Consider the following 55,450-nt stretch of genomic DNA (forward strand, 5'->3'; position numbering starts at 1 on the left):
GGGCAGCCCAAAAGAGAGCGAACCCACCGGACACCTGGACCGAGTCTTGCCGGACGTCGGTCCTACGGGAATCCTCTAGTAGCCCAGAATGACGCGGGCGCTGAATCGAACCCGCCTAGCGATGCTCAGCCGAGCAAAGGGCCCGTGCCAGGTGCCAACTGCTTGGCGTTTCGAAGGCGGCCGACGCAGCAACGGTGCTACCGGCGGCATCTGCGCAGAACCACCGCGTCACGTGCTCTATGTATGCACACCATCAAACCAAGGACGTCCCGTAAGCGCATTGCGCGCGCACTATGCGCTCACTGCGCGCGCAGTGCGGCTGATGAGCGCTCATTGAGCAGCACATGTGCTAGGTTGTGCGCATGATTGAACCGGAGCCTGAATACATTACGCCCGACGAAGCCGCGATGCGTCTTGAAAAGTCGGCCTCTCAGGTACGCCGTGACGCGCGTAGTCAACTCGTCAACTCCATCCGGAAGGGCGGGCGAATCTATATCCGAGTGGACGAGCGTTTCCTGGCGTTGGAGCGGGACCCGTCCACTCGGTTTCCGGTAGAGTCGGACAACCCTCCGGCAAGTGTCTCTGACACACCAAGTCTCGATCGCCGAGGAAATGTCGATGAGTCTGAGCGTCCGGGCCGGATCAGCGAGGAACTGATCGATGAGATCGCCGATCTAAGAGCGGATGTCGCTCGTTTGACCGCCAGGATCCGGAAGTTGGAAGCACGCGGGTGACCCTGGAAGGGCGTGTAGCGGTCGCCCTGTGCCCGACTTAGACGCTCGGACAGCGCCACCATGCTGGCCCGCTGACCGGCATCCAGCGTGCACACGGCTCCGAAAGTCACCCCGAGGGCACCATCACGGCCCGAAACGAGGAGTGACCGACGAGACAGCATCGTGACGATTAAGACGGAGGAGGACGCGGTGGCCAATCCGGTGGAGTTCATGCTGGCCGACCTGCGAGAGAAGTACGAGGCGATGCCCACAGCAAGGAGTTTCGCGCGCCTCTACAACGACCCCGAGTGGGGTCACATGTTCGCAGTCCTCCACAAGCGACTGAACGAGCACTTCACCGACATCAACGGGCGCGCTAAGACCACTCGCCACTACTGGGCCGGAAACAGCAGAGACCTGCTCGCGCTCATCGAGGAGATCGAGACCGACATTCATACCCTGAAGAGGGCGGGCGTTGAGGTCCGGCTGGCTGATGCCTACCAGGACGCCCTGGACCGCTGCCGGCCGTGGCTCTCGCCAAGCGGCGGCAGCGCGGTGCCAGAGGACTTCGAGCCCATCGCGATCGTCACCTACGAGCCAGTCTTCGCCCATACAGCCAAGAGCGTGAAGCTGAACAAGCACGAAACTACAGTGGCGCTGAAGATGGTAGGAGCCGGGTCCTACGCTCACGTCTACTCCTACGTCGACCCCGACTACGGCATCAAGTTCGCAGTCAAGCGGGCGAAGAATGATCTGGACGAGCGAGAACTACGCCGCTTCAAGCAGGAGTTCGAGGTACTTAAGAAGCTGAGCTTTCCCTACGTGGTAGAGGTCTATCGCTACGACGAGACCCGGAACGAGTATCGGATGGAGTACTGCGACACCACACTTCGAGAGCACATTCGCAAGAAGAACGCCACGATGTCCTTCGCTGCTCGCAAGCGCATCGCCTTGCAGTTTCTCTACGGAATCAACTACCTCCACCACCAGCGGTTGCTACACCGTGACATTAGTCTTCAGAACATCTTGTTAAAGATCTTCGATTCCGGCGCCGTATTGGTGAAGCTCTCGGACTTTGGCCTCGTGAAAGACCAGACCAACGAGTACACCCGGACTCAGACCGACATGAAGGGCACGATCCGGGATCCGATGCTCGGTAGCTTCAAGGACTACGGGGTCGTGAACGAGATGTACGCGATCGGCCACGTCCTGGCGTACATCTTCAAAGGCAGGGAGTCGCTACCCACGGCTGGCGACGCGGTGGGTCAGATCATCCACAAGTGCGCGGTCCACGATCTATCTCAGCGCTACCAGGCCGTCACTGACCTCATTGCAGACGTAGAGCGGCTGGAAGCGCCGCCCGTACAGACGACCGCGTAGGCTGAAACGCTAAGCCCGCCAGGGGGCGTGCTCGAGTCGCGGCCCTGGCCTGCCACAAAAGGGGGCTCGACTGCGCTGCAGGTCTCCAAGAGGAGCTTCAGGGAACTGCTCAGCGGCAGCATCCCGAGGAAGTTCCGTCACGTCACCAAGGAGTACCGCATCAGGGCGTAGCCGCCTGGGAATGCGTCATTCCGCAATTGTCCTCGTCCCACGCAAGCGGTATCACCGTCGTCCACCTGTTCCCGCTCGCTCCGCCGCACGAAGCCCTCTCCGAGACTTGCCCCCAGGCGGCTGCTGCCGCACGGGACAAGGTCTGTGGCGAGCTCGCCGCATCACTCCCCAAGGTCTGTCTGCAGATGGGCGAGGCGAAGGGAGTGGTTGATGCGTTCACCGGCTTCTCCACCAAGTGATCGCCCTAGCATGGTAGTTATGTCCATCCCGGAGTTCTCATGGCTCGACGAGGTTCGCATCCGCGTTGCCTACGGCGCCTACCCCCAGCAGCCGCCGGAGATCGTCTTTCTACTGATATTGGGCGAGCCTGACCTGGGCGGCAAGCCGCTGGCTGATGACGAGGTCGTTGGCCACCTCGAGGCTCTGACTTGGGCCGAAGAACGTGGGACGCGATATCAGGTGCCGTACGACCTCGACGTGCGAAAGGCGCACTTCTCGTGGGGCGCTGACGGAGCAAGCGCCAGCGTTCTCTTGTACCTGGCGAACCAACTCGCTTCCGGTGCTATCGGGGCGCTGGTGGGTGCCGCAGCCATGAAGGCACTTGGGGGTATTCGCACAGCGCTCCAGTCAACCTCGCGTAGTGATCAGTTCTTGAACACTCGAGAAGAACTGACCGAGTACGGCGAGTGGTGCATCCGAGCGGCCTACGAAAGCTGGATACCTGACGACGTCAGCCTCACACTGGTTGAGGAGTCAGCGGCCGACGACGAGTGGACGGGACGGTATCGCGATGGTTCAGGAGCCACGTACGGCGTGACTTTGCGCCCAGCGGACGGACATCCGTACCGCGTGCGGGTGACCCGGCGAGCCATACACACTGACGAGATCCCGTGACCGTTGGCTCAAACCGCCTGATGGCGCGTTGCTGCACCTGACAACGTGACCACCACACCTACTGTCATCGATGGCGATCTGGGGTCTCCACCGCCGCGGCTTGCCTCGTTACCGCTCTACCGCGCACCTGCGTCCGTACCATCTCATACCGCCGAAACGCTGCGGGGGCCACCGAGTGCTCCACCTGATCGGCAAGGGCCACAAACCCGCGACCCATGCCGCTGGCCGTCCCGGTCCTCCGCGTTCTGGAGGCCCGCCTCGAACGGACCACCGGTCCGTTGATCCAGCGCCCGGTGTCGAAAACGCTGATCGACCGTCGCCATGCCTACCGGATGGTCACGCGGATCGCGAGGCCTCGGGGCTACTGCGGCACATCAACTCCCACTCATTACGGCACGAACAACGATGAACGCGGGGCATCCACCATATGATCTGTGTGGTGCCCACCTACATGAGCATCGCCGTCGCACTCATAGATGACCAACCTACGCTTCTGGTCGAGTGGGAGGGGCAGGACGTTGAACGCCACCCGATCCCGGCGGTCAAGAAAGACCGCGCGCTGCGGTTCGCTGCAGGCGAGCCTGGTCATCGCTCTACGATTTGGCGTATCTGGGGTGCGAAGAACGCGGACGACGTTTACCTTGCAAGCCGGGCATCTGCAGGCGAGTTCAAGGTGAGCCTGCACCAGTCGGGGGACTGGAGATTTCAGGCGATCGACCTGCGCAAGGAGAATGACACCCACTTCGGCGGACTTGATTCCGGGCAGGGAAGGCTCTTGCACCAGTGGACGAGGCCCACGGCCGACGAAGCGGGTTGGACACGCGCCGTCACGATCCAAATCCCTTTCGAACATCTATCCGTCGTCCCCAATGACGGCGTTAAGTATTCCGACGTGCGCTGGATTAGGGCACTGCGGCCCGGGCACACCCTGATGTTCGAAGTAGTGCTGGTTCCACTTGACGCCGAACAGGTAGTCGTGCGGTCATTCGACCTCGATCCCGACGACTTCGCGGCTGTGGTCGATGCGATCCGTCTTCCCGGAGGCGAAGTCGTACTCGTCCTTGCCTTTACCGAGCCGACCCCGGCAGGAACTCTCGAGGAAATCGACGCACGGCTGCACAAGTACGCCGCTGACGGTTTCGCGGCCCCCGAGTCCTGGGACCGGTCCCCAGAGTCCGCGCCGAGAACCCTCACGTTCCAGGACGATGGAGGTGTCTTGGTGCTCTTCGATCTGGCGCTAGGGCCACTCGGGAACCATGGCTAGTTCGCAGCTCAGGTGAGTCATACCGCCGCGAAGCGGCCGTTCCATCACCGCGGCGGCAGTGCTCTGTCAGTTTGTCGATTTCACTGAGGCCCGGCGCGGCGATCGATACGCTTGCAGGTCCACCCTAACCGGAGGTTCCCATGCGAGCCCGTCACACCGCAGCCGCCGCGATCGCAACCACCTTCGTAGTGCTCTGGATCGGGGTGAGCGCGGCAGGTGCAGCCCCAGCCGACTACGTCCTCTCGTCGGACAAGGCCACCATCGAAGGGGACGACGAGCCGACAGTCGGCATCACACTCATCAACCTGACTGACCAACCTGCGACCGTCGAGCTGGCGACAAGTGAGGGTGGCAACAACTGTGTCCCGAGCGACGAGGAACTCCCGGCTCGCCAGGAAACTGAACTGACTTTCACGCTCAAGGACTGCGATTTCGGCGACGAGAAGACAGTCGCGCTCACGCTCGAGGTCGAGGGCGTCACATTCAAAGTCACGGCAAGGAATGGCGAAGAGTCCACACCAAATTGGGACATTCTCTGGACCTATACCGGGTCATTCGGAGCGGGACTCCTTCTGATCATCGCTGGATGGATCTGGTTCCTCGCCAAGCCACCGGCAGCCCTTTCGACGAAGAACAACGTTGGACCGACGACACCCCTGCCCTACCTAGGTGCCACGTGGAGCTTCAAAGACAGTTGGGCTGCGAACGTGACGCTGGTGTCGGCTGTGTTCACGGGCATCTTCGGATCGTCGGACCTCCTCAAGTCGGTGACAGGAGCCGAGGCCCCCTCCACGCTCGCGCTCATCACCATCGCCAGCGCCATCGGCGTCGCCCTAGTCGGGCTCGGCCCGCTCGTCTTGCAGGCACTCAGAAACGACAAGTCAGAGGTCATCGCTGGGGGGCTCTTTCTGTCGGCCGCGATCGCAGTCGGCACCGCTGGCGGACTCGCCCTCATCATTATCCGCAGCGTTGAGGGTGCGGTTTCGGGCAGTGCTAAGTACTTCCTATGGGGCGGCGGCGTGCTTGCCCTTGCCCTTCTCGCGGTGTACGCAGTGACTTCGATCAGACAGAACCTCATAACGGGGCTTACCGAACCGCCGCCCGAGGCCGAGGGTTTGACCGAGGCGCAGCGACAGGCGCTCTTCGACGCGATCCGCGCGCAACTCGACTCGGGCGTCACTGACAAACAGTTGCGAGACGAGATCGTCCCTGTGATCGAGGGGGTAGTGCCGACGTCATATCCTCGAAGCGGCACCAGCCCTGGTGATTACCCGGCCGCCTACATCTAAACCACCCAGCGGTGTAGCGAATTGCGCTGCGTTACTGCACCGTAAGATGTGGAATGCCAGGAAGGGTTGGCGCATGACCAACGGGATCGAGTCCGTGCTCGGGGACGGCCGCGCCTACGACGCAGGGTTCCTCGGCACGGAGGTTTCCTTGCCGCGACTGGGTGACGAGGCGCTCGCTGCCCGACTTGACGACGGCACAACCGAACTCAACTACCTCCACTTTACTGCGGTCCAGAGAGAACCGTGAAAGCTGCCGATCTTCACCGTTGTCAATATCGAAGGCAAACACGCCCCTACGTCAATCCACCTAAAAAGGCGAGATCACCTGGCCGAACGAAGTACTTATTGAGACGGCTGAGGTCTGGTGGCCAGACGAGCGCATCGACTCGTCCGCTCAGTTGACTGACGATCGCTACCTGACTCAGCCGCCGATCACGACGGCGAGTGGGATCATCGCGGCCTCGTTGGCGCGCAACATCAACCCGATGACCGCGGTCGACGCGCTTGCGGTAGTAGGGCTCTACCTGCGCAAGGACGACCCATTTCTAGGCGCCTGGGCACCGAAAGGTGGCTTGAACCTCGATCACCACCTCACGGCCTGGGTCGCCGTCCGCTCTCAACTTCCCAGCGGGTGGAGATGGGGCAGCGCCCTTGTCGATCACAGCACCGCCACTGATGACGACTACGCCACCCTCCTCTTTGGGTCGTTCTTCGAACGCCTGGTAAGGATGCTCAATCACCGAGACGACATCCACCGCGCCGCCCTTCAGCGCGCCGACAACCAGACGGGTCACGACGCCACCGAGGCGCTCGACACGTTCATGTTCAACGTCGTCGGAGCGTTCGACGCCGCGGCCATCGCGGCCCACATGGGTGCCGGCCGCCAGTTCGCGGACCGAAGAAGGGCTGGATGGCAATCGAAGGATTGGCGGAAGGAACTCGGTGTGCAGCACCTGTACGAGATGTTCCACAAGAACAAGCCCGCCGACGACCTCTTCACCGTCTGCCGACTCCTCCGCAACACCGTTCACGGCGCTGGCCTCAGTTCGATGGTCGTGTCCAGCACGTCCAGCAGGAAGACCCTCGTACGGCTTCCGCACGCCGAGGCCGTCGAGATCGTCGACCGCCTGGAACACCTTGCGCCGGCCCACACCTGGGGCATCGACGATCGACACCGCGGGCACCTCTATGTCGACCCATCTCGGCTCGTCGAGGGACTCATCCCACACATCTTTTCGACGCTTGACGAAGTTCTCGCGCACACGCCACTCGACGGCCTGACCGGTACCGGCGTTGTTCGCGAAGACATACCCATCGACGGATTCTTCGACATCAGCACACGCACACGGACGTGCCTGTTGACCGGGCTCAATCCGCCGTCGGACTGAGTCAGATCAGCCAGCTCCACAGCGCCCCGATCCGCTCGACTCCGCTGCCATGCCGGCGCTGAGCGGACCGCCTCCCAACGTGACAGCGAAACGCACGGCCTACTGCGATCCGTTCCTCTCCCCGGTCCTGCGTCACACCGCCACGACAGTGGCCAGCGTCCTCCCGTCGCGTCGCGGATGCTTGCTGAATCCGGACTCGCTGACTCGGACGCGGCACCCGCCCCAGATGAGGACGGTCCGCCGAGGTATCACGATGTCGACATCATCCGGCCACAGCAGTTAACCACTGGCGAGAACGACGTGACCACACTCGCCTGCGCCTACGCGCCGACGCCCGCTCGAAGGTCCATGGGCATCACCGCGCACCTGACCGATATGCCCAACTCCAAGACGATCAACATCTCTCAACGCGTGCCGCGGGTCCAGGAGAGCGCGTCGGAGGAGATGGCCTCCGACCCATTCTTCAACACGGAAGACGCCTCCGGCTATCTCGGCGTCCCTAAGGCCACGTTGCTGACGTGGCGCGTTCGCCGGCCCGGTTACGGACCGCGCGCAGTCAAGGCTGGCGGCCGGCTCAAGTACCGACTCTCTGAGCTCGACCGATGGCTGCGGGCCCATCAGGAGTCCTTCCCAGAGGACGAGGACATCGACAACGAACCCCCGCCTCAGCCTCAGACGTCAGTCCGTAACCGTCGCCGCACCAGTCGCGTGCGAGGGGCTGCCCTGCGGGCAACTAGCCCCAACGAGGTCGCCTGAGGTCGAAAGGAAAAGAAGAATGGCAAGACAACGACTGATGGTCGGCACCTACGGCGAGATCAGTTGCTTCCAGTTGAAGAACGGGTTGTGGCAGGCGCGCGCCCGATTCTGCGACGTCGATGGTGTCGTGCGTCAGTACCGCAAGAACGGTGAGACAAAGAACAAGGCGAGGGCCAACCTCAAGGCGTTCTTCGTCGAGCACACCGGCACCTTCGGCGACGGCGCGCTCGCGCCCGACGACACCGTTCAGACTCTTCTCGACCTCTGGTTCCAGAAGATGGAGCAGGCGGACGGCGGCCCCAACACGGAGACCTTGGGCTACTACCGTTCCCATATCCGCTGGATCCTGGACAGCGACAAGACCGATCAGCCGCTCGGCGCGTACCAACTCCGGCACGTACGGCCGGTGATCATCCAGGCTGCACTGGACAGCTCGGGAGTCTCGGCCGACATGCGCAAGCGCATCCGCAGCGTCCTCGTGCGCGCCTTCGACATGGCAATCTTCCACGAGGCGATCAACGGCAATCCAGCTACGGCTGTCCCGTCGGTCCCGGTGCCGCGGCACAAGAAGAAGGCCGTTCCCGTAGAGGATCTTGATGCCGTGCGTCTGGCCATCCGCGAGTGGGCCAATGCCGACAATCGGAACGGACCCAAGAGCGTCGACCTGCCTGACATCGTCGAGATGCTTGTCGCCACCGGCATGCGCATCGGGGAACTGCTGGCATTGCGTTGGTCCGACATCGAGCTGGCCGCCCCACCTCAGCGTCGCGACGACGAGGGCTGGTTCCCGTGGCTGATGGTGAACGGCCAGATCACCTCGAAGGGCAAGCGAGTCGACTACGGCAAGACCGACGCGGCGATCCGCCCGATCGCGCTCCCCGACTGGGCGGCGGCGCTGCTGCGGCGTCGGAAGGTTGCCCAGACCCCCAATGACCTCGACGCGGTGTTCATCACTCGGAACGGCACCTGGCACTACCCCACCAACATCCAGGGCCGCCTGCGCCACATTCGTCTGCTCGACGACTACGCCGACCTCACGGTCCTCCAAGGCGTCACGCCCCACTCCTTCCGACGCACCGTAGCGACGCAGATCGACGAGATCTACGACGCCGAGGCCGCGATGAACCAGCTCGGCCACACCTCCAAGACGGTAACTGAGCGGCACTACATCAATCGCAAACTTGTCGTGCCCGATTACCGTTCAGCTACCGAGCGCCTCGCACCGGGCTCCGAGGCAAGCGACGGCCCAACGGTCGGGCTCTGAGAGCCCTCGGAGACCACGAACGACTCCCCGCCCCAACCCGTAGACGCGCTCAGCGTCCGTCTACGGGATGTTCTGCGCGCGCCCATGCTGTCGCGGCGCCTGACGCGCGCGGGGTTGCCCAGGCACCTGAGCTGGGCTCGCTTTGCGCAAACCGAGCCCAAAGTGAGCCTTAAGGCCCGTTCTCGGAGATCGACTGCGAAATCCCGAATCGCATCACTGCTGTTCAGAGCCTGTTTTCGTCAGCAATGCGACGCATTCGACGTGATGGGTCATCGGGAACAGGTCGAAGGCGCGCAGGGTGCGCAGCCGATAGCCGTGCTCGGCGAAGATCGCGACGTCACGAGCCAGGGCGGCGGGGTCGCAGGCGACGTACGCGACCTTTCGTGGCGAACGCGCGACGACGGCGTCGACGACCTTCCGGCGGGCGCCCTCGCGGGGCGGGTCGAGGACGACGAGGTCGAAGGGACCGTCCTCGAGGCGGCCGAGCACGGTGGCGACGTCGCCGGCGCTGATCTCGGCGGTGGGTACGTTGCCCACGGAGAGCGCGGAGGCGGTCGGGTCGCCCTCGATGGCGACGACACGTCCGGTGGGTCCGACCCGGTCGGCGAGGAAGGCGGAGAAGAGGCCGACGCCGGCGTAGAGGTCTAGGACGGTGTCGCCCGGGTCCGGTGAGAGGGCGGACAGCACCGCGGAGACCAGGGTCGAGGGCGCACCCGGGTGGACCTGCCAGAACCCGTCGGCGGAGACCTCGAAGGAGTGCTCTGTTCCCCCGACTGCGACCGTCTCCGCGACAGTCCCAGCACCAGGCTCGCGGGCGTCGGTGGTCGCGATCAGGCAGTCGTCGACGGGGATGACGTCGTGCGAGCGGTACTTCCGCATGCCTCGGCCGCCACCCGGGGCGGTCGTGTAGCGCTGACGGGTCCGCCAGCGCAGCCCGTCCTCATCCCCAGGAACGGCCTCGACAGCCAGTCCGGACACCAGCGGGTCCGAGGCCGACAGGCCACCCAGTCGGACCAGCTGCTCGCGCAGCACCGTCGCCTTCAGCTCGCGCTGGGCGGACACGGAGACGTGCTGGAAGTCGCAGCCGCCGCAGAGGCCGGGACCGGCGTACGGGCATGGCGGAACGACCCGTTCCGGTGCGGCCGAGACCACCGAGACCGCGTCCCCGCGCCAGAACCGGTCACCGGCGGTTCCCTCGGTGATCTCGACGACCACCTGCTCACCGGGCAGGGCGTGGCGTACAAAGACCACTCGGGAGGCGTCTTGGATCTGTACGCGGGCGACGAAGTGGCCGCCGTGGGCGACCGGGCCGACCTCGACCTCGAAGCGCCGCCCGACGTACGACTCGCCCTTCGACGCCTTCGGACGGGGGCGACGTCCGCGGGGCGCGGGACGCTGCGGGCGGCTCATCGGCGTCCGCTTCCGCGACGCAGGCCGGGCGCGAGCCAGTATTCCTCGCGCAGCTCCTCGGCGCGCTCCTTGCCGGAGGCGAGCTGGTAGGGCACCGAGATGACCATGACGCCCGGAGTGAACAGCAGCCGGCCTTTGAGCCGCAGCGCCGTCTGGTTGTGGAGGAACTGCTCCCACCAGCGGCCGACGACGTACTCGGGGATGTAGACGGCCACGACGCCACGCGGGTTGGCGTCGCGGATCGCCGAGGCGTACTCCACGACCGGGCGGATCAGCTCGCGGTAGGGCGAGTGGAGCACCTTGAGCGGCATCGGCAGGTTGCGCTCGTCCCACTGCTTCAACAGCTCGGCGGTGTCGGAGTCGGAGGTCGAGACCGTCACGGCCTCGAGCGCGTTGGGCCGGGTCGCCTGGGCGAAGGCCAGCGCTCGCAGCGTCGGCTTGTGGAGCTTGGAGACCAGCACGATCGCGTGGACCCGGGTCGGCATGATCTTGTCCTGCTCGTCGGCGGCCAGCTCGCGGGCGACGTTGTCGTAGTGGCGCCTGATCCCCAGCATGACCACATAGAAGAAGCCCATCGCCAGGATCGTGATCCAGGCCCCGGCGAGGAACTTGGTGATCAGCACGATCACCAGGACGACCGAGGTCATCCCGAGACCGAAGGTGTTGATCGCCCGCGAACGCTGCATGCGCCGGCGCTCGCTCGGGTCCCGCTCAGTGGCCAGATGGCGGGTCCAGTGGCGGATCATGCCCAGCTGGCTGAGGTTGAAGGAGACGAAGACGCCGACGATGTAGAGCTGGATCAGCTTGGTGGTCTGTGCCTCGAAGATGATGATCAGCGCGATCGCGAGCACCGCGAGGAAGACGATGCCGTTGCTGTAGGCGAGCCGGTCGCCGCGCGCTCCCAGGGACCGCGGTGCGTAGCCGTCCTTGGCGAGGATCGAGCCCAGCACCGGGAAGCCGTTGAACGCGGTGTTGGCGGCGAGCACCAGGATGATGCCGGTGACGGTGATGACGAAGTAGAAGCCCGGCGGGAAGTCGTTGAAGACCCCGGCCGCGATCTGGGAGATCACCGGGTGCTGCTCGTAACCCTCCGGCACGGCGTCGCCGGCGGCGGTGCGGAGGTTGTCGAGAGCATGCGGGTCGACGTAGCGGATGCTCATCTGGTTTGCCAGCACGATGATGCTCATCATCATCGTGACCGCGATCAGGCCGAGCAGCAGCAGCGTGGTGGCGGCGTTCTGGCTCTTCGGCCGCCGGAAGGCAGGTACGCCGTTGGAGATCGCCTCCACACCGGTCAGCGCCGCACAGCCGGATGAGAACGCGCGGGCGAGCAGGAAGACCAGCGCCACCTGGTTGAGGGTGCCCTCCCAGCCCTCCTCGGGCCTGATGTGCAGGGAGGCGCTCTCCGCCTCGGGAAGGTTGCCGTTCACCAGCAGCAACAGGCCGTAGAGGCCCATCCCGAGGATGGCGAACATGAACAGGTAGGTCGGGACCGCGAAGAACGTCCCCGACTCGCGTACGCCGCGCAAGTTCATCGCGGTGAGCAGCACGATCGCGATCGAGGCGACCAGCACCTCATGGCCGATCAGGGAGGGGATCGCGCTGGCGGCGTACTGCGCGGCGTTGGAGATCGACACCGCGACCGTCAGCACGTAGTCGACGAGCAGGGCGCTGGCCACGGTCACGCCCGCGTTGCGCCCCAGGTTGACGGTCGCGACCTCGTAGTCGCCACCGCCGCTCGGGTAGGCGTGGACCGTCTGCCGGTAGGAGGCGACCACGGTCAGCATCACCAGGGCGACGACCAGGCCGATCTTCCAGGACCAGGCGTACGCCGAGGCTCCCGCCACCGCGAGCATGATGAAGACCTCGTCGGGCGCGTAGGCCACCGAGGAGAGCGCGTCGCTGGCGAAAACGGGTAGCGCGATGCGCTTCGGCAGCAGCGTCTCGCCCAGCTGAGAGCTACGGAGCTTGCGACCGATCAGGATCCGCTTGGAGACATCACCAACACCCACAACGGCAGACGCTACGGCACATCGCGGCTTCGGCGCGCTTCCGGATCGCCACGCGCATCCGAACACGCCAACTTCGAGGGCGTAGGCGACGCGCGGCCCGGGCGAGTGCAATCATGACACGGTGCACGTAGTGATCATGGGCTGTGGCCGCGTCGGCTCGACCCTGGCCAGGAGCCTCGAGGACCGTAACCACACGGTCTCGGTCATCGACCAGAACTCCGAGGCGTTCAGGCGGCTCGGACCGGGGTTCAACGGAGACAAGGTCGCCGGGATGGGCTTCGACCGCGAGGTGCTGCTCAAGGCCGGCATCAAGCGCGCCGAGGCGTTCGCGGCGGTCTCCAGCGGTGACAACTCCAACATCATCTCCGCCCGGGTGGCGCGCGAGGAGTTCGGCATCCAGCAGGTCGTGGCCCGCATCTACGACCCCGGCCGCGCCGAGGTCTACCAGCGCCTCGGGATCAGCACGGTCGCGACCGTGAAGTGGACCGCCGACCAGGTGCTCCGCCGGCTCCTGCCGGCCGGCGCCGAACCCGACTTCCGCGACATGTCGGGCAACATCCGCATCGACCAGGTGATCATGCCCGAGGCCTGGGTCGGCGAGCGGACCATCAAGTTCCAGCGGCAGTCCGGCAGCCGCATCGCCTGGATCGACCGGCTCGGCGAGGGCGTCCTCCCGGTCCGCGAGAGCGTGATCCAGGAGGGCGACGTGCTCCACATCGTCATGCGCGAGGAGAACACCGCGCAGGCGTACAAGACGATCAAGAACGGCCCCGAGGAAGACTAGTGGTCACCCCTGCCGCACCAGGCCCTGCTGCGCGCCGCTCGGCACGCACGCGGGCGGCGTTGCCGCCGCTCGACAGACAACACCGGTATGCCTTCGCGGCGGCGCCTTGCCCGCGCACGCACCGAACGACGCTCGCGACGGCCCTGGACGACAGGATTGACCACTGATGAGAGTTGCTATCGCCGGGGCCGGGGCCGTCGGCCGGTCCATCGCCCGTGAGCTGATCACCAATGGCCACGAGGTGCTCCTCATCGACAAGAACCCGGGCTCGATCAAGCCCGAGCGGGTCGCCGACGCCGAGTGGCTGCTCGCCGACGCGTGCGAGCTCTCCTCGCTCGAGGAGGCCAGGCTCGACAACTGCGACGTGGTCATCGCCGCGACCGGTGACGACAAGGCCAACCTGGTCTGCTCGCTGCTGGCCAAGACCGAGTTCGGCGTGCCGCGCACCGTGGGCCGGGTCAACCACCCCAACAACGAGTGGCTCTTCACCGAGGCCTGGGGCGTCGACGTCAACGTCTCCACCCCGCGGATCATGTCCGCGCTGGTCGAGGAGGCCGTCACCGTCGGCGACCTGGTGCGCCTGTTCACCTTCCGACAGGGTCAGGCCAACCTGGTCGAGATCACCCTGCCCGCCGACTCGCCCTACGTCGGCAAGCCCACCGGCCTGGTGCCGTTCCCGGAGAACTGCGCGCTGGTCACGCTCCTGCGTGACGGCCAGGTCTACGTACCCACCCCCGAGCAGCCTCTCGAGCAGGGCGACGAGCTCCTCTTCGTCGTGCCCACCGAGAAGGAGGACGAGCTCGAGCGTCTTCTCGCCCCCACCGGTCACGGCGGCTGACGCCGAGGATCTCGTACGCAGCAACCCCACGATCTCGGCAGGACAACAGTTGGCTCGCTCCCCCCTCCTCCAGACGCTTCGTCCTGTCCGGGGAAGGCTGGTCGCCAGCCTGCTGCTGATGGTCGTCTCGACCGTCGCCGGCCTGGTGCCGCTGGTCGGGATCGTCGAGCTCGCCCGGATCCTGCTGCCCGCGGCGTCGGGCGCCGCCGTCGATGCCGACCGCGCCTGGGTCGTGGTCTGGGTGAGCGTGGCGGCGCTGCTGGTGCGCCTGGCGACGGTGCTCGGCTCGTCGTGGCTCTCCCACGTCGCCGACCTCGACCTCTCCATCCACCTACGGCGGCTGCTGGTCGCCCGGCTCGGCCGGGTGCCGCTGGCGTGGTTCACCGAACGCAACTCAGGCACCGTCAAGAAGGCGGTGCAGGACGACGTCGCCGCGCTGCACCATCTGGTCGCGCACTCGGTGATGGAGCTGACCGCGGCGATCACGCTGCCGGCCGTCGTGGCCTGCTACCTCTTCATCGTCTCCCCGCCGCTCGCCCTGATCACCCTGATCCCGCTCGCGCTCGGTCTGGTCGGGTTCCGGATCTCGATGCGGGGTGCCGCCGCGCTCTACCGCGACTACGACGCCGGCCTGGCCGAGCTCGCCGCGGCCACGGTCGAGAACACCGGCGGGATCGCGGAGATCAAGACCTTCGGCGCCACCGGGCAGGCTCACCGGCGGCTGGCCGAGGTCGCCACCCGGTTCGGCGGGTTCAACCGAGCCTGGATGCGTCACTCCGCTCTGGGGATGCTGCTGATGGAGCTCGCGCTGACGCCGGCGCTGACCCTGGTGCTCGTGCTCGGCGCCGGGGTCTGGATGCTCCGCGCTGACTGGATCACCGGACCCGATCTGGTCCCGTTCCTCGTCCTCGGGTTGGCCATGACCGCGCCGGTCACCGTCGCTGGCTACGCCGCCCGCGAGCTGCGCGAGGCCACCGAGGCTGCCCGGCGCATCCAGCGTCTGCTGGCCGAGCCGGAGCTCCCCGAGCCGGCCGTCCCCTCCCCAGCCCCGGGCTCGGCCCGGGTCGAGCTCCACCACGTCTCCTTCGCCTACTCCCCCGGCGCGCCACCGGTGCTCCACGACATCGATCTGGTCCTCGAACCGGGCACCGTGACTGCGCTCGTTGGTCACTCCGGCTCCGGCAAGTCGACGCTGGCCAAGCTGCTGCCTCGCTTCGCCGACCCGATCGCCGGCCGGATCACCATCGCCGGGGTGGACCTGCGCGAGATGACGAGCGCACAGCTCTACGAGCAGGTCTCCTTCGTCTTCCAGGACACCGGGCTGCTGCGTACCTCGATCCGGGACAACATCCGGCTCGCCCACCCACAGGCACCCGACGAGGACGTACGCCGCGCGGCCGAGGCCGCGCAGATCGCCGACCGCATCGACGAGCTCCCGCGAGGCTACGACTCGGTGGTCGGTGAGGACGGCCAGCTCTCCGGTGGCGAGCGGCAGCGGGTCGCGATCGCCCGCGCCGTCCTCTCCGACACCCCGATCCTCGTCCTCGACGAGGCCACCGCGGCGGCCGATCCCGAGTCGGAGGCGCTCGTCCAGCGCGCGCTGTCGCGCCTCGTCGCGGGACGTACGCTGCTGGTGATCGCCCATCGACTCTCGACGGTCACCGCGGCCGACCAGATCGTGGTCCTCGACGAGGGCCGGGTCGCCGAGCTCGGCACCCACGAAGAGCTCCTCGCCCGGGCCGGGCGCTACGCCAAGCTCTGGGCCGCCGACCAGCGCGCCCACCCGGCCCCCGCCGGTCGAGCCGTGAGGCCGCCTGCGGCCGAGCGTGTCGAGACCAACACAGTCGTGATGAGCGTGGACAGAGAACGTGTTGGTCTCGACACGCCTTCGCCTAGCGGCTCCGGCGGCTCGACCGACAGCGGCGAGGAGGAGGAGTCGGCATGATCACCATCGTCCGCCTGCTCGCCGACCTCCTCGATCACGCTCATCGGCGCCAGCTCGCCCGCGTCGTGGCGATGTTCGTCACCACCGGCGTACTCCAGGGTCTGGCCTTCGCCTGTGTCGTGCCGGTCCTGGACGCCGCGCTGCGCCAGGACTGGGACGCCGCGACCACCTGGCTGGGGGTGCTCGCCGCCCTGTTCGTGGCCCATCACGTGGCGCTGACGGTGGGCAACCTGGACGGCTACGACCTGGCCTGCGACCTGCTCGACATCACCCTGGCCCGGCTCGGCGACCACACCGTGCGGCTGCCGCTGGGCTGGTACGACCAGGACCGCACCGGCCAGCTCTCCCGGATGGCCTCCAAGGGCGCCACCGACATCGCCTCGGTGCCAGGACATCTGCTGCGGCCGCTGATCGCCGCCGTGGTCAGCCCGGTCACCGTGGTCGTCGCGATGGCGTTCCTGGAGTGGCGCCTGGCGCTCGCGCTCCTCATCGGGGTCGTCGCGGTGCTGGCCACCACCCGGCTCCTGGCGACGATCGTCGGCCGCGGCGAGGGCGCCTACGACGCCGCGATGGCGGGGGGCTCGGCGCGCGTGGTCGAGTTCGCGCTCAACCAGCCGGCCCTGCGGGTCTTCGGCCGCACCGTCCACGGCAACGAACTGGTCGAGACCGCGCTGCGGGAGCAGAAGCGAGCGTCGCGACGGCTGCTGGTGACCGGCTTCGGCGGCCTGGGCATCCAGCTGCTCTCCATCCAGGCGCTGCTCACCCTGGTGATCGCGCTGGCCGTCCACCTCAGTCTCGGCGGCACGCTCGCCGCGGCCACCGCGATCGGTCTCCTCGTCCTCACGGTGCGGTTCGTGGAGTCGCTCATCGACTACGGCGAGCTCTCCAGTGCGCTGCGGATCGCCGAGGGCTCGTTGCGACGTGTCCTCGACGTGCTCGCCCTCGAACCGCTTCCCGAGCCTGCCACGCCCGGCGAGCCGGCCGACAGCGGGATCGAGCTGCGCGACGTGGCCTTCTCCTACGGCGGCACCACCCGTGTCCTCGATGAGGTCTCCCTCATCGCGCCACCCCGCTCGCTGACCGCCGTGGTCGGGCCGTCGGGCTCCGGGAAGAGCACCCTGCTGCGCCTGGTCGCTCGGTTCCACGACGTCACGGCGGGCTCGGTGATGCTCGGTGGGGTCGACGTACGCGATCTGGGCACCGAGGCGCTGATGCGGCGCGTCTCGATCGTCTTCCAGGACGTCTACCTCTTCGAGGGCACCCTGCGCGACAACGTGATGATGTCGCGGCCCGACGCCACCGAGGACGAGCTGCTGGAGGCCGCCCGGCTGGCCCGCGTCGACGACATCGTCGAGCGTCTCCCGCACGGCTGGCAGACCCGGATCGGCGAGGCCGGCTCCACGCTCTCGGGCGGTGAGAAGCAGCGGGTCTCGATCGCCCGGGCGCTGCTGAAGGACGCCCCTGTCGTACTCCTCGACGAGGCGACCGCCGCGCTCGACGCCGAGAACGAGGCCGCGGTCCAGGAGGCGCTCACCGCGCTCTCCGCCGACCGTACGGTCATCGTCATCGCCCATCGTCTCCAGACCGTCGTCGCCGCCGACCAGATCGTCGTCCTCGACCGCGGCCGGATCGTGGAGCGCGGCTCCCACGAGGAGCTCCTCGCCCACGGCGGGCGGTACCTCGACTTCTGGCGCGAGCGTACGCAGGCCGAGGGCTGGCGGCTTCTTGCCAAAGAGTAGACATGAGAGCCGGCCGGGCCGTCCCTGAGGACGCCCCGGCCGGCGTGGCTCACTCAGAACGCGTCGGGGTGCAGTCCCTCGGCGATCGTCCGCACCGCGGTGACGTTGCCGAGCGTGCCCGGGAACGTGTCCGGGGTGCGCAGGGAGATGAAGCGGTCCTCCTTGACGGCGGTGACGTCGGGGAACGTCTTGCGCAGGTACGCCTCGACCCGCCCGGCCTCGGACTCCTCCCGGACGGCGAACACGATGGCATCGGGGTTACGCGCGGCGACCTCCTCCGGGGAGACGACCGCGGAGAAGAACTGGGAGAAGAGCTCCTCGTCCGGGCTGAAGACGTTCTCGCCGCCGGCGCGCTCGATCATGTCGTACTCCACCCCGGCGCCGATCGCGGAGAGCGTCTTGCCCTCGACGAAGAGCTGGGCGACCTTGGGTTGCGGGCGGTCCTGCACGGCCTTCTCGACCGCCTCGAGGTCACCTCGGGTCTCGGCGACCAGCTCGTCAGCAGCAGCAGGGACGCCGAAGATGCTGCCGAGTGCCTCCAGGTCGGTGAACAGGTCGGTGACCTCACCCGTGGACCGGCGCTCGGGGCAGCCGCCGGCGGCGACGTAGGTGGTCACCCCGGCGTCGGTGAGCTGGTCGATGGTGGCGAAGCCCTGCTCGGCGGTGAACTCGTACTCGGTCGGGGCGACGACCGCGTCGGGCTGTACGTCGAGGAGCTGCTCGCGGGCCGGCGGCGCATCCGTGCTCAGCTCGGGTACCTCGCTCGCGTCCGCGGCGACGTCCTCGGGGAGCTCGTGCATGGCCGTCTGCGCCTGGCCGACGAGACGGTCGGCGACCCCGAGGCGTACGAGCAGCTCGGTCTGCGCCGGGCTGAGTCCGACGATGCGCTTCGGAGCCGACTCGACCGTGATCTCGCGGCCGCAGTTCTCCACGGTCACCGGGTAGCCCTCGGCCGCCTCGCCTCTCGCCGCGGCGTCGTTCTGGACGCCGGTGCCGCCGCATCCGGTCGCGGCCAGGAGCGTGAGCGCTGCCACCGGGACGGTGCGCAGCAGTGGGGTGGTGTTCATGTGTTCCTTTCTCGAACCCGCGCGGACGTCCCGCGCAGGAGCAGGTGTGGGGTGCCGGCCTCGGGATCGGTGATCCGGCTGGCCTCGACACCGAAGACCTCGCGCACCAGATCGGGCGTGAGGATGTCCGCGGGCTTCCCGAGCGCGACGACGTGCCCGCGGTCGAGCACCGCGACCCGGTCGCAGTAGGCCAGCGCGAGGTCGAGCTCGTGGAGCGCGACAACGGTGGTGATCCCGAGCTCGGCGACGGTGTGCATCAGCTCGAAGCGGTAGGAGACGTCGAGATGGTTGGTGGGCTCGTCGAGGAGCAGGAGCTCGGCCTCCTGGGCGATCGCCCGGGCGAGCAACGTACGCTGCCGCTCACCGCCCGAGAGCCGGTGGACCGGCCGGTCGGCCAGCGTCGAGACGCCCGCCAGCTCCATCGCCTGGCCCACCACCAGCCAGTCCTCGGGACTGTCGCGGCCGAGCACCCCCCGGTGCGGCGTACGTCCCAGCAGCACGCTCTCGGCGACGGTGAGCCCGAACTCGTCCGGCGGTTCCTGGGCCATCACCGCGACCCGGCGCGCGATCTCGCGCCGGCTCATCGTGGCGACGTCGGCTCCGTCGAGGAGAACCTGGCCCGAGACGGGCTTGAGGGCGCCGAAGCAGGCCCGCAGGATAGTCGACTTGCCGCTGCCGTTGGCGCCGAGCAGGCCGAGGACCTCCCGCGGCTCGACCACGACCGAGGCGGCGGTGACGACCTCCCGGCTGCCCCGGTTCAGGGTGAGGTCCAGCGTCTCGAGCCTCATCGCGCCATCCCCTGCTCGTCGGCGGCCCGGCCGCGCATCAGCCACAGGAAGAACGGCACCCCGATCAGCGCGGTGATGATGCCCAGCGGCACCTCGGCGGGTGCCGAGACGGTACGGGCGATCAGGTCCGCGCCGCACAGGAACAGGGCGCCGCCGAAGACCGCCACCGGGACGATCCGCCGGTGGTCGGAGCCGACCAGGACTCGCGCGATGTGCGGGACCACGAGACCGACGAAGCCGATCCCGCCGGCGACCGAGACCACGGTGCCGGTGAGCAGCGCAGCGGCGAGCAGCAGGACCGACCGCAGCCGGTTCACCCGGACTCCCAGCGCCGTGGCCGTCTCGTCGCCGACCTGGAGCGCGTTGACCGCGCGGCCGGTGGTGATCGAGACGCCGAGCGCGACCACCAGGGCGACCAGCGGACCGGACAGGTCGGTCATCGTGGCGGCGGAGACCGAGCCCAGCAGGAAGAACATCACGCTGAACACGTTCTGCGCCTCGGTCGTGAGCGTCAGATAGCTGGTGATCGCGCTGAAGAACGTGCCCAGCGCCACTCCGGTCAGCACCAGGCGCTGCGGGGCGATGCTGCCGTTCTTGTACGCCACCCAGAACACCGCCGCGGTCGCGACCGCGGCGCCCAGGAATGCCGCGGTGCCGATCCAGGCGCCGACCGCCGCGGCACCCAGGACGACCACGGAGACCGCGCCCACACCTGCCCCCGAGGAGACGCCGATGATCGCCGGCTCGGCCAGGGGGTTGCGTACGACTGCCTGGATGAAGACCCCGGCCAGGCTCAGCGCCGCTCCGGCCAGCGCGGCCAGCAGCGCACGTGGCAGCCGGAACTGCCAGACCACCTGATCCTGCAGCACGGTGTAGGTGCCGTCGCTCATCCACGGCATCCCGGGCAGCAGGTGCCCGGTGACGAGCCTGGCGGCGTCGAGCGCGCTCAGGTCGACGGTGCCCGACGACGCGGACAGGGCGATGACGACGAGGAGTGCGGCCGCGAGGCCGATGGTCAGCACCCGGGCGCGCCATCTGCGCCGGGCGATGGCGGCAGGCACGGGGGCGCGGTCGCCGGACCGCGAGAGCGCCGGTGGCGAGACGTCGTCCGTGGTCACGGAGATATCGGTGGGGGTCATCACACTCCTGTGGATTCGTGAGCTGAGTCGAGGGCGAAGCCGAGGACGGAGGCGGCGAAGTCGTGCACGGCGTCGAGGTGGTTGCCGCCATGGCCCATCCGGGGGCGGTGGCTGCGTACGACCTCTGCGCCGCGAGCCGTCAACGCCTCGGCGAGCCGATCGGTGGGTGCGGCCGCGACCCTGGAGTCCTCCGCGAAGGTGGTCAGCAGGAAGCGCGGCCAGCGTCCGCCCGGGAATCGGCGGGCGCGCTCGAACGGCGAGTAGTCGTCCATGGCGGCCCGCACCGCGGGATCGTTCGGGTCGCCGAACTCTTCGGCCCAGTGCCGCGCGCTGGGGTGCTCGCTGATGCGGTGCGGGTCGAGCGGCGCGGCCGTGCAGGCGACCCCGGCGACGAGGCCCGGCTCAGCGAGCGCCGCGGAGATCGCGACCAGCCCGCCGAGCGACGCCCCAGCGAGCACCAGCCGTTCCGGCCGGGTCAGGCCGAGGCGCACGAGCTCGCGGGCGACGATGACGGCGTCGGCGACCGTACGTGTCTTGCCCGCGCCCTGCCCTGCGGTGTGCCAGGGCGTGCCCGCCCCGCCTCCGCCGCGCAGCCGGGCGGTCACGTGCAGCCCGCCGAGCTCACACCAGGCGGCGACCGAGGGTTCGAAGGCGGGAAGGTCGACGATCCCGAACCCGCCGTAGACCTCCAGGAGGGTCGGGCCGCCGAGGTCTCCGGTCAGGATCAGCTCGATCTCGGCACCGTCCTCTGCCGTCACGGTGATGAACCGCGACCGTGGGCCCTCGCTCGTCGAGCCTGCCGCCTCCTCGAGCGGTATCACCTTCGGTGCCTCGGCCGGTGACTCGATCCGCACCCAGGCGCGGTCCTGCGCCCAGGAGAGGCCGGAGACGGTACGTACGTCCTGCTGCTCCGAGATGACGACGGTCTGCGTCGGCGCGAGGACCCCGGCATCGGCGGCGAGGCGGACGACCACGGAGTGGCCGTCCCGGACCAGGTGGACCAGGCAGCCGCCCGGGACCGCCTGGGCGTGGACGGGGACTCCCGACAGGGTCTCCAGCCGACATCGCGCCGGCGCCGTTCCGGGCACCCGGAGACTCACCAGCTCGTCGCCGGTCACCGCCAGCAGCGTGTCCGCCGCGGCGCTGACGCTCCGAAACCTGGGGAGCTCGAGGATCTCCGAGCCGTCGATGCCGACCAGCCGGGTACGCACCTCGTCGGTCCGAGCGACGACCACCGTGCCGCCGACGCCGATCGGTGCCGTGCGCTCACCAGCGGCGGCGGTGAACAGCGTCTGTGGCGGCTCGCCGCGCCTGACCTGCAGGCAGCGGCCGTGCGCATCGACGAGGAACAGGTCCTCACCGGCCCAGGCCATCCGCGCGTGCCGGACCGTCACCCCCTCGAGCTCGGTCGACGCCCGCGTCGCTGTGTCCACGACCACCACGCGCCCGTTCTCGGAGCCGTCGTCGCTGACCTCGACAGCGACCAGACATCCGTCCGGCGATGGCGCGAAGCCCTGGATCCTGACGCCCGGGTCGAACACGACGCCGCCGTCCTCGTCGACCAGAACCGCCAGCAGGTCACCGGGACGCCGGGACTGCCGGAAACGACACAGCGGCAGTCCCGGACGGCCCGACCGCTCGGCACGCCGCAGCGCGTCGCGCACGCTCGCGCGCCTCACCGTCCCACCCCGTCGACCCAGGTCTCGGGAGGCCTGATGACGCCCAAGTGTCCGCCCTCATTGAAGGGGGATCCCAGGTCGAGGGTCGACTCGATGCCCGTGGGGCGGACGAGGTGGAGCTCGCCGTCCCCTCCGCGGGTGACCGCGGCCAGGTCGCCGGAGACCAGCGCCAGCGCCCGCCGTTGTGCGGACCTGTTTCCGACCGGGTCCCAGGGTGCGACACCGGGACGCGGGGCGGCGCTCATCGGCGGCAGCTCGGCCTCGCTGAGCCGGCCGCCGATGAGCATCGCCAGCCGGTCGCCGTCGGGATGCACGATCGTCCAGGCGACCGTTCCGCCGGCGGCGTCGGGCCGGAACACCAGGCCGTCGCCGGTCCGGGTCACCTCAACCGCTCCGTCGAGCGTCCAACGCACCAGGTGGTTGGTCCAGGTGTGCCACTGCTCGGCGTTGGAGTCGGCTCCACGTACGGAGCAGACGATCCCCAGCGCCGGATCGAAGCGGAGGAAGTACGCCCGTCCGGGAACCGGCCACGGCCAGGTCTCCAGACGCTCGGGCCGGCCCCCGGTGACGCGGAGTCGTTCGATGCCCGCCTCCGTGGACAGGTGGACGACTCCTGACCGGTGGTCAGCGGCGTCCCCGTGCCCGAGGTCGCCCGCTAGCTTCAGGCGCTCGCCGCGTACGACCGGGCAGTGCGGCCCGGCCCGAAGCAGGTCGTGCAGCGGGATGACCTCCGCCTCGCCGGGCTCGCGATGTCGCAGCACGACCATCGGCTCGCCTGTTCCGACATCCGGAACGATCACGACGCCCGGTTCGCCGGTGCGAACCCGCACCCGTACGGCGGTGGTGCCGCTCGGGTCGGCCAGGTCCACGACCGTGACCAGATCGCTCCACGGATCCCAGGAGGCGCCCAGGCCTGTGGTGACGACGACGTAGCGGCCAGTGGGATCGCAGGCGAGATGCTCGGCGGGGATCGCGACCGGCACTCTCCGCGCCTGACCTGCGCCGTCGAGCACGACGAGCGTGCCGAGCGCGTCGTCTGCGAACACCGCCCGGGCCCCGCCCGGAGTGCTCGCCGGGAGGGTGAGGACACCCGCGTGCTCGGCCAGTGTCGCCCTCGACCACGGGCCTGGCGCACCGCCGGGTTCGGAGGTCCGCCAACGGCCGGAGCGATGGTCTGCCAGGACGAGTGTGGGGCTCATGGTCGGACACACTACTGGTATTGGGAATGATTCTCATATACGTTTTGCCGCTGTCCGCACCAGCGGGCCCCGGCGACGCCGGGCCGAACGATCCGACAGAGGAGATAGCCGATGAACAACGACATCGTGAGCGAGATCGAGGACACCGAGCAGCTGGCGCACCTTTCCGCCACCCACTCCAACGCGCTGGTCGAGAACCCCTTCGACTGATCGCCGACGGGTGAGCACTCAGTGCCGTTCGGGCGACCTGGCCACCGTCTGATCGCGGGGGTGCCGGGCTGACGAGCCCGGCACCCCCGGCCCTGTCCGAACCATGACCACCGAGCAGCCAGGAGACCCCCATGTACCCCAGAAACGACTGGCGCCCGCTCCCCGCCGCCCGCGGCGAGGTCCGCCTCTCGACCGACATGCCGGCGCTGCGTACCGGCTCGGGCGACTTCCTCAGGCTGCACGACCTGCCCGGCCCCGGCCGGCTGTCGACCTACCGCTACCTGCTCCGGGTACGCCGCGCCGCACTGGAACGCGATCAGAGAGCCCGGGCCTCACGGTGGCCCGAGAGCCGGCGCAGCGTCCTCGTCGTCGGCCGCGGCCGACTCAGCCGCGCACTCGCCGCCGAGCTCGCGCGCTCGGGCGCCGAGGTCATCCGCGACGACGGGGCGCCTCCGCGCGCCGACGCCATCGTGGACGTATGCGAGGTTCCGCAGCGGCCGGACCCCGAGCCCGACGAGCGTCTCGAGCACCTCGCCACCGGCGGAGCCGTCCTGCTGCGCGGACGGCGCGAGGGCGGCCGGATGCTGATCTTCCCGCTCGTCGTCGACGGCAGCGAAGCGACCCCCGACCAGGTCAACCGCCGCCGGCTGGCCGCCTCCCCCGCCGCCCCCGAGCTCCACTCGTGGCTCGCAAGCGGCCACCGCGACCCACGGCCGCTGCGCCGAGCGACCTTGACCCTCACGGTCGCCCGCTGCCTGGCGATCCTCGAGGACTGGGCGGCCGACGATCCCGCGCTCGCCGAGCACCGGCGTCTGCTGCGCGTCGTCGGTGACGGCCTGCGCGAACGCACCCACACGGTCCTCGGCTTCGACGAACCGGCATCACGTCCACAGGAATCCGCGCGGTGACCGACCCGGAAGCGAGTCCCTTCCCGGTCACCACCCGCGACGGCGTCGTCCTCGGCGGCTGGCTCGTCCGCTCGGTAGGCGCCGCACGTGCCGTCGTGCTCGTGCGGACGCCGTACGACGCCCGCGCGCACCTGCCGCTGGCCAGGTCCCTGGCTCGTCAAGGTTTCGACTGCCTGGTCCAAGACGTACGCGGCCGCTACTCCTCCGCCGGCACCTGGCGGCCCTACGCCGCCGAGGCCCGTGACGGGACGGACACCGTCGACGCTCTGCACCAGCGCTGCCCCCGGACGCCGGTCGTGACCTACGGCGCCTCCTACGCCGCCCACACCGCCCTCGAGACCGCTCGGATCGATCCTCGGGTGACTCGCGTGGTCGCCGTGGTGCCGGCCCTCGGAGCGTACGAGACCGCCCACTCGGCCGACGGGATCCCGCAGCACCTCGACCGGCTCGGCTGGTGGGCGATCCACGGGTTCGCGCGCGAGGACGAGGCCGCCTTGGTCCCGCCCGTCCTACGCGCCGCAGCGGCCATCGCCGATCGCGACGGACCGATGGCGGCCGCGGCCCATCTCGGCTGGGACCCGGCGCGCCTCGACGCCTTCCGCGAGCTGTGGACCACCCCGGCACTCGATCTGCCCGACCACTTCGGCGACGTCAGCGCGCCGCTGCTGGTCGTCACGGGCGACGCCGACCCGTTCGACGCGTACGCCCGCCGGCTTGCCGCCGGATGGGGTGCCCGCTGCGGCGCGAGCAGCGCCCTCGTCAGCGGCCCTTGGGGGCACGACCTAGGCATCGGCACCACGGACCCCGCGCTGCGGGCGGCCTACGACGCTGCCGGCTCCCCCGGCCGCATGATCCTGCGCTGGCTCACCCACGCCGAGCCCGCTCCCGGACGGGAGCTCCGGCTCGATGTCGCCGCCCGGACCTGGTCCGAGCGGCGGCTTGCCACGACCGTGCCGGCAACCGAGAGAGGACACGCATGACCAGGTCAGCGATGCCACCGCTGGACGTCGAGCGTCTGGTGGACAAGGAGACCGGACTGATCCGGCGCGTGCGCGAGGTGCTGCGCCCCGAACGGGCACCGTTGCGCTACACCTCACTGACCGCCGAGGTCTCCGATGCGCGCTGGCTCGGCGACTGGCCGGCCGACCGGGTCTCGCTCGGCACCACCTTCGGCGATGTCGCGGGCGCCCGGATCGCGGCGATCGCGGAGGGAGTGGAGCGCTACTGCGGCAACTTCATCCCCGACCGGCTCGATCCCGCCGACTACCGGACCGGGACCGCGGCCGAGCTGCGGGAGCAGGGTCTTCGAGTCGACGACCTCGATGACCTCCCCCGCTGGAGCAAGGCGCAGCTCGCCCGCCCCGAATTCCCCTACCGCGCGCTCGACGACGATCTGCCGACGCTGTGGAGCCGTTGCCAGGAACAGCCGGCCGACGGCTGGGCCGACCAAGCGACCGACGTCTGGATGCCGCACGCCCTCATCGGCCTCAACTGGCGCCAGCGGCGGTTCGCCCACCTGGACCGCGTCTTCCACCTCAACTACGCCGGCATCGCCACCGGTCAGGGCGCCGCGGACGCCCACGACCGTGGTCTCCTCGAGGTCGTCGAGCGCGACGCCCTCGAGGTGTGGTGGCACCACGGCGGACCGGCCCAGGGGATCGAGACCGGCTCGGTCCCGGGGCTGAGCGCCGATCTGGAGGGAGCACCGCTCGACGTGCACGTCGTCCGGATGCCCACCGAGCTCGCACCGGCGATGGCCGCACTCGTCCGCGACCGGGAGACGGGTGTCTACGCCGCCGGCTTCTCGGCATCCACCGACCCGGTTCGGGCCGTCCGCAAGGCGGTTCTCGAGGCGGTCCACACCTGGATCTACACGCTCGGCTGCCGTGACGCCGACGGCTGGGTCTTCCAGGCCGTACGCGCCGGGCTGATGGCTCCCGGCCTCTACCTCGACCACCGCGAGGATCGCCGCTACCTGGACTCGGCAGGGCCGGACTTCGCTCGGGTCCGCGATCTCGGCGCCCATGTCCAAGTCTGGCTCGATCCCCGGGTGCACCCGCTCGCCGACCGGTTCACGGCACCCGCCCTGGGCACGGTCCCGATCTCCGAGGTGCCGGCCACCGATGTCGCCGAGGTGCGCCGCCGACTGCACGAAGGGGGCCATCGGGTCATCACCCGGGACCTCACCACACGGGATGTGGCACAGACATCGCTGCGGGTCGTACGCACCTTCGTCACCGGCATGGTGCCGAACGCTCCCGCCGCGTTTCGCTACCTCGGGATGCCGCGCTTCGCCGAGGCCGCGCGGCGGCGCGGCTGGGACCCGGTCGATCTCCACGAGCCGCTGGCCCTGTGCCCGCCGCCCCACATGTGATCCGGAAACGCGACATGACCTCGAGCGCCGCGCTCCTGGAGACCGCCTTCTCGCCCGATCTCCCGGGCGATCCGCTGCCTCCCGGGCCCCGCGAGAACCGCTGGCCCGGCGAGCCCGTCGAGATCAGCGGCACGGCGGCGACGGCCATCCACCGGCTGTGGCGGGCACGCGGTCACCATCCGCGCGCCGACGGGACCCCGACGACGATCCCGCGCCGGGCGGTCCCCTCCGCGGGTGGCTCCTACCCCGTCCAGTGGCACCTCGTGGTGCCTTCCGGCCACGCGAGGCCGCTGGGCCCAGGCCGCTACGTCTATCAACCGTCGGCCGAGACGCTCATCCGTCGCTCCGAAGCCCGAGGACCGGGCCCCGCACCGGACCATGTCGAGATCGTCCTCACGGTTCAGCCGGGACGCACCTTCGGCCGCTACCGCCACCGGGCATGGCCGCTGTGGGTCGCCGATGCGGCGTACGCGCTCGAAGCGCTTCTCCTGCTGATCCCGGATGCCTACCTGCCCGAGGACTGGTCCGACCTCGCTGCTGCCCGCCGCGCCCTCGGCCTGCCCCGAGCAGCGCAGGCCGCGTGGTGGCTCGAGCGTGGCCTCGTACCCGAGATCGCGCTCGCCCGGATCCGGCTGCCCCTCGACCCGCACCTCGATGAGGTCGCCTCCGCCGCGATCTGCTCGCGGCGCAGCCCCGCGCTAGATCGCTTCCACGAGCGCCGCGGCCAGATCCCCGGCACTCCGCCCGGCGCCGAGGCCGCGCGGCAGAGCGGACAGTCCTGGGTGCTCGGCGCCGGCCACGTCATCGGCTGGCCGCGCCCTCCGCGGCTCGACGTCACCGGCTACGCCCGGCTGTGGCATGTCCATCGCGAGGCCGCCCGGCACACCTACGCCCTGACCGCCCGTGGCCACGGCGTCCGCGCCGTCTCCGGGTTCTGCACGCGTCCGATGGCCGCGCAACCGCTGGTCCATGCCATCGCCATCCTCGAGAACGGAACCACCACATGATGGTCGACAAGCTGCTTCTGCGCACCGCGCTGCGACATCCCGGCCCTGCCGCGGCCACCGTCGGGCTTCAGGTCCTGGTGACCGCTACCTACCTTCCGCAGGCCTATGCCCTCGCCCAGGGGCTCTTCGCGGTGGTCGATCACGACGACGACCGTGCGGTCTCGGCAGCGCTGTGGATCGCCGGGATCGTGGCGGCGCGCTGGCTCCTGTCCTGGGTGCAGGCGACCGCCGCGGCGCGACTGGGTGAGGACGTACGCCTCGGGGTGCGGGACGAGGCGCTGCGGGGTGTCCTGGTCCCCGAGGCACTGCACGACCCCGGACGGCGGGACGGCGGCCTCCGGACGGCGCTCGTCGACGGGGTCGACGGGGTCGACGCGTACGTCACCCGCTACCTGCCGGCACTCGCCCAAGCACTCGTGCTGATCCCGATGGTGACCATCCTGCTGGTGCTCGTCCACCCGCTCGCCGGGCTCGCCGCCGGGTTGGCCGCGGCCGGAGCGCTGACCGCGCCCCTGCTGTGGAAGCGCCTCATGCGACGCCGGTCCGACGACCACTGGGACACCTACGAGGGCCTCGGCTCCGACCTGCTCGAGGCCCTCCGCGGGATGGCGACGCTGCGCCTGCTCGGGCGGGTCGCGGAGACCCGTGCCCGGATGGCCCGGCGGAGCGAGGAGCTGCACCGGGCGACGGTGAGGGCGATGCGTACGTCGCTGCTCGACACCGCGCTCATCGACCTCGCCGTCCAGGGCGGCACGGTCGCCGCTGCCGGGCTCGCGCTGGTCGCGAGCGTGAGCGGGACGGGGGTGCCGCCGGCCGAGCTCTACCTGGCGTTGATGCTGGTGAGCGAGGTCTTCCGGCCGATCCGGGATCTCTCCGGCGCGTGGCACGCGGGCTATCTCGGGACCTCCGCCGTCCCGGCGCTCCGCAGGCTCGGCGTTGGCGGGCACCACGACACCCCAGGAACCAACCCGGCCGAGGCAGAGCGGACCGTGTCGCCCTCGGCGGCACTCGTCCTCGACGACGTCTCCTTCTTCTACCCCGACGGGCCGCCGATCCTGGAGGGCGTCCGGGAGCGCTTCGAGCCCGGCACCGTCACCGCCGTCGTCGGCCCGAGCGGTGCCGGGAAGACCACCCTCCTCGACCTCGTCCTCACCCACCTCTCCCCCGACGGCGGCCGGGTCCTTCTCGACGGCCGCCCGGTGCGTACCTCCGATGTGGCGGTGGTCTCGCAGCGCCCCGTGCTCTTCGAGGGAACCGTCCGCGAGAACCTCCGGGTCGCCCGCCCCGACGCGAGCGAGACCGACCTGTGGGAGGCGTGCGCGGCGGCCGGCATCGAGCAGGAGGTACGCAGCCTCCCCACCGGTCTCGACACATCGATCGCCAGCGCCGGGGCGAGCCTGTCGGGTGGTCAGCGCCAGCGGATCGCGCTGGCCCGGGCGGTCCTCTCGGACCGGCCCGTCCTCCTCGCCGACGAGCCGACCAGCGCACTCGACCCGGTCGCGGCGCGCACCGTCACCGCCACGCTCGCACGGCTCTCCGTCGACCGGATCGTCATCGTCGTCGCCCACCGCGAGGAGTCGCTCGACGGGGTCGAGCGCGTCCTCGAGCTCACCCACGGCCGACTGACACCGCTGCTCGACGGGAGCCACGCATGACCGCGCCAACCACCCCCGCCCGGCCCCTCACCGGCCTGCTCCATCATCTGGGCGGCGAGCGCCGCTCCATCGTCGCCACCATCGTCCTGGTGGTCGTCAGCCAGGTCTGCCTGGGCGCGATCTCGGTGCTGCTCGCCGCGGCGGTCGGGCAGGCCGTCGTGCTCCGCAGCGCACCGCCGGGCTGGTTCTGGGCCCTCCTGGCCGGCCTGGTGATCCTCCGTGCGCTGCTGACCTGGGGAGAGATGGATGCCTCCCATGCCCTCGCGTTCCGGGTGCTCGCCCGCCTCCGGATGGCGCTCTTCGACCGCTACGCGGTCGCGTTGCCGAGCCGGCGTCGCGAGAACGTTGGCCGAGCCGCCTCGACCGCGATGGCCGACACCGAGCGCCTGGAGTTCTTCTACGCCCACACCGTGGCTCAGCTTCTCGCCGCGGCGGTCAACGCCCTACTCGGCCTGGCCCTCCTCGCTGTCGTGGAGCCCACGCTCGCGCTGGTCACCCTCACGGCGCTCGCGCTCGTGCTCTCCACGGTCCCGCTCGGCCGGCGCCGCCTGGAGACGCTCGGGCAGGAGGTCGTCGAGGCGACCGGCGCCCTCTCCGACCGAGTCGTCGACGTGCTCGGCGGCCTCCGCGAGGTGCTGGGCTACGGCATCCACGAACCGGTCCGTCGTCAGATCAGGGAGACCGGCGCCGAGGCCGCCCGGGCCGCGGGCCGGCTCGAGACCACCCATCGCGTGCTCGCCGGAGCACGTGAGGCGGCGGTGACCCTCGCCGGCGTGGGCGTGCTGGTCAGCGTCCTCGGCCGTGACGTCGCCGCCGAGCACGTCGCCGCCCTGGTCGTCCTCGCGCTCGCGACGGTCGCCCCGGTGGCCGACGCCGCGGCGACCTGCGCCCGCCTGCCCGCGCTGCGCGCGGCCGCCGCCCGGGTCGGCACCGAGCTCGCCCGCCCGTCCGTGCTCACCCGCGACACCCCGCAGGCGGCCCTACCCGAGGGACCGATCGGCCTCAGGATGAGCGAGGTGAGCTTCGGGTACGACGACCGGCGGGTGCTCGACGGGTTCGGCCTCACCATCGCGCCCGGGGAGCACGTCGGGCTTCGCGGGCCCTCAGGAGCGGGCAAGTCCACCGTCGTGGCGCTGGCCAGCCGGCTCTGGGACCCCGACACCGGCATCATCGAGCTCACCGACTCGGTCGGTGGCCACGTACCGATCTCGGATGTCGACGACGCCGCCCTCCGGGCAGCGCTGTCGACCGTCGAGCAGGACGGTGCGCTCTTCTCCGGCACCGTGCGCGAAGCGATCGCCGGTCCCGCGACGGCCGACGCCGAGATCGAGGCCATCCTCGCCCGGCTCGGCCTCGCGGACACGGTCACGGCGGAGAGCCACATCGGCGAGGGCGGCCTCCGCCTCAGCGGTGGACAGCGGGCACGACTGAGACTGGCGCGCGCCGTCCTGCAGCATCCGCGGATCCTGGTGCTCGACGAGCCCACCGCCGACCTCGACGAGGCCTCCGCGCGGCAGGTCACCGACCTGCTCGGCACCCTTCCGGCCACGATGCTGGTCGTCTCCCACCGCCCGCAGACTCTCGCCGGGATGGACCGAGTGGTCGAGATGAGCTCTCGCGAGGCCTCAGAAGGCAGCTCGAACCCCCGCAGAGCCCGTAACCACGCGGAACACGCCGCGCGTGAACGTTGAAGATCCCCAGGTCTGGCCTACGCTGGCGACGAGCCGCATCTCGTCAACCTTTGCGGCTCAGATCAACGATTTAAGGAGATCGCATGAACCGCACCGACCTGGTGAGCGAAATCGCCAAGCAGGCCGAGATCACCCAGACGCAGGCCTCCGCCGCCCTGGGTGCTGCCATCGAGGCGATCAGCGCGGCCGTTGCCAACGGCGACAAGGTCACGCTGCCCGGCTTCGGTACGTTCGAGTCGCGCGAGCGCTCGGCTCGCACCGGCCGCAACCCGCAGACCGGCGCCGAGATCAACATCCCGGCCTCGAAGGGCCCGGCGTTCAAGGCCGGCTCCGCCTTCAAGGAGCGGGTCGCCAAGGGCTGAGTCCCCTGGACACCTAAAAGAAGGAAGGGCCGGGTCGTCATGACCCGGCCCTTCCTTTGTTTTCTCGGCTGTCTTCGTTCGGCTGCCTCAGCCCTGGCGCGCCTTGAGGCGCGGGTTGAGCTTGTTGATCACGTAGACCCGGCCGCGGCGGCGTACGACCTGGGAGCCGGGCTGGTTCTTCAGCGACCGGATGGAGTTGACGACCTTCATGGCGACTATCCCTTCGTGCTCGTGTAGGGCAGCAGCGCGACCTCGCGGGCGTTCTTGATCGCCTTGGTCACAGCGCGCTGCTGCTGCGGGGTGAGTCCGGTGACGCGGCGCGAGCGGATCTTGCCGCGATCGGAGATGAACGTACGCAGCAGCTGCACGTCCTTGTAGTCGACGTAGGTCACGTCCGGCGCCAGCTGCGGCTTGCGCCGCTTGCGGACAGGGGACGGCGGTCGTTTGGGCATCGGTTCGGCTTCCTTTCAGCAGAGGCTCTCAGCGGAGCTTGGCGGGGTCGACGTAGCCGCGCTGGACCGCGCGGACCAGGCGACGAGGCACGTCATAGCTCTGGCCGTCGACGGTGACCGGCACGAGGGCGACGGGGGTCGCCTTCCAGCTCGACCGGCGGTGGCGGGTGTTGCTGCGCGACATCTTGCGCTTGGGTACGGCCATGGCGGCCTCCTTCGGGGTGGTGGATGCGATTCAGGCGGCGCGGCCGATGGGGCCGAGCCAGTCCTCGAGTCCGTCCCAGGACTCCTCCCAGAACTGGCCGCGCTGGGCGATCTCCTGGTCGGTGAGCAGGGCGCGCTCGAAGGCTCGCGGGATCTCGTCGGCCTCGTCGTCGATGCCGATCACGACGATCCGGGTGAGCCGCTCGGTGCGACCCCATTTCTGCGTCGAGCCCACGCTCGCCTGACCACCGGCCCCGTCCCAGACACAGATGTCGTCGGGACGGGTCGGCACCCAGAAGCAGCCGCGCGAGCGGCGGGGGCCACCGCCGAGACGCTCCAGCTCCTCCTGGAACCGGACCGGGTGGATCGGGCGCTCCGAACGCAGGTCGAGCCGCCAGGCGCCCCCCTCGGGCAGCGGCGGCAGCGCGTTGCGGCGCACCTCCGCGACCCAGGCCTCGACCGCGTGGTGGCGGTGCACGCCGGCGACCAGGCCGGCGGCGTCCAGGAGCGAGGGGTCGGTCACCACGGGCGTACCCGGCCGGGCGAGCGTGGCGACCAGCGACTCCTCCTCGGGATCAGGGACCTCGGTGATGCTGACGACGTCGGCGTACTCGACGATCGCGCTGGCGACCTCGGCGACGCCGCGGCGGTCGTCCTCGGAGGTGGCCAGCCGCGCTCGTCGAGGAGGTCTGGGCCGAGCAGGTCCTCGGCGACGGTCGCGCCCTCGAGCGCCGCGACGACAGCGGCGATCGAGATGTGTGGCGCCATGCGAGGAGCCCAGGCGAGCACCCGGCAGACCTGGATCGCCTCGGCGGCGACCGGCAGGCAGGCCACGATGCTCCCCCAACGGCCCTGGGCGGCGAGGCGCTCGAGCGTCGGCACGATGTCCTCGCGGATCGCGCAGGCGACGCAGGCGTGGGCGAGGTTGATCTCCTCGTGCTCGATCACGCCGGTCAGGTCACTGACGACGCGGGTGAGGAGCTGGCGCTCGGGGTCGATGATGTGCCGCACCATGACCGCGTCGGGGAGGCCGAACTGGAGCGAGATGGTCGCCGAGAGCATCGCGCTCTCCGCGACCCCGCTCACTAGGATCACCGGCACCTTCGGGCGGGAGAGTTTGCGGGGAGACCGCGGCCGCGGGGTGCTCATCGACCACGCCCGTACCGGCGCTTGAACCGCTCGACCCGTCCCTCGGTGTCGACGACGCGGCCGCGTCCGGTCCAGAACGGGTGACTGGCGCTGGAGACGTCGATGTCGACGACCGGGTAGGTCTCGCCGTTCTCCCAGGTGACGCGCTCGTGGTCGTCGGCGAGACGCTCGAGGATCGTCGACTGCATCAGGAAGAGCTTGTCCGCCGAGCGGTCGCGGAAGACGACCGGCCCGGAGACGGGGTGGATGCCTTGCTTCATGGGGACCTCCCGCTGTGGTTAATGATAACGGTTCTCATTCTACACACAGGACCACGCTCTACTCATATCGAGGCGAGACTCACCCGTCGGCGGTGTGGGTGTGCATGCGTACGCCGTCGCTGTTGAAGATGCTCAGCACCTGCGCCGGGCGCGACCCGGTCGCGAAGATCGCGTGCGGCACCCGGGTGTCGAACTCGGCAGCCTCACCGCGGGTCAGCACCAGGTCGCGGTCGCCCAGCAGCAGCCGCAGCTTGCCGGAGATGACGTAGAGCCACTCATAGCCGTCATGGACCCGCGGCTCCGGCACCTCGGTCACCGGCTCGTAGGTGATCTTGAAGGTGTTGACCGGCGAGCCCTCGGGAGTCAGCGGCGCGATCTCCATGCCGTCACGGCGGATCACCGGCCGGCGCACCCGCGGATCCGGGACCGACGGCGTCACCAGACTGTCGAGACCCACGCCGAGGTGGCGGGTCAACGGGATCAGCAGCTCCAGGCTCGCCTGCCGCTTGCCCGACTCGAGCCGGGACAGCGTGCTCGGCGACATCTCCGCCATCGCGGCCAGCTGATCCAAGGTCCATCCCTTGCTGTGCCGGATCGCCCGAATCCGCGGCCCGACCTGCTTGAGCTCGTCGATCATGTGCTCCATCTCCCATTTGCCATTTCCGCAAGAACCCTTGCCGTTCCTTCATTGTGCCACTGAACTGGTGGCATGACCGAACACACCGAACACTTCGACGCAATCGTCATCGGCGGCGGTGCCGCCGGACTATCCGCTGCCCTCATGCTCGGCCGCTCCCGCCGCCGGACCCTCGTGATCGACTCAGGCCTCCCCCGCAACCGCTTCGCGGCGCACATGCACGGCGTCCTCGGCCATGAGGGCATCGATCCCGCGGAGCTGCTGCGCAAGGGACGCGAGGAGCTGGCGACGTACGACGTCGGGATCCGTCCCGGGCGCGTCGCCCGCCTCGACGAGACCGAGCAGGGCGTGAGCGTCCTCTTGGAGGACGGCGAGCGACTCACCGGCCGGATCGCGATCGTCGCCACCGGCGTCTCCGACGATCTCCCCGACGTCCCCGGACTGGCCGAACGCTGGGGCGCCAGCGTCCTGCACTGCCCCTACTGCCACGGCTGGGAGGTACGCGACCGGCGGATCGGGGTTCTGACCACCTCGCCGCTCGGGATGCACCAGGCGCAGCTCATCCGGCAGTGGAGCGACGACGTCGTCGTCTTCACCGCCGGGCTCGGCCCGCTCGAGGAGGCCGACGAGCAGCGGCTGCTGTCGCGCGGGGTCACCCTCGTGACCTCGCCGGTCACCGAGGTCCTCGGCGAGGGCGACGAGGTCACCGCGGTGCGCACGGCCGACGGGAAGCTCACCGAGGTCGGTGCGATCTTCACCGCCGGCACCCTGCGCCCGCACGACGGCTTCCTGACCCACCTCGGCCTCGACCGGGCCGACTCACCGGTCGGCAGCTTCCTCGCCGTCGATGCGACCGGCAAGACCAGCAGCGACCGGATCTGGGCGGTCGGCAACGTCTCGAACCCGATGGCCAACGTCCCGATCAGCATGAGCGCCGGCACCATGGCCGGGAGCGTCGTCAACATGACCCTGGTCACCGACGACTTCGACCGCGCCCAGGCCGGGCCCGCTGCGGTGGACTTCTGGCAGGAGAGGTACGCCGGCAGCGACCGGATCTGGTCCGGCAAGGTCAACAAGGTGCTCGGTGACATCGCCTCCCGCCTCGAGCCCGGTACAGCGCTCGACCTGGGCTCCGGGGAGGGCGGCGACGTCATCTGGCTGGCGCAGCAGGGCTGGCGAGCCACCGGCATCGACATCTCCGAGAACGCCGTCGCGCGGGGACGCGAGGCCGCGCGGGCTGCCGGGCTGACCGAGGAGCAGGCGAGGTTCGTCGCCTCCGACCTCTCCTCGCTCTCCGACCTCGACGGGAGCTACGACCTGGTCACCGCCAGCTTCTTCCACTCCCCCGTCGAGCTGCCGCGCACCGACATCCTGCGTCGCGCGGCCGAGCTGGTGAGCCCCGGCGGGCACCTTCTGGTCACCTCCCACGCGGCCGCACCGCCGTGGGCCGACGCCGCCGCGCACGAGCACCACTTCCTCGACGCCAAGGAGGAGCTGGCCGAGCTCGACCTGCCCGAGGAGAGCTGGGAGACGGTCGTCCTCGATCACCGGCACCGTCCCGTGACCACCCCGTCCGGCGAGGACTCCACCCTCGAGGACGCCGTGGTCCTGCTCCGTCGCCGGTGATCGCCAGGTGGGCGTCAGTCGGGCGTCAGGCGGCGCCGCAGCTCTCGGTGAGGAACTCGCCGAGCCGCTCGTAGGCGAGGTTCTGGGCCTCGCTGCGCTCCAGCGGGTCCTCGCCGCGGCCGGTGCGCAGGGCGTCCTCGATCATCATCCGCACGCCCTCGAAAGCGGCCGCCGGCGTACCTTCGGGGACGCCCATCGACTGCAGGCTCGTCGCCGCCAGACCCAGCGCGGTCTCGTTCTCGTCGTTCGGGGTGGACATCTGCGTCGCGTGGGCGTTCGCCATGGTCTGTACGGCGCCACAGAACTCCTCCAGGGACGCGACCGGCCCGGCGGCGACCGGAGCGGCCGACGAGGCCGCACCCGAGGGGGTGGATGCTGCCGGGGCGTCTCCACCGCCGAGGTCGCGGGTGAGCACCACGACGCCGATCGCGACCGCGATGAGCACGCCGATGATCAGCGCACGCGGCGGGTGCGGAAGCCGGTCGCGCCAGGTCGGCTCACGCTGCGCCTCGGCCCGGCGGGCGGGGTTGCCGGAGCGTCTCGGATCAGCCATCGGTGCTCACTGGTAGGTGTTGGCCGGCGCCTCGCGCGGCTCGACGGAGGCGGCCTCGATGGCCGTCTCCGACTTGCCGCCCGGCGCGGTGCCCTCGACCCAGCGACCGGTGACCGCGACCCACGAGTCGCGCTCTGGCGCGTCGTCGTAGTCCTCCACCCGCACCCGCGAGGCGCTCGCGTCGGCGGCACAGCAGGCGATGGCGATGCGAGTGACGTACCAGTTGCCGTTCTCGTCGGTGCTGACGAAGCCGGTCAGGCGTACGTCGCGGTCCTTGATCGTCGAGCCGTCCTCGACCCCGGCCCGCCACATGAACTCGGCGACCTCCACGTCCACCGGCCCATCGGAGGCGGGCAGCGGCAGGATCTCGGCATCGGGGGCCGCCGCGACCGGGTCGTCGGCACGCCGCTCGGCGAGGTAGGCGCCCAGGGACGGCGGGCTGGCGACGAAGACGATCACGCCGGGGATGATCGCCAGCCAGGTCATCGCCGGGACCTTGTGGCCGTGGTCATGACCTTCGTGGTCGTCGCCGTCGTGCTCGCCCGACGCGGGACGCAGCAGCATCCACACCGTCAGCCCGAGCAGGACCACGCCGGTGGCGACCAGCGGCCACTTCATCCAGCCGGTGACGTACCTCAGATAGCCGTCGCCGAGCGAGAGCCGCAGCAGGACGGCGCCGAGGAAACCGACGACGAGAGCCTGGGTAGTACGAGTCACAGCAGCCACCATCCGATGCCGACGGCGGAGGCGACCGCCGTGATGATCACCAAGGGTACGAAGCGAAGTGCGAAGCCCATGCCGAACTGGCCGGCCTCCATCGAGGCGAGCTTGATGTCCATCGCGGGGCCGACGACGAGGAAGACCAGCTTCGCGGTGTCGGAGAAGGCGGTGAACGAGGCCGCGACGAAGGCGTCGGACTCCGAGCAGAGCGCCACGATGAACGCGAACAGCGCGAGGGTGGCGATCCCCAGCACCGCCTGACCGGCGACGGTGTTGACCACCGAGCGGGGTACGAAGGTGTTGACCGCCGCGGCCAGCATGGCGCCCAGCACCAGGAAGCCGGAGGCGTGCAGGAAGTCATGGCTGACGTTGCCGAGGAACGACCGCTCGTGGGCGTGCTGGTCGCGGCCCAGGTTGGTCAGCCGCTCGAGCAGCAGCTTGCCGCGGGCGAGCATGATCCAGCCGACCGCGACGGCAGTGATCATCGAGGCCAGGAACCTGGCCAGCACCATCACCGGCTGGCCGGGGAAGGCGACCGCGGTCGAGACGAGCACCGCCGGGTTGACCGCGGGCGCGGCCAGCATGAACGTCAGCGCCACCGCGGGCGCGACCCCACGGCGGATCAGCGAGTTGGTCACCGGCACCGCGGCGCACTCGCAGCCCGGCAGCCCGATCCCGGCCAGGCCGGCGACCGGGACGCCGAGCACGGGGCTCTTGGGCACGATCTTGCTCAGCGCCTTCTCCGAGAGGAAGGTCGAGATGACGGCGCTGAGCAGCACGCCACCGAGCAGGAACGGAGCCGACTGCACCACGATGGCGACGAAGATCGTGCCCCAGGTGTTGAACAGGTCATGGTCGAGCAGCGGCAGCAGCCAGCGCTGGGAGAGCAGGATGACGAGCAGGACGATCGCCACGACCTCTGTCTGCCCCAGCCGGAACCCGGACTTCTCGGCCGCCCGCACCGGGGTCTTCGTACTCATGGTGCGAGTGTTTAGCACAGCTCGATGACGCCTGGGTAGCGCCCCGCCGGTTCGGAATGGTTCCGGTTAGGGTTTTGTCGAGGTCACCAGCTGGACTTGGTGATCCCCGGCAGATGCCCCTTGTGCGCGAGCTCGCGGAACCGGATCCGGGACACCCCGGCCTTGCGCAGATAGCCCCGCGGCCGGCCGTCGACCTGGTCACGGTTGCGCAGGCGTACGGGTGAGGAGTCGCGCGGGAAGCGGGACAGGGCACGGACGGCCTCGGCCTGCTCGGCAGAGCCCGGCTCGGCGGCGCGGATGCGCTCCTTGATCTCGGCCCGGCGTGCCGCGTACCTCGCCACGATCTCGCGACGCTTGGCCTCAGCGGCGATCTTGGACTTCTTGGCCATCAGACCTTCTCCCCTCGGGCGCGCATCTCGGCGACGACGGCGTCGATGCCGCGTACGTCGATCCGCTTGATCGCGTTGGTGCTGAGCCGCAGCGTGACCTTCCGGCCCAGGCTGGGGACGTAGTAGGTCTTCTTCTGCAGGTTCACCTCCCAGCGTCGCCGGGTCGCCTTCTTAGACCAGGGGCGGTTGTTGCCGAAGCCGGGGCGGGCTCCGGTGACCTGACACGTGCGTGACATGGCAGCCTTTCGTCTTATTGGGAATCGTTCCCAGTATGACATAGGCGTCTCGTCGCGTGTCATCGACGGCCCTGCTGGACACGGGATCCATACCGATACCGACTAACATGTCGTTCATGGCACCAACCCAGCAGGTCAAGCGGCGCGCAACCAACCAGGGCGCCGCGGTGAAGGAGGCTCTCGCCGCCGAGGACACCTTCCGCAGCGCCCAGGACGTGTACGCCACGCTGCGAGCCAACGGCGAGAAGATCGGCCTCTCGACGGTCTACCGCCACCTGCAGATCTTCGTCGACGACGGACTCGCCGACGTGATCCACAAGCCCGACGGTGAGTCCACCTACCGGCTGTGCGGCGACGCCTCCACGACCCATCATCACCACCTGGTGTGCCGCAGTTGCGGCAAGGCCGTGGAGATCGAGGGCCCCGCCGTGGAGACCTGGGCCGACAAGGTGGCGGCGCAGAACGGCTTCACCGACGTCAACCACACCGTGGAGATCTTCGGCCTCTGCGCGACCTGCGCCGCCGCCTGACTCAGCTGCGCCGACGCACCGCGCCCAGCGCGGCGTCGACCACCAGGAAGGCGACCAGGCTGATCCCCAGCATCGGGACGAACCAGCCAACCACACCGGTGACCGCGACAAGGGCCACGAGTGCCGGCCAGGGCAGACGGCGCCATGCCCCGCGCGGCGCGGGCCGACCGAACCGCAGGCCCTCGGCGCCACGTGGCCGCCGTAGCCACCACATCCGGTAGCCGAGCACGGTCATCACGATCAGGCCGATCGCCAGCGCCGCCAGCGCCAGCTGGTTGACGATGCCGAACAGGATGCCCATGTGGGCGCCGATGACCCAGTCGGTCAGCTTGGCCATGACCGGCCAGTCGGCGAAGTCGACCCGGTCCAGCATCTCGCCGGTAGCGGGGTCGACGCTGATCGCGTCGTACCTGGTCGGCCAGTCGCGCTTGTTCTCCGCCGCCGTCCACGCGCTGGCGCCGTCGGCCGGCGGAACCAGGTAGAGCGGATCGCCCAGCCCGGCCTCCCGCGCGGTGGCGAGGACTCCGTCGACACCGACCCCGTCGGAGAAGACCGCATCCGGGTCCTCGACGCCCCCCGCCGGCCCCGACGAGCCGTGATGCGCGTGCTCGTCCGCCGCGCCGCCGGTGTGCAGCGAGGTCGCCGGCGTGGGCTCGGTCCACGACAGCGCGGTACGCACCTCGCCGATGTTCGCACCAGCGAAGCGTGACCAGGTCAGCCCGGAGACCGACAGCGCGAGTACGCCCAGCAGGACCCACACGCCGATGACGGCGTGCCACGACATCACCCGGGAACGTCCGGTGGCCGCCAGGTCGGGCGTGACCAGCCGGCGCGCCCGCCGGTCACGGCGGCCCTTGCCGAGCCACAGCATCAGCCCGCCGAGGGCCACCACCCACAGCCAGCTCGCGGCGAGCTCGCTGTAGTGGCGCCCGACGGCGCCCAGGTGGAGGTTGCGGTGCAGCTCGTCGAGCCACGCCCGGAACCCGAGCCACTGTCCGTAGCTGCGTACCTGCCCCTCCACGCCGGCGGTGTAGGGGTTGACGAAGACCGACATGGCGTAGTCGTCGGGCACCGTCTCGTCGGTGAAGACCACCCGGGTGCTGCGGTCGGCGGCGGGCGGCACGTCGACGCGGAGGATGTCGCCGTTGGAGTGGCTCGCCCGGGCAGCGGCGACCTGCTCGGCGAGCGTCACCCGATCTCCTGACGGGGTCACGTGGGTCAGGTCGTGGTAGGCGATCTGCTCGACCTGCGGGGCGATCGTGTAGAGCAGCCCGGTCACCGAGGCGACCAGAATGAACGGGGCGACCAGCACTCCGGCGTAGAAGTGCAGCCGCAGCACGAGCGGGCGGACCGCGGGCCACCAGCCCGGCCTGGCGTGGCGCTCCTCTGTCTGTGGCTCGGCCGGCGGCGCGGTCTGGAACTGGGTCGGAACGGACATTCGAGGTTTCTCTTCTCGCGAGTTTTCGGGTACGCAAGACAGCCACCGGGACTCACCCGGTGGTGCTCGCAGAGGGATCTCAGAGGCCGGCCGGCCTCGGCGGTCCCCTTCGCGGAGAGACATCGGCCCACAGGACCGGTCGCGGGACGATCTGGCACACCTCGGCGAGGAGGCGGCCGACAGCTGCGATTCGCGGCCTCGGGAGGCTGCGTACGGCCACAGCGAGCGCCCTGCGGTGCAGCACCCAGACGACGACCGAGAGCACCGCGGCGCAGGCGTGGGCCAGGAGCATCGCGACGCCGTCGGCGGAGCCGAGTGAGGTGCCGACAGCGTGATGGTGCTCGGCGCCGGGCGCTGCGGCGAACGCCACGAAGACCTCGTGGAGACCCAGCTGGGACAACCCGGCCAGAGCAGCACCGGCGAGGAGCCCGACCCGGCGTTGCAGCACCACGACGCCGATGCCGAAGACCGCCACGGCCGCCGCAGCGAGCCAGCCGACGCTAGGCAACGTGCCGCCCGCGGCCAGGTGGGCCAGGGCCGCGCCGGTCATGATCTCGAGGGTGGCGAGCAGGGAGAGCCACACGCTTCCGCGTGTCGGCTTCACCACCCGGAGCTCCATCCGGCTCAGGCGTCCTGGGGGCGGCCCTGGACCGGCGTGTGGTTGCGGGCGAGGAGCCAGATCATGGTGCCGTAGCAGGCGATCCGGAGCACCCAGCCGAGGCCGGTGCGGAGGATGCCGAGGGCGAGGATCGCCCAGTCGCGGTCGATCGTGCCGCTCCAGGCCAGGAACCAGATCGGGCCTTGGATGGCCGCGCCGATCGCTCCGGGAGCCAGAAAGAGCCAGGTCAGCCGCGAGCACAGCTTCACGATCTGCTTGTCCTGGTGCCACTCGAGCGGATCGCCGCTGGCGACGCCGATGAAGAAGCCGAAGATCGGCCAGCCGATCAGGCACAGGCCGCCGACCACGACGGTGTAGCCGAGGCTGATCAGGATGCCGGGCAGGAAGTAGGCCAGCGCCTGCTCCTCGGCCGTGCCGCCCATCGACTGGGCCAGCCGCACCACCGCGAAGCCGATGAGGATGCCGAAGATGGCGTTGCCGACGTACTGCAGGCTCGAGCGCTGCACGAGCCGGACCGCCAGGAAGACCGCCGCGGTCGCGGCCGAGGCGATCAGGGCGACCTTGAGGTCCTTGACCACCAGCCAGGCGATGGTGAAGACCAGCCCGGGTACGCCGGCCTCGAGCATCCCGCGCACACCGCCCAGTCCGGCGGACATCTGGCGGCGTACGACCGCCTCGACGGTGTCGACCGTCGGATGGTTGTGGTCGTGCTCGCCCTGGCCGTCGTCGGCAGGGGTCTCAGAGGTGGGGCTCACGTGTGGTTGGCTCACTCGTTGGGGTCCGGTATCAGCTCGTAGCGGGGGTTGAACATGATGCGCTGGCCATCGGTGCGGCCGATGCGGCCCTGCACCTGCAGGGACCGGCCCGGGCTGATCCCGGCGATGCGCCGGCGTCCCAGCCAGATCAGGGTCAGGGTGCCGGAGCCGTCGAACAGGTCGGCCTCCAGCGCGGGGACGCCGCCGCGCGGTCGTAGCGTGATCGTACGCAACGTCCCCCGCAGTCGCACCGGCTCGCGGTCGGGTGCGTCGGCGATGGAGGCGAAGTCCTTGGCGACGTAGGCGGCCCGGATCTCGCTCGCGTCGATCGAGCCGGTGTTGGCCCACTCACTCAGCTTCGCGCGCAGCCGACCCTTGGACACTACTGGCTCACTTCTCGACGCGGCGCGCGTTGGGCGGCAGCTTCACCTCGAGCGCCTCGCCCTTCGGCTTGGCCCCCTCACCGCGGCGAACGACGACTCGCTCCAGGAGCTTCTCCCACTCCTTGCCTGCGGTCGGCTCCATCGCGGGGCGGCCCATCATGGTGGCCCGCAGCATCCAGCGCGGGCCGTTGACGCCGATGATGCGAGTCTGCTGGACGGCCGGCTGGCCGTCGGGCAGCTTGACCTTCATCTGGGTGATCAGCTCGGTGCCCCACGGGCCCTCCAGGTCGGCGGTCGCACCGCCGCGCTGCTGGACGTCCTCGCGCAGCATCGGCAGCGACTCGGTCCACAGGTCGCCGTTGCGGGGCGCGGCGAAGGCACGCAGCTCCATGGCGCCGTCCTCGGCGGTCAGCATCACGGCCGCGATCTGCCCGGACTTCTCGTCCACCTGCAGGCGCAGCTCCTTGCCCGGCGCCGGCGCGAGCATCATCGAACCGAGATCCACCCAGTCGCCGGTGATCAGCCCGTCCGGAGCGGAGTCGATGTCGAACGGCCCGACCTCAGGAGCTGCCGGCACCGGCCGCTCGGGGGCCATCGGCCCGTCAGTGACCGGTGCAGATGGCTCTCCCCGGTGGGAGGGCGTGGACTTGCGGCGGAACTTCACGACCATCTGCTTTCAGGTTTGCGGTGAGTCTCTGAGGAGACTTATCTAACACTGATCCCTCAGCGCTTGGAGAAGCCCCCGGTAGAACCGTATCCCCCATCGCCACGAACTGAGTCGGGCAACTCGGAGACCTCGACGAAACGAGCCTGCTCGACGCGCTGGATGACCAGCTGGGCGATCCGGTCGCCGCGGCGCAGCTCGATCGCCTCGACGGGGTCGAGGTTGATCAGTGCCACCTTCACCTCGCCGCGGTAGCCGGCGTCCACGGTGCCGGGAGCGTTGACGATGGACAGCCCGTGCTTGGCGGCCAGCCCGGAGCGCGGGTGCACCAGGCCGACGTACCCCTCGGGCAGCGCCATCGCGATCCCGGTCGGCACCAGGGCGCGCTCCCCCGGTTTCAGGCTCACGTCCACGGTCGTCCGCAGGTCGGCTCCGGCATCGCCCGGGTGGGCGTAGGCGGGCGGCGGCAGCTCGGCGTCGAGACGGACCAGGGCTACTTCGAGATCAGACACAACCCGCACCTTAGATGCTGTGAGGCTCACCCGATTCGTGACTCCCTTGACCGACGTGAAAAACTCACGATTCGTGAGCACCCCGGCGTACGACGAGCGACTGACCGTGCCGCTGCGGTGGTGGGTCCAGGGCGTCATGTTCCTGGCGACCCTGTGGATCGCGGTCATCCTGTGGGTTCCGGCCGCGCTCGCCTGGGGCATCACCGCCGCGATCGTCGGCCTGTTCGCGCTGGCCATGATCGTCTACGGCAACGCCAAGATCACGATCGCCGACGGCGTCCTGCGCGCCGGGCCCGCCCGGATCGAGGCGCGCTTCCTTGGCGAGGCCGTCGCGCTCGACGAGACCGAGGCGCATCATCTGGCCGGTCGTGACGCCGATGCCAGGGCGTACCTGCTTCTTCGCCCCTACCTCAAGCGCGCGGTGCGGGTCACCATCGAAGACCCGGCAGACCCGGCGCCCTACTGGCTGCTCTTCACCCGGCACCCGGTGGCTCTCGCCAAGACGGTCAACGCACTCCGAGCGAGTCTCTGAGCGGCAACCTCCCGGCCATGGCCTAGGCTCGAGGTATGTCCAAGTCCACCAAGGCTGACAAAGCCGACAAGGCTGACAAGGTCTGGGCGATCATGGCCCTCGTCAGCGGAATCGGGGCCGCCAAGGTCACCAACAAGGTCCTCTCCTCCGGCTGGAAGGCGTCCACCGGACGCAAGCCTCCGGCCAACCCCGCCGACCCCGACGTACGCCTCCTGGAGGCCGTGCTCTGGTCGGCTGCGACCGGCGCCACCGTTGCGCTCGCGCGGATGTTCGCCCAGCGCCGCGCGGCCAACTACTACGTGAAGTCGGTCGGTCGGTTGCCCAAGCAGCTGGAGAAGGACGGGTCCTGAGTCAGCAGATCCTGAGATAGCAAAGAAGGCCGTACGGAATCCGTGCGGCCTTCTCCCCTTTTGCCCGGCTTGCGTCGGGCTTTCCGCCGAGTCGGCGCGTTTGCACAGAGCGCTTGCTAGCGCAAGCTATGCAAACCCGCCGACTCGGCGGCTTTTGACTGTGCTACGCACAGTCAAAGCAAATCATCTTCTTTTCGTCAGCCAGCTGGCTGCGGTGGTGAACCAGGAAGCAGCTCATACAGGTGAACTCGTCCTCCTGCTTCGGCTTGACCTCGACCGCGAGCTCCTCATGGCTGAGGTCGGCTCCCGGGAGCTCGAACGACTCAGCCGCCTCGGCCTCGTCCTCGTCAACCTTGCCCGAGTTCTTGTCGTGACGACGAGCCTTGAGCTCTTCGATGCTCTCCTCGGACTGGTCCTCTTCATTTTTACGCGGTGCGTCGTAGTCCGTCGCCATATGCGCCACTCCCCTTCTCACTCATCTTCAGTCCCCCCGCGCGCCCCCGAGGGCAGCGGCACGGCCCGTGATTGTGCACCATCAATGCGGATTTCGCACACTCAACCGGATCCGCGTCGCCGAAACGTTCTGTCATCTGGCGGTATTCCCTATCACGGGGATAGATGAGCAGTGAGTTTCGGGTGGGTGAACGCGGCTGTACCGACGGGGCTCCGGGACCTTCCCGGCCCCCGGCCGGTCATAGATCTACATCAACCAGCGGCTTTCAGTCGGGTACGACACCCGGGAGCGAGTCAACTGGCAGAAAACCGGCCTGAACAGCCGCTTTCCGTAGTTCATCGTAGCCGTGGGCTGGTGCGACGATCACGAACCGGCGACCGCCGACCCCGGTCGTCGCCTCCCATCGAGCACCGGCGGCCTCCGCCACCAGGCCGGCCGCGGCATGGTCCCACAGATGCAGCCCCTCCTCGAGGTAGCCGTCGAGGGTTCCCTCGGCCACCCCGCAGATGTCCAGGGCCGCCGAACCAATGCGACGAACGTCACGTACGACGGGAAGCAGCCGCACCAGCGCCTCGGCCTGAACCCGGCGGAGCTCAGCATCGTAGGAGAAGCCGGTGGCGATCAGCCGCTGCCCGAGCTCGGCGGGCTGACGTACGCCGATGGGCTCGCCGTTCTTGACCGCGGCGACCGATCCGTCGGGCTGCCGGAAGGCGGCGTAGAGGGTGCCGCGGGGCACGTCGACGACCGCGCCGGCGACGACCTCGCCGGCGTACTCGGCTGCGATCGAGACCGCGTAGCTCGGCAGACCGTAGAGGAAGTTGACGGTGCCGTCGATCGGGTCGACGATCCAGCGGACGCCGCTGGTGCCCAGCGTCTCCTCGCCCTCCTCCCCGAAGAAGGCGTCCTCCGGACGCTCCTGGGAGATCAGCCGCCGGATCAACGCCTCGGTGTCCCGGTCGGCCTCGGTGACCACATCGGTCGCGGTGGACTTGGTGGCCGCCACCTCGACCACGCCTGCGGCCCGCTCACGGACGAGATCGGCGGCCGCGCGGGCAGTCGCCACCGCGAGCGCGAGCAGGTCTCCGGGCTTGGGTGCGGGCGGGGACGCTGGATGCTCTGTCATGGGGCCGACCCTATGCCGGGGCTGATCACTCGGAGTACTGGGGCGAGTCCTCCCCCGAGAGGGTCGGCAGCGGCGAGCGCTGGTTGAAGCAGCAGCCTGCCGGGCAGCGGTCGGGCCCGGGGCCCAGGTCACCCACGGTGGGCCGCTCAGGGGCCCCTCCGCGCTCTGCGGCGGCGCGTTCGAGGAGCAGCTCGCGTACGGCGGCCACGAAGCGCGGGTCCTCCCCCGCGGTCGGGCTGCGGCGGGCGTGGATGCCGAGCTTCTCAGCGGTGGCCATGGCCTCGGTGTCGAGGTCGTAGACGACCTCCATGTGGTCGGAGACGAAGCCGACCGGGCACATCACGACAGCGGAGACGTCCTTGCCCGCCAGGTCCTGGAGGTGGTCGTTCACGTCCGGCTCGAGCCACGGGATGTGCGGCGCGCCGGATCGGCTGCAGTAGACGAGGTCCCACTCGTGGGTGACCCCGCGCCGCTGCGCGACCTGCTCGGCGATCACCTTGGCGACGTCGAGATGCTGGGCGACGTACGCGTTGCCGTCGGGGCCGGCGTTGTCGTTCATCGAGGTCGGGATCGAGTGGGTCACGAAGAGGATCCGCGCACCATCACGCTCGTCCTCGGGCAGGTCCTCGAGAGAGGCGAGCACGCCGTCGACGACGGGTGCCACGAAGCCCGGGTGGTTGTAGTAGCGCCGGAGCTTGTCGAGCACCGGCGTCTGGTCGACCCCGCCGGCGTTGTCGCACGCCTCGAAGAGGTTCTCGCGGTACTGCCGGCACGAGGAGTAGGACGAGTAGGCGCTGGTCGCGAAGACCGCCGCCCGCTTGATCCCGTCGGCCCGCATCTGCGCGACCGTATCGCTCAGGTAGGGGTCCCAGTTGCGGTTGCCCCAGTAGACCGGCAGGTCGATCCCGTTCTCCGCCAGGTCGCTGCGCAGCGCCGCCAGGAAGGCCCGGTTCTGGTCGTTGATCGGCGACTTACCGCCGCGATCGAAGTAGTGCTGCCCCACCTCGACCAGCCGCTCGCGCGGGATCCCCCGGCCCCGGGTCACGTTCTCCAGGAACGGCACCACGTCCTCGGTCTTCTCCGGCCCCCCGAAAGAGACGAACAGCAGGGCATCGTAGGGAGAGACATCCACCCGCCCATCGTATTTCACCGGGCTCACCGACTGCCAACCGAGCCCTCACCTGCGCCTCAGAAAGCAGTGATCCCCGTCTGAAGGCTGGCCGCCAAGTTCACATTGTCGCGCCGGACACGGCCACTGGTACGCGGATGCCAGGCGGACGATGCCAGCACAAGGCTGATCCGGCCCTCGGAATCACGGCATCGCACCCACTGACCGCCGAGGATGACATCGACCTCCGCGATGTCAGCCCACCGAACGGTGCGCCTTCCGAACGGCGCCACCAGATGCAGTCCCTCGGCGGTCCGGCTCAAGCACGCACGATTGCCGAAGAGGAGCGCAGCGCTGATGACAGCCGCCAGAACGATCGCAGCGCCGTACGCAGGTCCGTTGACAGTTCCCCGAATGAGCGCGAACCCGACGCCCCAGATTGCGAGCGCAAGGACCACGGCAGCGGTCCCCGCCGCGATCCAGGTCCTACCGACGTACGCGATCGCCATCTGTCTTCTCTCCACGGCGGAAACCTAGCGACGACGAGACCGACGCGGATCAGATCGGCAGAACTTCTACTCCACCACCGAGGAGTAGGCGACGACGCCGCGCTTGATGAGGTCCATGGTCTGGCGGGCCGTACGACGCAGGGGGACGTCGCCGGCGGCGTCGGCGACCTGGCCGCAGAGGTCGATGAGCTGCTTGACCCAGCGGACGAAGTCGCCGGCGGCGAGCTCGACCTCGCTGAGGACGTCGTCGAGCTCGTCGCCCTCGGCCCAGCGGTAGGCGGCCCAGGCGAAGCCGAGGTCGGGCTGGCGGAGGAAGTCGAGCTTGTGGTCGCGCTCGAGGGCGTCGAGCTGGCCCCACAGCCGCACGGTCTCGGCGATGACGTCCTTGACCCGGCCGCCGGGGAGGCGGGGTGGGGTGGCGTCGTCGGAGCGACGGGCCTCGTAGACCAGCACCGAGAGGGCGGCGGCGAGCTCGGACGGGGTCAGGTCGTCCCACAGCCCCTCGCGGAGCGCCTCGGCGGCGACCAGGTCCATCTCGGAGTAGAGCCGCATCAGGTGGGTGCCGCGCTCGGTGACCGTCTCGCCCTCGAGGTAGTCGAGGGCGACCAGCACATCGCAGACCCGGTCGAAGGTGCGCGCGACGGTGTTCGTACGCGCCTCCACCCGGCGGCGCAGCGTGTCGGTGTCGCGCGAGAGCTTGAACCAGCGCTCCGCCCAGCGGGCGTGGTCCTCGCGGTCGGGGCAGTCGTGGCAGGGATGCATCTTCAGCTCGCGCCGCAGCTCGGAGATCTGGGTCTCCACCGAGCTCTTGCGCTCCTTGCGGGAGGTCGGCGACCCCTCGTAGGGCACCGGACGCAGGTCGAGGGTCTTCTCCCGCAGCCGCGAGGCCATGTCGCGGCGCATCTGCGGGTTGCGGCCGTTGAACGACTTCGGCACCCGCAGCCGGGCCTGGGCGACGATCGGCACGTTGAAGTCCATCATCGCCAGGCGCCGGGCCTGCCGGTCCTGGGTGATCACGTAGGGGCGCGGCCCGTCGGGATCGAAACCCGGGTCGAGGATGACGGCATAGCCGGCGAACTTGCCGGTCGGCACGTCGATCACGTCACCGATCTTCAGCTTCGAGAGCGACTCGATGATCTCCTCGCGCCGGTCGGCACGCCGCTCGCGGGAGGACGACTTCTCGACGTCGGAGATCTTGCGGCGGATCGCGGCGTACTCCATGAAGTCGCCGCGGTCGCACGTCGCGGCCTCCTGGTAGCCCTCGAGCGCGTCCTCCGCCTTGCGCACCTGGCGGGCCAGCCCGACGACCGCCTTGTCAGCCTGGAACTGCGCGAACGACTGCTCCAGCAGCTCGCGCGAGCGCGCCCGGCCGAACTGGTGCACCAGGTTGACCGCCATGTTGTAGGACGGCCTGAAGCTGCTCCGCAGCGGATAGGTACGCGTCGAGGCGAGGCCGGCGAGCTCACGCGGGTTGAGTCCCTGCTGCCAGAGCACGACCCCGTGGCCCTCGACATCGAGGCCACGCCGGCCGGCGCGGCCGACGAGCTGGGTGTACTCCCCCGGCGAGAGGTTGACGTGGGCCTCGCCGTTCCACTTCGAGAGCTTCTCGATGACCACCGTGCGGGCGGGCATGTTGATGCCCAACGCGAGCGTCTCGGTGGCGAAGACGGCCTTCACCAGTCCGCGCAGGAACAGCTCCTCGACGACCTGCTTGAACGCGGGCAGCAGCCCCGCGTGGTGGGCGGCGACGCCGCGGCTGAGGCCGTCGATCCAGTCGTGGTAGCCGAGGACGTGGCGGTCCTCGTCGGGCAGGTCGGCGCAGGCCTCCTCGACGTAGGCGATGATCTCGTCGCGCTCGTCAGGCGTGGTCAGCCGCAGGTTTGCCTGGATGCACTGGCCCACCGCGGCGTCGCAGCCGACCCGGGAGAAGACGAAGTTGATCGCGGGGAGCAGGTTGTCGCGCTGCAGGGCGGTGATGACCTCCACGCGCGACGGGATCCAGACGCGCCGCCCGTTGCCCACGCGCCGGTTTCCGTTGCCCTTGCGCTTGTCCTTGGGCGTACGCCGGTCCGTCATCCGTCCGGCCGCCCAGTCGTCGCGCGCCAGCCTCATCAGCTCGCCGTTGACCGGGGCGCCCTCCTTGACGAACCCGGCCGCCGCGTCGACATCGGAGGAGGCGAACAGATCCATGATCCGCCGGCCGGCCATCACGTGCTGGTAGAGCGGCACCGGCCGCTTCTCCTCGATGATCGTGGACGTCTCACCACGCACCGTGGTGAGCCACTCGCCGAACTCCTCGGCGTTGGAGACGGTGGCGCTCAGCGATACGACCGCGACGGACTCGGGCAGGTGGATGATGACCTCCTCCCAGACCGCGCCGCGGGAGCGGTCGGCGAGGTAGTGGACCTCGTCCATGACCACGAACCCGAGACCCATCAGGGTGTGCGAACCCGCGTAGAGCATGTTGCGCAGCACCTCGGTGGTCATCACCACGACCGGCGCTTCGCCGTTGACGACGTTGTCGCCGGTCAGCAGGCCGACCTGGTCGGGGCCGTAGCGCTTGACCAGGTCGTTGTACTTCTGGTTGGAGAGCGCCTTGATCGGGGTGGTGTAGAACGCCTTGCGACCGGTCGCGAGCGCCAGGTGGATGGCGAACTCACCGACGATCGTCTTGCCAGACCCGGTCGGCGCGGCGACCAGGACGCCCTTGCCTTCCTCGATCTCCTTGCACGCCTCGATCTGGAAGTCGTCGAGCCCGAAGTCGTAGAGCGAGGCAAAGTCCCGGAAGACGGGGTAGTCCTTGTCACGCTTGAAAGCGGCGTACTTCTCCGCTGGCGAGGCGTCCATGGACCCGAGCCTATCGACCGACACCGACAATCACGCGCGCGGCGGCACCAGTACGCCGAGAGCGGACGGGACGCACTCGACGTCGAGCGGCAGCGGCCCGAGGCGCTCCCCGTCGCTGTAGGCGATCACGCCCGGAGCGGAGGCAGTGATCCGGCGGGCGCGGATGCGCTCGAAGGCCGGATGGGTGAGGTGCTTGGCCTGGCGTACGCCAGGAAAGACACGCAGGAACTCCAGCCGCGAGACCGGCTTGATGAGGATGGCGTCCAGCAGGCCGTCGGCGGGGTCGCACTCCGCCGCGATCCGCAGGCCTCCCCCGTACGACTCGGTGTTGGCGATCGCCAGCAGCATCGCCTCCTGCTCGCGGACCGTGATCGCGCCGGTCGCGTCCTCGATCTCGAGGCGGTAGGGCACCGGCTTCCAGTTGCGGATCACCGACAGCGCGGCGAGCGTGTAGCGCAGGTCGCCGTGGGGCCACCTCATCGCGTTGGCCCGCTCGTTGACCGCTGCGTCGAACCCGGCGGCCAGGACGGTCGCGAACCAGGAGTCCCCGCTGCGACCGAGGTCGATGCGACGGGGGTGGTTGCGTATGACCACGTCTGCGGCGGCGAGCGGGTCTCCGGCCGGGATCCCGAGCGCTCGTGCGAAGTCGTTGCCGGTCCCGAGCGGGACGACGCCGAGGCTGACCTCGGTCTCGGCCAGCGCCTGGACGGCGACGTGGACCATGCCGTCACCGCCGAGGGTCACGACCGTGTCGACCCCGTCGGCAGCCGCCTTCCGGGCCAGCTCGAGAGCATGCTCGGCGTCGTCACCGATCAGGTGATCGACCACGGCCCCCGAGGCCGCCAGCCTCGCGGTGACCGCATCGAGGATCTGGTCGGCGTGGCCACGGCCGGCGGTGGGGTTGGCGAGCAGGGCGATCTGACGCGTCACCCGGTGAAGACTAGTGGACCGTGGCCGTCGTCGCGGCGGCGCGCAGCCGTCGCCCGATGGCGACGGCCTCGGTCCTAGATCACCGACGGGACGTCAGGATCCCCGATCATGTCCTTGCGCTTGCTGGCCTTCCGCCTGTCGTGCGCCCGGGCGATGACCTCGGAGATCCCGAAGAGGACGACCATCGGGCCGGCCATGATCGTCATCGTGAACGGGTCACCCGACGGGGTCGCGACGGCGGCGAAGACGAAAGAGCCGACGATGATCCAGGCGCGGTACTTGCCCAGGGCGGCACCGGGCAGGACCCCGATCCGGTTGAGCAGGATCACGAAGACCGGGATCTCGAAGGCGATGCCGAAGACCAGCAGCGTACGGCTCAGGAAGCTGAGGTATTCGCTGAACTCGACGATGTTGGTCAGGCCGTCTGGGACGAAGGCGAACAGGATCTCCAGGCCCTTGGGCAGGGTGACGTAGCCGAGCAGGACACCGAGGAGGAAGAGCGGGCCGGCAACGGCCACGAAGATCCTCGACATCTTCTTCTCGTGGGCGTGCAGGCCGGGCATCAGGAACGCCCAGATCTGGTAGAGCCAGATCGGCGCGGTGCCGATGAACGCGGCCAGACCGCACAGCTTCAGGTAGAGCATGAAGCCGCCCGCGGCGCCGTTGACGGAGCTCAGCGAGGCAGCGCCGCCCTCCTGGTCCATCATCTTGACGGCCTTGAGGTACGGGTCCATGACCAGATCGAAGAGCTGCTCGAAGAAGAACAGCGCGACGACGAACCCGACGACCAGGGCCAGGGACGCCTTGATCACCCGCGCGCGGAGCTCACGCAGGTGGTCGGAGAGAGCCATCCGGCCGTCGTCGCCGATGGGGTGCTTGGGGGTGCCGCGGAAGATCGCGACAACACCGGCGATGGACAAGGTCGGCCTCAGTTGCCGGAGAGGCGCTCGCGCTCGGCCTTGATCTCGGCCTCACGACGCTCGAGCTCGGCGATCCGCTCCTGCTCGGAGGCGGTCAGCTCGGCCGGCTTCTCGGCCTTGTCGCCCTTCTCCTTCTCGTCCTCGTCGCGAAGACCCTTGGTCTCGGTCTTGAAGATACGCAGCGCCTGACCGGTGCCGCGGGCGAGCTCAGGAAGCTTGGCGGCACCGAAGACGAGGATGACGATCGCCAAGATGATGAGCCACTCGGCTCCCTGCGGCATACCGATCAATGGAGTGAACATGAACTACCTCATCTACGTCTAGGGGGAACGCCAGAAGTCTACGCGCCCGTACGGTACAGGCCGAGTGCCTGCCGCGCAGACGCGGCAAACGATTCAGTGAACTCTGTGCTCATTTGCGCCCTACGGGCGTCGTCAGCCACGAGCTCGGCATAGGGAGCCAGCCGGAGCAGGAAGCGGGTGAGCCAGCGCTGGTCGTAGACTCGCAGCCCCACCTCGAGCCCGCCATCGGACAGCTCGACCGGGTCGATCACCGAGTAGTATTCACCGACCCACCGAGCGTCGGGAGCCAGCCGCACCCGGACGACCGTGCCGTAGTCCGTACGCTCCAGCAGCCCGGCCGCGTCCTCGGCGCTCGCGCCGTCCTCTGGGTCGGTGGCCACCGGAGTGTCGAGCACCTGGGCACCCCTGATCCGGTCGAGTCGGAAGCTGCGCGGCGCCTCCGCCGTGTGGCACCAGGCGTCGAGATACTCGATGTCGCGGATCGATACCAGCGCCCGCGGGTCGATGACCCGCGAGGATTCCTCGTCGCGCGCCGGGACCCAGTAGTCGATGCGTACCTGACGGCCCTGGTCGATCGCGGTCGCGATCGCGGCATGGATCTGGACGAGCGAGGTGTCGACCGGCTCCTCGCCGGGGTCGACGCTCGCCGCGGCGCCCTCGGCGGCCGCCTGCTCGAGCTTGGCGAGCGTGCGGTCGACGACCTCCTTGGTCTCCGCGCTCACCGCTCCGCCCCGCAGCGCGCGCAGCGCGACGATCACGGCGGTGGCCTCGATCGGGGTGAGCCGCAGCTGGCGGTCGAGGTAGTCGGCGTTGGAGATCCGGATGACCCGGTCGCCATCGGGCTCGGTCAGCGCGTCGATGTCGACGTCGATCAGGTCGTCGGGATAGCCGCCGGGCAGGCCGCACATGAAGAGCACCTGCAGGTCCTTGACCAGCTGCTTCTCCTCGACGCCGAGGTCCGCGGCCGCCTTGTCGAGGCGTACGTCGTCCTCTTGGGAGTAGAGGTAGGGCACCAGCGTCAGCAGACGCCCGACCTGCCCCTTGGCACCGCTCGCACCCGTCACGCTCATCGTGCGGCTCCGTCCAGGCGCGCCACCAGCTGCTCCAGCCGCGTCGCGACCTCGCGGCGGAGGTCCTCGGGCTCCTCGACATAGGCGTCGGCGCCGTGGCCCAGCACCGCTCCCACCAGGTCGGCGGGCACCCGGGTCAGCACCACGCGGTCCCAGTCGTCGCGGCCATCGGGCCCGGTCACGCCGGACTCGGTGGAGTCGGCCGCCCTGCGAAGGGTGTAGCCGCTCCCCTGCCGCAGCAGCAGGACGGCCTTCCCCGCGGGCGGCGCCGGCGCCAGGGTCCGTGCGATATCGCGTACGTCGACCTCGGCCGGCACCTCGAAGGCATCGAACTCGCCGACCGCCCGAGCCTCCCCCAGGACGCGGGAGAGCCGGAAGATGCGGGTGTCGTCGCGGTCGACGTCATGGCCGACGGCGTACCAGCGGCCCGAGTAGCGCACCACGCCCCACGGCTGCAGACGCCGGTGGGACGGCTCGGCCGCCCGTGACCCGCGGTAGTCGAACTCGACGATCTGCCGGTCCTGGGTCGCGGCCACGAAGACGTCGAAGGAACCCTCCTCCGCGGCCAGCCGCGGCTGCACGATCTCCAGCGCCGAGACGTCGGTCTCGAGTCCGGCGGCGTTGAGCTTGCGTACGGCCTCCGTGGTCGCCTCCGCCATCGAGGCGTTCTCCCAGACCTTGGTGGCCAGGGCGACCACCGCGAGCTCGTCGGCCTCGAGGGTGATCGGCGGCAGCGCGAACTGCTCGGGGCTGACCCGGTAGCCGATCTCGTCCTCGAAGAAGGAGTCGATCACCCCGGTCTCGATCGGGACACCGAGGCTGCGCAGTTCCTCCTTGTCGCGCTCGAACATCTTCTCGAACGCCTCACCGTGGGACGACGGGTAGAGGACCTCGCGGATCCGCTCCTTCGACACGTTGTCACGCTGCACGAGCAGCATGATGAGCAGGTTCATCAACCGCTCGGTCTTACCCGCCGCCACGGTGTTCTCCCCCTAGAGACTCTTCTACTGCGGAGCCGGGGTGGATTCGGCCTTGACGACGTCGATGACGAAGTAGAGCGTGCTGTTGGCCGGGATCCCCGGTGTGCCGCCCTGGCCCGGCTTCTCCTCTGAACCGTAGCCCAGCTCCGGCGGGATCTGCAGCAGAACACGGCTGCCGACCTTGACGCCCTCCAGGCCGTTGGTCCAGCCCGCGACCACCTGGTTGAGGGCGAACGGCACGGCCTCCTTGCTGAAGCTCTCGTCGAACGGCTTCTTGGCGCCGTAGGTCATG

The 55,450-nt window shown here is 69.5% G+C and carries 62 protein-coding genes (1 of these 62 cut by a window edge); 26 read left to right on the forward strand and 36 right to left on the reverse strand.

Features of this window, described 5'->3' with window-relative positions; translation table 11 throughout:
* The first annotated feature begins 362 nt into the window (after positions 1-362).
* The 10 genes from AB0F44_RS06430 (at position 363) to AB0F44_RS06475 (ending at position 9,119) form a co-directional block, all read left to right on the forward strand.
* Positions 363-734 (forward strand): hypothetical protein, encoded by a 372-nt coding sequence (locus tag AB0F44_RS06430; protein ID WP_357353744.1) that lies wholly within the window; start codon positions 363-365, stop codon positions 732-734.
* A 162-nt stretch (positions 735-896) separates the two neighbouring features.
* Entirely contained in the window at positions 897-2,093 is a 1,197-nt protein-coding gene (locus tag AB0F44_RS06435) for a protein kinase family protein (protein ID WP_357353746.1), read from the forward strand.
* A 197-nt stretch (positions 2,094-2,290) separates the two neighbouring features.
* Positions 2,291-2,503: a hypothetical protein gene (locus AB0F44_RS06440; protein ID WP_357353748.1), complete on the forward strand. Its 213-nt coding sequence runs from the start codon at positions 2,291-2,293 to the stop codon at positions 2,501-2,503.
* Positions 2,504-2,522: 19 nt separating this feature from the next.
* The gene (locus AB0F44_RS06445; RefSeq protein WP_357353750.1) at positions 2,523-3,158 is read left to right on the forward strand and encodes a hypothetical protein; all 636 of its coding nucleotides are present in this window, start codon (positions 2,523-2,525) and stop codon (positions 3,156-3,158) included.
* A gap of 439 nt (positions 3,159-3,597) precedes the next feature.
* A complete protein-coding gene (locus AB0F44_RS06450) occupies positions 3,598-4,422 on the forward strand; it encodes a hypothetical protein (protein ID WP_357353752.1) in 825 nt (274 codons plus the stop codon).
* Positions 4,423-4,562: 140 nt separating this feature from the next.
* Positions 4,563-5,711, forward strand: a complete 1,149-nt coding sequence (locus tag AB0F44_RS06455) for a hypothetical protein (protein ID WP_357353754.1) — start codon at positions 4,563-4,565, stop codon at positions 5,709-5,711.
* 73 nt (positions 5,712-5,784) lie between these two features.
* Positions 5,785-5,958 carry a hypothetical protein gene (locus AB0F44_RS06460; protein ID WP_357353756.1) on the forward strand — a complete coding sequence of 58 codons (174 nt, stop codon included), beginning with the start codon at positions 5,785-5,787 and terminating at the stop codon, positions 5,956-5,958.
* A gap of 238 nt (positions 5,959-6,196) precedes the next feature.
* Positions 6,197-7,099 carry a hypothetical protein gene (locus tag AB0F44_RS06465; protein ID WP_357353758.1) on the forward strand — a complete coding sequence of 301 codons (903 nt, stop codon included), beginning with the start codon at positions 6,197-6,199 and terminating at the stop codon, positions 7,097-7,099.
* 300 nt (positions 7,100-7,399) lie between these two features.
* Positions 7,400-7,855 (forward strand): helix-turn-helix domain-containing protein, encoded by a 456-nt coding sequence (locus AB0F44_RS06470; protein WP_357353760.1) that lies wholly within the window; start codon positions 7,400-7,402, stop codon positions 7,853-7,855.
* A gap of 37 nt (positions 7,856-7,892) precedes the next feature.
* Complete coding sequence (locus tag AB0F44_RS06475) at positions 7,893-9,119, forward strand: tyrosine-type recombinase/integrase (RefSeq protein ID WP_357353762.1); 1,227 nt, start codon at positions 7,893-7,895, stop codon at positions 9,117-9,119.
* Between the two features lie 213 nt (positions 9,120-9,332).
* On the opposite strand, the gene AB0F44_RS06480 is transcribed toward AB0F44_RS06475, so the two are convergent.
* Positions 9,333-10,529, reverse strand: coding sequence for a TRAM domain-containing protein (locus tag AB0F44_RS06480; RefSeq protein WP_357353764.1), 1,197 nt, complete (start codon positions 10,527-10,529; stop codon positions 9,333-9,335).
* On the reverse strand, positions 10,526-12,541 hold the full coding sequence (locus AB0F44_RS06485; RefSeq protein WP_357353766.1) for an APC family permease: 2,016 nt from the start codon (positions 12,539-12,541) through the stop codon (positions 10,526-10,528). The genes AB0F44_RS06480 and AB0F44_RS06485 overlap by 4 nt, the downstream gene beginning before the upstream one ends.
* 121 nt (positions 12,542-12,662) lie before the next feature.
* On the opposite strand from AB0F44_RS06485, the gene AB0F44_RS06490 reads away from it, so the two are divergent.
* The 4 genes from AB0F44_RS06490 (at position 12,663) to AB0F44_RS06505 (ending at position 17,847) form a co-directional block, all read left to right on the forward strand.
* Positions 12,663-13,325, forward strand: a complete 663-nt coding sequence (locus AB0F44_RS06490) for a TrkA family potassium uptake protein (RefSeq protein ID WP_357353768.1) — start codon at positions 12,663-12,665, stop codon at positions 13,323-13,325.
* Positions 13,326-13,491: 166 nt separating this feature from the next.
* Positions 13,492-14,163 (forward strand): TrkA family potassium uptake protein, encoded by a 672-nt coding sequence (locus AB0F44_RS06495; protein WP_091041412.1) that lies wholly within the window; start codon positions 13,492-13,494, stop codon positions 14,161-14,163.
* Positions 14,164-14,212: 49 nt separating this feature from the next.
* Positions 14,213-16,108 (forward strand): ABC transporter ATP-binding protein, encoded by a 1,896-nt coding sequence (locus AB0F44_RS06500; protein WP_357353770.1) that lies wholly within the window; start codon positions 14,213-14,215, stop codon positions 16,106-16,108.
* Positions 16,105-17,847, forward strand: a complete 1,743-nt coding sequence (locus tag AB0F44_RS06505; protein WP_357353771.1) for an ABC transporter ATP-binding protein — start codon at positions 16,105-16,107, stop codon at positions 17,845-17,847. The genes AB0F44_RS06500 and AB0F44_RS06505 overlap by 4 nt, the downstream gene beginning before the upstream one ends.
* 53 nt (positions 17,848-17,900) lie before the next feature.
* Here AB0F44_RS06505 and AB0F44_RS06510 read toward each other — a convergent pair whose 3' ends face one another.
* Genes AB0F44_RS06510 through AB0F44_RS06530 form a run of 5 tightly spaced genes read right to left on the reverse strand, consistent with a single transcriptional unit; the run spans position 17,901 to position 23,719 of the window.
* On the reverse strand, positions 17,901-18,914 hold the full coding sequence (locus AB0F44_RS06510; protein WP_357353773.1) for an ABC transporter substrate-binding protein: 1,014 nt from the start codon (positions 18,912-18,914) through the stop codon (positions 17,901-17,903).
* Positions 18,911-19,702, reverse strand: a complete 792-nt coding sequence (locus tag AB0F44_RS06515) for an ABC transporter ATP-binding protein (protein WP_357353775.1) — start codon at positions 19,700-19,702, stop codon at positions 18,911-18,913. The genes AB0F44_RS06510 and AB0F44_RS06515 overlap by 4 nt, the downstream gene beginning before the upstream one ends.
* Positions 19,699-20,841, reverse strand: a complete 1,143-nt coding sequence (locus AB0F44_RS06520) for an iron ABC transporter permease (protein WP_357353777.1) — start codon at positions 20,839-20,841, stop codon at positions 19,699-19,701. The genes AB0F44_RS06515 and AB0F44_RS06520 overlap by 4 nt, the downstream gene beginning before the upstream one ends.
* Entirely contained in the window at positions 20,841-22,505 is a 1,665-nt protein-coding gene (locus tag AB0F44_RS06525; RefSeq protein WP_357353779.1) for a prolyl oligopeptidase family serine peptidase, read from the reverse strand. Before AB0F44_RS06525 ends, AB0F44_RS06520 begins: the two co-directional genes overlap by 1 nt.
* A gap of 11 nt (positions 22,506-22,516) precedes the next feature.
* Positions 22,517-23,719, reverse strand: a complete 1,203-nt coding sequence (locus AB0F44_RS06530; protein WP_357353781.1) for a hypothetical protein — start codon at positions 23,717-23,719, stop codon at positions 22,517-22,519.
* A 111-nt stretch (positions 23,720-23,830) separates the two neighbouring features.
* On the opposite strand from AB0F44_RS06530, the gene amiA reads away from it, so the two are divergent.
* From amiA to AB0F44_RS06570, 8 genes are all read left to right on the forward strand, one after another.
* Entirely contained in the window at positions 23,831-23,929 is a 99-nt protein-coding gene (amiA, locus tag AB0F44_RS06535) for a streptamidine family RiPP (RefSeq protein WP_241248494.1), read from the forward strand.
* A 131-nt stretch (positions 23,930-24,060) separates the two neighbouring features.
* Positions 24,061-24,837 carry a hypothetical protein gene (locus AB0F44_RS06540; protein WP_357353783.1) on the forward strand — a complete coding sequence of 259 codons (777 nt, stop codon included), beginning with the start codon at positions 24,061-24,063 and terminating at the stop codon, positions 24,835-24,837.
* Positions 24,834-25,817 (forward strand): CocE/NonD family hydrolase, encoded by a 984-nt coding sequence (locus AB0F44_RS06545; RefSeq protein WP_357353785.1) that lies wholly within the window; start codon positions 24,834-24,836, stop codon positions 25,815-25,817. The genes AB0F44_RS06540 and AB0F44_RS06545 overlap by 4 nt, the downstream gene beginning before the upstream one ends.
* Positions 25,814-27,211 (forward strand): YcaO-like family protein, encoded by a 1,398-nt coding sequence (locus AB0F44_RS06550; protein ID WP_357353787.1) that lies wholly within the window; start codon positions 25,814-25,816, stop codon positions 27,209-27,211. The genes AB0F44_RS06545 and AB0F44_RS06550 overlap by 4 nt, the downstream gene beginning before the upstream one ends.
* A 14-nt stretch (positions 27,212-27,225) precedes the next feature.
* The gene (locus AB0F44_RS06555; RefSeq protein WP_357353789.1) at positions 27,226-28,218 is read left to right on the forward strand and encodes a hypothetical protein; all 993 of its coding nucleotides are present in this window, start codon (positions 27,226-27,228) and stop codon (positions 28,216-28,218) included.
* Positions 28,215-29,873, forward strand: a complete 1,659-nt coding sequence (locus AB0F44_RS06560; protein WP_357353791.1) for an ATP-binding cassette domain-containing protein — start codon at positions 28,215-28,217, stop codon at positions 29,871-29,873. Before AB0F44_RS06555 ends, AB0F44_RS06560 begins: the two co-directional genes overlap by 4 nt.
* Positions 29,870-31,564 (forward strand): ABC transporter ATP-binding protein, encoded by a 1,695-nt coding sequence (locus AB0F44_RS06565; protein ID WP_357353793.1) that lies wholly within the window; start codon positions 29,870-29,872, stop codon positions 31,562-31,564. Before AB0F44_RS06560 ends, AB0F44_RS06565 begins: the two co-directional genes overlap by 4 nt.
* An 83-nt stretch (positions 31,565-31,647) precedes the next feature.
* Positions 31,648-31,926, forward strand: coding sequence for an HU family DNA-binding protein (locus tag AB0F44_RS06570; RefSeq protein WP_350658695.1), 279 nt, complete (start codon positions 31,648-31,650; stop codon positions 31,924-31,926).
* Positions 31,927-32,013: 87 nt separating this feature from the next.
* Here AB0F44_RS06570 and ykgO read toward each other — a convergent pair whose 3' ends face one another.
* From ykgO to AB0F44_RS06605, 7 genes are all read right to left on the reverse strand, one after another.
* Positions 32,014-32,136, reverse strand: a complete 123-nt coding sequence (ykgO, locus tag AB0F44_RS06575; RefSeq protein WP_045547214.1) for a type B 50S ribosomal protein L36 — start codon at positions 32,134-32,136, stop codon at positions 32,014-32,016.
* 5 nt (positions 32,137-32,141) lie between these two features.
* The gene (gene rpsR / locus AB0F44_RS06580; RefSeq protein ID WP_350839327.1) at positions 32,142-32,378 is read right to left on the reverse strand and encodes a 30S ribosomal protein S18; all 237 of its coding nucleotides are present in this window, start codon (positions 32,376-32,378) and stop codon (positions 32,142-32,144) included.
* Between the two features lie 28 nt (positions 32,379-32,406).
* Complete coding sequence (gene rpmF / locus AB0F44_RS06585) at positions 32,407-32,583, reverse strand: 50S ribosomal protein L32 (RefSeq protein WP_350658697.1); 177 nt, start codon at positions 32,581-32,583, stop codon at positions 32,407-32,409.
* Between the two features lie 30 nt (positions 32,584-32,613).
* On the reverse strand, positions 32,614-33,105 hold the full coding sequence (locus AB0F44_RS06590) for a GTP-binding protein (RefSeq protein WP_357353796.1): 492 nt from the start codon (positions 33,103-33,105) through the stop codon (positions 32,614-32,616).
* Positions 33,102-33,731 carry a hypothetical protein gene (locus AB0F44_RS06595; RefSeq protein WP_357353798.1) on the reverse strand — a complete coding sequence of 210 codons (630 nt, stop codon included), beginning with the start codon at positions 33,729-33,731 and terminating at the stop codon, positions 33,102-33,104. The genes AB0F44_RS06590 and AB0F44_RS06595 overlap by 4 nt, the downstream gene beginning before the upstream one ends.
* Complete coding sequence (locus tag AB0F44_RS06600) at positions 33,728-33,991, reverse strand: type B 50S ribosomal protein L31 (protein ID WP_357353800.1); 264 nt, start codon at positions 33,989-33,991, stop codon at positions 33,728-33,730. Before AB0F44_RS06600 ends, AB0F44_RS06595 begins: the two co-directional genes overlap by 4 nt.
* A gap of 79 nt (positions 33,992-34,070) precedes the next feature.
* Positions 34,071-34,628, reverse strand: a complete 558-nt coding sequence (locus tag AB0F44_RS06605; protein WP_357353802.1) for an XRE family transcriptional regulator — start codon at positions 34,626-34,628, stop codon at positions 34,071-34,073.
* A 72-nt stretch (positions 34,629-34,700) separates the two neighbouring features.
* Here AB0F44_RS06605 and AB0F44_RS06610 point away from each other — a divergent pair, with 72 nt between their 5' ends.
* Positions 34,701-36,254 (forward strand): SAM-dependent methyltransferase, encoded by a 1,554-nt coding sequence (locus AB0F44_RS06610; protein ID WP_357353804.1) that lies wholly within the window; start codon positions 34,701-34,703, stop codon positions 36,252-36,254.
* A 25-nt stretch (positions 36,255-36,279) separates the two neighbouring features.
* Here AB0F44_RS06610 and AB0F44_RS06615 read toward each other — a convergent pair whose 3' ends face one another.
* The 5 genes from AB0F44_RS06615 to rpmB all read right to left on the reverse strand — a co-directional run bounded on the left by AB0F44_RS06615 (position 36,280) and on the right by rpmB (position 39,132).
* Complete coding sequence (locus AB0F44_RS06615; RefSeq protein WP_357353806.1) at positions 36,280-36,807, reverse strand: hypothetical protein; 528 nt, start codon at positions 36,805-36,807, stop codon at positions 36,280-36,282.
* Positions 36,808-36,813: 6 nt separating this feature from the next.
* A complete protein-coding gene (locus AB0F44_RS06620; RefSeq protein WP_357353808.1) occupies positions 36,814-37,524 on the reverse strand; it encodes a TIGR03943 family protein in 711 nt (236 codons plus the stop codon).
* A complete protein-coding gene (locus AB0F44_RS06625; RefSeq protein ID WP_350658704.1) occupies positions 37,521-38,507 on the reverse strand; it encodes a permease in 987 nt (328 codons plus the stop codon). Before AB0F44_RS06625 ends, AB0F44_RS06620 begins: the two co-directional genes overlap by 4 nt.
* Before the next feature lie 83 nt (positions 38,508-38,590).
* On the reverse strand, positions 38,591-38,896 hold the full coding sequence (gene rpsN / locus AB0F44_RS06630; protein ID WP_357353810.1) for a 30S ribosomal protein S14: 306 nt from the start codon (positions 38,894-38,896) through the stop codon (positions 38,591-38,593).
* Entirely contained in the window at positions 38,896-39,132 is a 237-nt protein-coding gene (rpmB, locus tag AB0F44_RS06635; RefSeq protein WP_357353812.1) for a 50S ribosomal protein L28, read from the reverse strand. Before rpmB ends, rpsN begins: the two co-directional genes overlap by 1 nt.
* 116 nt (positions 39,133-39,248) lie before the next feature.
* Between rpmB and AB0F44_RS06640 the strand changes: the two genes are divergently transcribed.
* Complete coding sequence (locus tag AB0F44_RS06640; RefSeq protein ID WP_350658707.1) at positions 39,249-39,662, forward strand: transcriptional repressor; 414 nt, start codon at positions 39,249-39,251, stop codon at positions 39,660-39,662.
* 1 nt (position 39,663) lies between these two features.
* On the opposite strand, the gene AB0F44_RS06645 is transcribed toward AB0F44_RS06640, so the two are convergent.
* From AB0F44_RS06645 to dut, 6 genes are all read right to left on the reverse strand, one after another.
* The gene (locus tag AB0F44_RS06645; protein WP_357353814.1) at positions 39,664-41,100 is read right to left on the reverse strand and encodes a PepSY domain-containing protein; all 1,437 of its coding nucleotides are present in this window, start codon (positions 41,098-41,100) and stop codon (positions 39,664-39,666) included.
* A 79-nt stretch (positions 41,101-41,179) separates the two neighbouring features.
* The gene (locus AB0F44_RS06650) at positions 41,180-41,707 is read right to left on the reverse strand and encodes a cell division protein FtsQ (RefSeq protein WP_357353816.1); all 528 of its coding nucleotides are present in this window, start codon (positions 41,705-41,707) and stop codon (positions 41,180-41,182) included.
* 17 nt (positions 41,708-41,724) lie between these two features.
* Complete coding sequence (locus tag AB0F44_RS06655; RefSeq protein WP_357353818.1) at positions 41,725-42,474, reverse strand: DUF3159 domain-containing protein; 750 nt, start codon at positions 42,472-42,474, stop codon at positions 41,725-41,727.
* Between the two features lie 11 nt (positions 42,475-42,485).
* Positions 42,486-42,857, reverse strand: a complete 372-nt coding sequence (locus AB0F44_RS06660) for an OB-fold nucleic acid binding domain-containing protein (RefSeq protein ID WP_350658712.1) — start codon at positions 42,855-42,857, stop codon at positions 42,486-42,488.
* Positions 42,858-42,864: 7 nt separating this feature from the next.
* A complete protein-coding gene (locus AB0F44_RS06665) occupies positions 42,865-43,527 on the reverse strand; it encodes a DUF3710 domain-containing protein (RefSeq protein WP_357353820.1) in 663 nt (220 codons plus the stop codon).
* A 53-nt stretch (positions 43,528-43,580) separates the two neighbouring features.
* Positions 43,581-44,033 carry a dUTP diphosphatase gene (gene dut, locus AB0F44_RS06670; RefSeq protein ID WP_357353822.1) on the reverse strand — a complete coding sequence of 151 codons (453 nt, stop codon included), beginning with the start codon at positions 44,031-44,033 and terminating at the stop codon, positions 43,581-43,583.
* Positions 44,034-44,106: 73 nt separating this feature from the next.
* Between dut and AB0F44_RS06675 the strand changes: the two genes are divergently transcribed.
* Entirely contained in the window at positions 44,107-44,565 is a 459-nt protein-coding gene (locus AB0F44_RS06675) for a DUF3093 domain-containing protein (protein ID WP_357353824.1), read from the forward strand.
* A 35-nt stretch (positions 44,566-44,600) separates the two neighbouring features.
* Positions 44,601-44,915 (forward strand): DUF4235 domain-containing protein, encoded by a 315-nt coding sequence (locus AB0F44_RS06680; protein WP_350658717.1) that lies wholly within the window; start codon positions 44,601-44,603, stop codon positions 44,913-44,915.
* A gap of 163 nt (positions 44,916-45,078) precedes the next feature.
* Here the strand turns inward: AB0F44_RS06680 and AB0F44_RS06685 are convergent, their stop codons facing one another.
* The 11 genes from AB0F44_RS06685 to AB0F44_RS06735 form a co-directional block, all read right to left on the reverse strand.
* The gene (locus AB0F44_RS06685; protein ID WP_040755057.1) at positions 45,079-45,369 is read right to left on the reverse strand and encodes a DUF4193 domain-containing protein; all 291 of its coding nucleotides are present in this window, start codon (positions 45,367-45,369) and stop codon (positions 45,079-45,081) included.
* 265 nt (positions 45,370-45,634) lie between these two features.
* Positions 45,635-46,492, reverse strand: coding sequence for an inositol monophosphatase family protein (locus tag AB0F44_RS06690; RefSeq protein ID WP_357353826.1), 858 nt, complete (start codon positions 46,490-46,492; stop codon positions 45,635-45,637).
* Between the two features lie 25 nt (positions 46,493-46,517).
* The gene (locus AB0F44_RS06695; protein WP_357353828.1) at positions 46,518-47,624 is read right to left on the reverse strand and encodes a ferrochelatase; all 1,107 of its coding nucleotides are present in this window, start codon (positions 47,622-47,624) and stop codon (positions 46,518-46,520) included.
* 56 nt (positions 47,625-47,680) lie between these two features.
* Positions 47,681-48,109 (reverse strand): PH domain-containing protein, encoded by a 429-nt coding sequence (locus AB0F44_RS06700; protein ID WP_357353830.1) that lies wholly within the window; start codon positions 48,107-48,109, stop codon positions 47,681-47,683.
* A gap of 66 nt (positions 48,110-48,175) precedes the next feature.
* A complete protein-coding gene (locus AB0F44_RS06705; protein WP_357353832.1) occupies positions 48,176-50,956 on the reverse strand; it encodes a DEAD/DEAH box helicase in 2,781 nt (926 codons plus the stop codon).
* A gap of 30 nt (positions 50,957-50,986) precedes the next feature.
* Entirely contained in the window at positions 50,987-51,886 is a 900-nt protein-coding gene (locus AB0F44_RS06710; protein WP_357353835.1) for a YegS/Rv2252/BmrU family lipid kinase, read from the reverse strand.
* Positions 51,887-51,960: 74 nt separating this feature from the next.
* Positions 51,961-52,806 carry a twin-arginine translocase subunit TatC gene (gene tatC / locus AB0F44_RS06715; RefSeq protein WP_357353837.1) on the reverse strand — a complete coding sequence of 282 codons (846 nt, stop codon included), beginning with the start codon at positions 52,804-52,806 and terminating at the stop codon, positions 51,961-51,963.
* 8 nt (positions 52,807-52,814) lie between these two features.
* The gene (gene tatA, locus AB0F44_RS06720; RefSeq protein WP_141804833.1) at positions 52,815-53,108 is read right to left on the reverse strand and encodes a twin-arginine translocase TatA/TatE family subunit; all 294 of its coding nucleotides are present in this window, start codon (positions 53,106-53,108) and stop codon (positions 52,815-52,817) included.
* A gap of 38 nt (positions 53,109-53,146) precedes the next feature.
* A complete protein-coding gene (locus tag AB0F44_RS06725; RefSeq protein WP_357353839.1) occupies positions 53,147-54,178 on the reverse strand; it encodes a WYL domain-containing protein in 1,032 nt (343 codons plus the stop codon).
* The gene (locus AB0F44_RS06730; RefSeq protein WP_357353841.1) at positions 54,175-55,158 is read right to left on the reverse strand and encodes a WYL domain-containing protein; all 984 of its coding nucleotides are present in this window, start codon (positions 55,156-55,158) and stop codon (positions 54,175-54,177) included. Before AB0F44_RS06730 ends, AB0F44_RS06725 begins: the two co-directional genes overlap by 4 nt.
* A gap of 24 nt (positions 55,159-55,182) precedes the next feature.
* A protein-coding gene (locus AB0F44_RS06735) for an FKBP-type peptidyl-prolyl cis-trans isomerase (protein WP_357353843.1) crosses the window boundary here: on the reverse strand, positions 55,183-55,450 show its 3' end. The gene runs 713 nt beyond the window's last position; only the last 268 of its 981 coding nucleotides appear in the window; its start codon lies beyond the right edge, outside the window — the gene reads right to left on this strand; it ends in the stop codon at positions 55,183-55,185.

The organism is Nocardioides sp. NPDC023903 (assembly GCF_040639295.1).
Taxonomy (GTDB): domain Bacteria; phylum Actinomycetota; class Actinomycetes; order Propionibacteriales; family Nocardioidaceae; genus Nocardioides.

Excerpts from the sequence above, each read along its gene's own strand:
- AB0F44_RS06430 (WP_357353744.1), top strand. The coding sequence starts at position 363 with ATGATTGAACCGGAGCCTGAATACATTACGCCCGACGAAGCCGCGATG.
- AB0F44_RS06445 (WP_357353750.1), top strand. The coding sequence starts at position 2,523 with ATGTCCATCCCGGAGTTCTCATGGCTCGACGAGGTTCGCATCCGCGTT.
- AB0F44_RS06455 (WP_357353754.1), top strand. The coding sequence starts at position 4,563 with ATGCGAGCCCGTCACACCGCAGCCGCCGCGATCGCAACCACCTTCGTA.
- AB0F44_RS06460 (WP_357353756.1), top strand. The coding sequence starts at position 5,785 with ATGACCAACGGGATCGAGTCCGTGCTCGGGGACGGCCGCGCCTACGAC.
- AB0F44_RS06465 (WP_357353758.1), top strand. The coding sequence starts at position 6,197 with ATGACCGCGGTCGACGCGCTTGCGGTAGTAGGGCTCTACCTGCGCAAG.
- AB0F44_RS06475 (WP_357353762.1), top strand. The coding sequence starts at position 7,893 with ATGGTCGGCACCTACGGCGAGATCAGTTGCTTCCAGTTGAAGAACGGG.
- AB0F44_RS06480 (WP_357353764.1), bottom strand. The coding sequence starts at position 10,529 with ATGAGCCGCCCGCAGCGTCCCGCGCCCCGCGGACGTCGCCCCCGTCCG.
- AB0F44_RS06495 (WP_091041412.1), top strand. The coding sequence starts at position 13,492 with ATGAGAGTTGCTATCGCCGGGGCCGGGGCCGTCGGCCGGTCCATCGCC.
- AB0F44_RS06505 (WP_357353771.1), top strand. The coding sequence starts at position 16,105 with ATGATCACCATCGTCCGCCTGCTCGCCGACCTCCTCGATCACGCTCAT.
- AB0F44_RS06510 (WP_357353773.1), bottom strand. The coding sequence starts at position 18,914 with ATGAACACCACCCCACTGCTGCGCACCGTCCCGGTGGCAGCGCTCACG.
- AB0F44_RS06515 (WP_357353775.1), bottom strand. The coding sequence starts at position 19,702 with ATGAGGCTCGAGACGCTGGACCTCACCCTGAACCGGGGCAGCCGGGAG.
- AB0F44_RS06520 (WP_357353777.1), bottom strand. The coding sequence starts at position 20,841 with ATGACCCCCACCGATATCTCCGTGACCACGGACGACGTCTCGCCACCG.
- AB0F44_RS06530 (WP_357353781.1), bottom strand. The coding sequence starts at position 23,719 with ATGAGCCCCACACTCGTCCTGGCAGACCATCGCTCCGGCCGTTGGCGG.
- amiA (WP_241248494.1), top strand. The coding sequence starts at position 23,831 with ATGAACAACGACATCGTGAGCGAGATCGAGGACACCGAGCAGCTGGCG.
- AB0F44_RS06540 (WP_357353783.1), top strand. The coding sequence starts at position 24,061 with ATGTACCCCAGAAACGACTGGCGCCCGCTCCCCGCCGCCCGCGGCGAG.
- AB0F44_RS06550 (WP_357353787.1), top strand. The coding sequence starts at position 25,814 with ATGACCAGGTCAGCGATGCCACCGCTGGACGTCGAGCGTCTGGTGGAC.
- AB0F44_RS06555 (WP_357353789.1), top strand. The coding sequence starts at position 27,226 with ATGACCTCGAGCGCCGCGCTCCTGGAGACCGCCTTCTCGCCCGATCTC.
- AB0F44_RS06560 (WP_357353791.1), top strand. The coding sequence starts at position 28,215 with ATGATGGTCGACAAGCTGCTTCTGCGCACCGCGCTGCGACATCCCGGC.
- AB0F44_RS06565 (WP_357353793.1), top strand. The coding sequence starts at position 29,870 with ATGACCGCGCCAACCACCCCCGCCCGGCCCCTCACCGGCCTGCTCCAT.
- AB0F44_RS06570 (WP_350658695.1), top strand. The coding sequence starts at position 31,648 with ATGAACCGCACCGACCTGGTGAGCGAAATCGCCAAGCAGGCCGAGATC.
- ykgO (WP_045547214.1), bottom strand. The coding sequence starts at position 32,136 with ATGAAGGTCGTCAACTCCATCCGGTCGCTGAAGAACCAGCCCGGCTCC.
- rpsR (WP_350839327.1), bottom strand. The coding sequence starts at position 32,378 with ATGCCCAAACGACCGCCGTCCCCTGTCCGCAAGCGGCGCAAGCCGCAG.
- rpmF (WP_350658697.1), bottom strand. The coding sequence starts at position 32,583 with ATGGCCGTACCCAAGCGCAAGATGTCGCGCAGCAACACCCGCCACCGC.
- AB0F44_RS06595 (WP_357353798.1), bottom strand. The coding sequence starts at position 33,731 with ATGAGCACCCCGCGGCCGCGGTCTCCCCGCAAACTCTCCCGCCCGAAG.
- AB0F44_RS06600 (WP_357353800.1), bottom strand. The coding sequence starts at position 33,991 with ATGAAGCAAGGCATCCACCCCGTCTCCGGGCCGGTCGTCTTCCGCGAC.
- AB0F44_RS06605 (WP_357353802.1), bottom strand. The coding sequence starts at position 34,628 with ATGATCGACGAGCTCAAGCAGGTCGGGCCGCGGATTCGGGCGATCCGG.
- AB0F44_RS06610 (WP_357353804.1), top strand. The coding sequence starts at position 34,701 with ATGACCGAACACACCGAACACTTCGACGCAATCGTCATCGGCGGCGGT.
- AB0F44_RS06615 (WP_357353806.1), bottom strand. The coding sequence starts at position 36,807 with ATGGCTGATCCGAGACGCTCCGGCAACCCCGCCCGCCGGGCCGAGGCG.
- AB0F44_RS06625 (WP_350658704.1), bottom strand. The coding sequence starts at position 38,507 with ATGAGTACGAAGACCCCGGTGCGGGCGGCCGAGAAGTCCGGGTTCCGG.
- rpsN (WP_357353810.1), bottom strand. The coding sequence starts at position 38,896 with ATGGCCAAGAAGTCCAAGATCGCCGCTGAGGCCAAGCGTCGCGAGATC.
- rpmB (WP_357353812.1), bottom strand. The coding sequence starts at position 39,132 with ATGTCACGCACGTGTCAGGTCACCGGAGCCCGCCCCGGCTTCGGCAAC.
- AB0F44_RS06640 (WP_350658707.1), top strand. The coding sequence starts at position 39,249 with ATGGCACCAACCCAGCAGGTCAAGCGGCGCGCAACCAACCAGGGCGCC.
- AB0F44_RS06645 (WP_357353814.1), bottom strand. The coding sequence starts at position 41,100 with ATGTCCGTTCCGACCCAGTTCCAGACCGCGCCGCCGGCCGAGCCACAG.
- AB0F44_RS06665 (WP_357353820.1), bottom strand. The coding sequence starts at position 43,527 with ATGGTCGTGAAGTTCCGCCGCAAGTCCACGCCCTCCCACCGGGGAGAG.
- AB0F44_RS06680 (WP_350658717.1), top strand. The coding sequence starts at position 44,601 with ATGTCCAAGTCCACCAAGGCTGACAAAGCCGACAAGGCTGACAAGGTC.
- AB0F44_RS06685 (WP_040755057.1), bottom strand. The coding sequence starts at position 45,369 with ATGGCGACGGACTACGACGCACCGCGTAAAAATGAAGAGGACCAGTCC.
- AB0F44_RS06690 (WP_357353826.1), bottom strand. The coding sequence starts at position 46,492 with ATGACAGAGCATCCAGCGTCCCCGCCCGCACCCAAGCCCGGAGACCTG.
- AB0F44_RS06700 (WP_357353830.1), bottom strand. The coding sequence starts at position 48,109 with ATGGCGATCGCGTACGTCGGTAGGACCTGGATCGCGGCGGGGACCGCT.
- AB0F44_RS06705 (WP_357353832.1), bottom strand. The coding sequence starts at position 50,956 with ATGGACGCCTCGCCAGCGGAGAAGTACGCCGCTTTCAAGCGTGACAAG.
- tatA (WP_141804833.1), bottom strand. The coding sequence starts at position 53,108 with ATGTTCACTCCATTGATCGGTATGCCGCAGGGAGCCGAGTGGCTCATC.
- AB0F44_RS06725 (WP_357353839.1), bottom strand. The coding sequence starts at position 54,178 with ATGAGCGTGACGGGTGCGAGCGGTGCCAAGGGGCAGGTCGGGCGTCTG.